This is a genomic window from Microbulbifer maximicatervae (SeqCode), assembly GCF_052467305.1.
The window spans coordinates 3282501-3340171 of sequence record NZ_CP174306.1 but is presented as its reverse complement, the minus strand read 5'-3'; the positions used below and the strand labels follow the sequence as shown (position 1 = coordinate 3340171).

At 49.3% G+C, this 57671-nt stretch carries 51 protein-coding genes and 2 pseudogenes (1 of these 53 only partly in view); 39 read left to right on the top strand and 14 right to left on the bottom strand.

Features of this window, described 5'->3' with window-relative positions:
- Positions 1-91 precede the first annotated feature (91 nt).
- Genes ACJJI4_RS14655 through ACJJI4_RS14645 form a run of 3 tightly spaced genes read left to right on the top strand, consistent with a single transcriptional unit; the run spans position 92 to position 2594 of the window.
- On the top strand, positions 92-808 hold the full coding sequence (locus ACJJI4_RS14655; protein ID WP_444925626.1) for a hypothetical protein: 717 nt from the start codon (positions 92-94) through the stop codon (positions 806-808).
- Positions 809-821: 13 nt separating this feature from the next.
- Positions 822-1835 (top strand): sensor histidine kinase, encoded by a 1014-nt coding sequence (locus ACJJI4_RS14650; RefSeq protein WP_444925625.1) that lies wholly within the window; start codon positions 822-824, stop codon positions 1833-1835.
- Between the two features lie 12 nt (positions 1836-1847).
- Complete coding sequence (locus tag ACJJI4_RS14645) at positions 1848-2594, top strand: LytR/AlgR family response regulator transcription factor (RefSeq protein ID WP_444925624.1); 747 nt, start codon at positions 1848-1850, stop codon at positions 2592-2594.
- A 155-nt stretch (positions 2595-2749) separates the two neighbouring features.
- Here the strand turns inward: ACJJI4_RS14645 and ACJJI4_RS14640 are convergent, their stop codons facing one another.
- From ACJJI4_RS14640 to ACJJI4_RS14625, 4 genes are all read right to left on the bottom strand, one after another.
- Positions 2750-3994 carry a ribonucleotide-diphosphate reductase subunit beta gene (locus ACJJI4_RS14640; protein WP_444925623.1) on the bottom strand — a complete coding sequence of 415 codons (1245 nt, stop codon included), beginning with the start codon at positions 3992-3994 and terminating at the stop codon, positions 2750-2752.
- Between the two features lie 413 nt (positions 3995-4407).
- Positions 4408-7347 (bottom strand): ribonucleoside-diphosphate reductase subunit alpha, encoded by a 2940-nt coding sequence (locus ACJJI4_RS14635; protein WP_444925622.1) that lies wholly within the window; start codon positions 7345-7347, stop codon positions 4408-4410.
- A gap of 807 nt (positions 7348-8154) precedes the next feature.
- Positions 8155-9069 carry an ornithine carbamoyltransferase gene (argF, locus tag ACJJI4_RS14630; protein WP_444925621.1) on the bottom strand — a complete coding sequence of 305 codons (915 nt, stop codon included), beginning with the start codon at positions 9067-9069 and terminating at the stop codon, positions 8155-8157.
- Positions 9070-9091: 22 nt separating this feature from the next.
- Positions 9092-10276, bottom strand: a complete 1185-nt coding sequence (locus ACJJI4_RS14625; protein ID WP_444896447.1) for an acetylornithine transaminase — start codon at positions 10274-10276, stop codon at positions 9092-9094.
- Positions 10277-10593: 317 nt separating this feature from the next.
- Between ACJJI4_RS14625 and grxD the strand changes: the two genes are divergently transcribed.
- Positions 10594-10926: a Grx4 family monothiol glutaredoxin gene (gene grxD / locus ACJJI4_RS14620; protein ID WP_282933784.1), complete on the top strand. Its 333-nt coding sequence runs from the start codon at positions 10594-10596 to the stop codon at positions 10924-10926.
- 110 nt (positions 10927-11036) lie between these two features.
- On the opposite strand, the gene bfr is transcribed toward grxD, so the two are convergent.
- Complete coding sequence (gene bfr / locus ACJJI4_RS14615) at positions 11037-11528, bottom strand: bacterioferritin (protein ID WP_020412720.1); 492 nt, start codon at positions 11526-11528, stop codon at positions 11037-11039.
- 1148 nt (positions 11529-12676) lie between these two features.
- Positions 12677-12907 (bottom strand): bacterioferritin-associated ferredoxin, encoded by a 231-nt coding sequence (locus ACJJI4_RS14610; RefSeq protein ID WP_413662956.1) that lies wholly within the window; start codon positions 12905-12907, stop codon positions 12677-12679.
- Between the two features lie 314 nt (positions 12908-13221).
- Here ACJJI4_RS14610 and ACJJI4_RS14605 point away from each other — a divergent pair, with 314 nt between their 5' ends.
- From ACJJI4_RS14605 to ACJJI4_RS14575, 7 genes are all read left to right on the top strand, one after another.
- Positions 13222-13824, top strand: a complete 603-nt coding sequence (locus ACJJI4_RS14605; RefSeq protein ID WP_444896448.1) for a peroxiredoxin — start codon at positions 13222-13224, stop codon at positions 13822-13824.
- A 240-nt stretch (positions 13825-14064) separates the two neighbouring features.
- The gene (locus ACJJI4_RS14600) at positions 14065-15267 is read left to right on the top strand and encodes a serine hydrolase domain-containing protein (RefSeq protein ID WP_444925620.1); all 1203 of its coding nucleotides are present in this window, start codon (positions 14065-14067) and stop codon (positions 15265-15267) included.
- 100 nt (positions 15268-15367) lie between these two features.
- Complete coding sequence (htpG, locus tag ACJJI4_RS14595) at positions 15368-17287, top strand: molecular chaperone HtpG (RefSeq protein WP_444925619.1); 1920 nt, start codon at positions 15368-15370, stop codon at positions 17285-17287.
- Positions 17288-17533: 246 nt separating this feature from the next.
- Complete coding sequence (locus ACJJI4_RS14590) at positions 17534-18565, top strand: NAD(P)H-dependent glycerol-3-phosphate dehydrogenase (RefSeq protein WP_413662953.1); 1032 nt, start codon at positions 17534-17536, stop codon at positions 18563-18565.
- Between the two features lie 13 nt (positions 18566-18578).
- Positions 18579-19061, top strand: coding sequence for a DUF4389 domain-containing protein (locus tag ACJJI4_RS14585; RefSeq protein ID WP_282933779.1), 483 nt, complete (start codon positions 18579-18581; stop codon positions 19059-19061).
- Positions 19062-19186: 125 nt separating this feature from the next.
- A complete protein-coding gene (sixA, locus tag ACJJI4_RS14580; protein ID WP_444896453.1) occupies positions 19187-19639 on the top strand; it encodes a phosphohistidine phosphatase SixA in 453 nt (150 codons plus the stop codon).
- A 121-nt stretch (positions 19640-19760) separates the two neighbouring features.
- The gene (locus ACJJI4_RS14575) at positions 19761-20639 is read left to right on the top strand and encodes an alpha/beta fold hydrolase (protein ID WP_413662950.1); all 879 of its coding nucleotides are present in this window, start codon (positions 19761-19763) and stop codon (positions 20637-20639) included.
- On the opposite strand, the gene ACJJI4_RS14570 is transcribed toward ACJJI4_RS14575, so the two are convergent.
- Both ACJJI4_RS14570 and folE read right to left on the bottom strand, forming a co-directional pair.
- Positions 20636-20980: a 5-carboxymethyl-2-hydroxymuconate Delta-isomerase gene (locus ACJJI4_RS14570; RefSeq protein WP_282933776.1), complete on the bottom strand. Its 345-nt coding sequence runs from the start codon at positions 20978-20980 to the stop codon at positions 20636-20638. The two genes, ACJJI4_RS14575 and ACJJI4_RS14570, sit on opposite strands and share 4 nt — an antisense overlap.
- A gap of 54 nt (positions 20981-21034) precedes the next feature.
- On the bottom strand, positions 21035-21577 hold the full coding sequence (gene folE, locus ACJJI4_RS14565) for a GTP cyclohydrolase I FolE (RefSeq protein ID WP_282933775.1): 543 nt from the start codon (positions 21575-21577) through the stop codon (positions 21035-21037).
- Positions 21578-21918: 341 nt separating this feature from the next.
- Here folE and prmB point away from each other — a divergent pair, with 341 nt between their 5' ends.
- Positions 21919-22842 (top strand): 50S ribosomal protein L3 N(5)-glutamine methyltransferase, encoded by a 924-nt coding sequence (gene prmB / locus ACJJI4_RS14560; RefSeq protein WP_444907556.1) that lies wholly within the window; start codon positions 21919-21921, stop codon positions 22840-22842.
- 173 nt (positions 22843-23015) lie between these two features.
- Positions 23016-24092, top strand: a complete 1077-nt coding sequence (gene aroC / locus ACJJI4_RS14555; RefSeq protein ID WP_444925618.1) for a chorismate synthase — start codon at positions 23016-23018, stop codon at positions 24090-24092.
- A gap of 58 nt (positions 24093-24150) precedes the next feature.
- Here aroC and ACJJI4_RS14550 read toward each other — a convergent pair.
- Positions 24151-25185 (bottom strand): annotated as a pseudogene (locus tag ACJJI4_RS14550) (integron integrase).
- A 375-nt stretch (positions 25186-25560) separates the two neighbouring features.
- Between ACJJI4_RS14550 and ACJJI4_RS14545 the strand changes: the two are divergent.
- From ACJJI4_RS14545 to ACJJI4_RS14505, 9 genes are all read left to right on the top strand, one after another.
- Entirely contained in the window at positions 25561-26046 is a 486-nt protein-coding gene (locus ACJJI4_RS14545; protein WP_444925617.1) for a DUF695 domain-containing protein, read from the top strand.
- Positions 26047-26549: 503 nt separating this feature from the next.
- Positions 26550-26687, top strand: a complete 138-nt coding sequence (locus ACJJI4_RS14540) for a hypothetical protein (RefSeq protein WP_444925616.1) — start codon at positions 26550-26552, stop codon at positions 26685-26687.
- The gene (ltrA, locus tag ACJJI4_RS14535; RefSeq protein ID WP_444925282.1) at positions 26684-27973 is read left to right on the top strand and encodes a group II intron reverse transcriptase/maturase; all 1290 of its coding nucleotides are present in this window, start codon (positions 26684-26686) and stop codon (positions 27971-27973) included. Before ACJJI4_RS14540 ends, ltrA begins: the two co-directional genes overlap by 4 nt.
- Positions 27974-28389: 416 nt before the next feature.
- Complete coding sequence (locus tag ACJJI4_RS14530) at positions 28390-29013, top strand: IS3 family transposase (RefSeq protein ID WP_444925615.1); 624 nt, start codon at positions 28390-28392, stop codon at positions 29011-29013.
- 48 nt (positions 29014-29061) lie between these two features.
- Entirely contained in the window at positions 29062-29205 is a 144-nt protein-coding gene (locus tag ACJJI4_RS14525) for a hypothetical protein (RefSeq protein ID WP_444925614.1), read from the top strand.
- A 4-nt stretch (positions 29206-29209) separates the two neighbouring features.
- Entirely contained in the window at positions 29210-29602 is a 393-nt protein-coding gene (locus tag ACJJI4_RS14520; protein ID WP_444925613.1) for a hypothetical protein, read from the top strand.
- 171 nt (positions 29603-29773) lie between these two features.
- Entirely contained in the window at positions 29774-31138 is a 1365-nt protein-coding gene (locus ACJJI4_RS14515; protein ID WP_444895875.1) for an IS4 family transposase, read from the top strand.
- A 45-nt stretch (positions 31139-31183) separates the two neighbouring features.
- Positions 31184-31501, top strand: a complete 318-nt coding sequence (locus ACJJI4_RS14510) for a hypothetical protein (RefSeq protein ID WP_444925612.1) — start codon at positions 31184-31186, stop codon at positions 31499-31501.
- A 555-nt stretch (positions 31502-32056) separates the two neighbouring features.
- Positions 32057-32179, top strand: coding sequence for a transposase (locus ACJJI4_RS14505; protein WP_444925611.1), 123 nt, complete (start codon positions 32057-32059; stop codon positions 32177-32179).
- A gap of 165 nt (positions 32180-32344) precedes the next feature.
- Here ACJJI4_RS14505 and ACJJI4_RS14500 read toward each other — a convergent pair.
- Positions 32345-33496 (bottom strand): annotated as a pseudogene (locus ACJJI4_RS14500) (IS30 family transposase).
- A gap of 515 nt (positions 33497-34011) precedes the next feature.
- Here ACJJI4_RS14500 and ACJJI4_RS14495 point away from each other — a divergent pair.
- The 4 genes from ACJJI4_RS14495 (at position 34012) to ACJJI4_RS14480 (ending at position 37643) form a co-directional block, all read left to right on the top strand.
- On the top strand, positions 34012-34905 hold the full coding sequence (locus ACJJI4_RS14495) for a GH12 family glycosyl hydrolase domain-containing protein (RefSeq protein ID WP_444925610.1): 894 nt from the start codon (positions 34012-34014) through the stop codon (positions 34903-34905).
- A 283-nt stretch (positions 34906-35188) separates the two neighbouring features.
- On the top strand, positions 35189-35602 hold the full coding sequence (locus tag ACJJI4_RS14490) for a macro domain-containing protein (RefSeq protein ID WP_444925609.1): 414 nt from the start codon (positions 35189-35191) through the stop codon (positions 35600-35602).
- Positions 35603-35703: 101 nt separating this feature from the next.
- Positions 35704-35853, top strand: coding sequence for a hypothetical protein (locus ACJJI4_RS14485; RefSeq protein WP_444925608.1), 150 nt, complete (start codon positions 35704-35706; stop codon positions 35851-35853).
- A 20-nt stretch (positions 35854-35873) separates the two neighbouring features.
- On the top strand, positions 35874-37643 hold the full coding sequence (locus ACJJI4_RS14480) for a hypothetical protein (RefSeq protein WP_444925607.1): 1770 nt from the start codon (positions 35874-35876) through the stop codon (positions 37641-37643).
- 270 nt (positions 37644-37913) lie between these two features.
- On the opposite strand, the gene ACJJI4_RS14475 is transcribed toward ACJJI4_RS14480, so the two are convergent.
- Positions 37914-38582, bottom strand: coding sequence for a FecR family protein (locus ACJJI4_RS14475; protein ID WP_444925606.1), 669 nt, complete (start codon positions 38580-38582; stop codon positions 37914-37916).
- 556 nt (positions 38583-39138) lie between these two features.
- Here ACJJI4_RS14475 and ACJJI4_RS14470 point away from each other — a divergent pair.
- Positions 39139-39927: a TauD/TfdA family dioxygenase gene (locus tag ACJJI4_RS14470; RefSeq protein ID WP_282933761.1), complete on the top strand. Its 789-nt coding sequence runs from the start codon at positions 39139-39141 to the stop codon at positions 39925-39927.
- 3 nt (positions 39928-39930) lie between these two features.
- A complete protein-coding gene (locus ACJJI4_RS14465; RefSeq protein ID WP_444925605.1) occupies positions 39931-40701 on the top strand; it encodes a TSUP family transporter in 771 nt (256 codons plus the stop codon).
- A 42-nt stretch (positions 40702-40743) separates the two neighbouring features.
- On the opposite strand, the gene ACJJI4_RS14460 is transcribed toward ACJJI4_RS14465, so the two are convergent.
- A complete protein-coding gene (locus tag ACJJI4_RS14460) occupies positions 40744-41349 on the bottom strand; it encodes a tRNA-uridine aminocarboxypropyltransferase (RefSeq protein WP_444925604.1) in 606 nt (201 codons plus the stop codon).
- 31 nt (positions 41350-41380) lie between these two features.
- Here ACJJI4_RS14460 and ACJJI4_RS14455 point away from each other — a divergent pair, with 31 nt between their 5' ends.
- Positions 41381-41815, top strand: coding sequence for a GNAT family N-acetyltransferase (locus ACJJI4_RS14455; RefSeq protein WP_444925603.1), 435 nt, complete (start codon positions 41381-41383; stop codon positions 41813-41815).
- A gap of 162 nt (positions 41816-41977) precedes the next feature.
- Here the strand turns inward: ACJJI4_RS14455 and ACJJI4_RS14450 are convergent, their stop codons facing one another.
- Together ACJJI4_RS14450 and ACJJI4_RS14445 are read right to left on the bottom strand one after the other, a co-directional pair.
- Positions 41978-44710, bottom strand: a complete 2733-nt coding sequence (locus tag ACJJI4_RS14450; RefSeq protein WP_444925602.1) for a discoidin domain-containing protein — start codon at positions 44708-44710, stop codon at positions 41978-41980.
- 518 nt (positions 44711-45228) lie between these two features.
- Positions 45229-47262: a glycoside hydrolase family 16 protein gene (locus tag ACJJI4_RS14445; RefSeq protein ID WP_444925601.1), complete on the bottom strand. Its 2034-nt coding sequence runs from the start codon at positions 47260-47262 to the stop codon at positions 45229-45231.
- A gap of 709 nt (positions 47263-47971) precedes the next feature.
- On the opposite strand from ACJJI4_RS14445, the gene ACJJI4_RS14440 reads away from it, so the two are divergent.
- The 10 genes from ACJJI4_RS14440 to ACJJI4_RS14395 form a co-directional block, all read left to right on the top strand.
- Positions 47972-48484, top strand: coding sequence for a CinA family protein (locus ACJJI4_RS14440; protein WP_444925600.1), 513 nt, complete (start codon positions 47972-47974; stop codon positions 48482-48484).
- A 174-nt stretch (positions 48485-48658) separates the two neighbouring features.
- A complete protein-coding gene (recA, locus tag ACJJI4_RS14435; protein WP_108735301.1) occupies positions 48659-49693 on the top strand; it encodes a recombinase RecA in 1035 nt (344 codons plus the stop codon).
- Positions 49694-50179: a regulatory protein RecX gene (locus ACJJI4_RS14430; RefSeq protein WP_444925599.1), complete on the top strand. Its 486-nt coding sequence runs from the start codon at positions 49694-49696 to the stop codon at positions 50177-50179.
- 99 nt (positions 50180-50278) lie between these two features.
- Positions 50279-51757: a glycerol kinase GlpK gene (gene glpK / locus ACJJI4_RS14425; RefSeq protein WP_444925598.1), complete on the top strand. Its 1479-nt coding sequence runs from the start codon at positions 50279-50281 to the stop codon at positions 51755-51757.
- 48 nt (positions 51758-51805) lie between these two features.
- Positions 51806-52816, top strand: coding sequence for a class I fructose-bisphosphate aldolase (locus tag ACJJI4_RS14420; protein WP_444925597.1), 1011 nt, complete (start codon positions 51806-51808; stop codon positions 52814-52816).
- A gap of 39 nt (positions 52817-52855) precedes the next feature.
- On the top strand, positions 52856-53689 hold the full coding sequence (locus ACJJI4_RS14415; RefSeq protein ID WP_444925596.1) for an alpha/beta hydrolase: 834 nt from the start codon (positions 52856-52858) through the stop codon (positions 53687-53689).
- A gap of 139 nt (positions 53690-53828) precedes the next feature.
- On the top strand, positions 53829-54014 hold the full coding sequence (locus ACJJI4_RS14410; protein WP_108734085.1) for a Trm112 family protein: 186 nt from the start codon (positions 53829-53831) through the stop codon (positions 54012-54014).
- 4 nt (positions 54015-54018) lie between these two features.
- Complete coding sequence (locus ACJJI4_RS14405; RefSeq protein ID WP_413662882.1) at positions 54019-54366, top strand: histidine triad nucleotide-binding protein; 348 nt, start codon at positions 54019-54021, stop codon at positions 54364-54366.
- Between the two features lie 72 nt (positions 54367-54438).
- The gene (gene alaS / locus ACJJI4_RS14400; protein ID WP_444925595.1) at positions 54439-57048 is read left to right on the top strand and encodes an alanine--tRNA ligase; all 2610 of its coding nucleotides are present in this window, start codon (positions 54439-54441) and stop codon (positions 57046-57048) included.
- Positions 57049-57180: 132 nt separating this feature from the next.
- Positions 57181-57671 carry the start of an aspartate kinase gene (locus ACJJI4_RS14395; RefSeq protein ID WP_413662880.1) on the top strand. 742 nt of this gene lie beyond the right edge of the window, so the window shows 491 of its 1233 coding nt (coding positions 1-491); its start codon is at positions 57181-57183; the stop codon falls past the right edge of the window.

Genomic DNA, 57671 nt, shown 5'->3' with positions numbered 1-57671 from the left:
ATTTGGGTTCTCCCCCTGTTTACAACTTTTCTCTAGAACACTTTCCTTCTACCCCCTAACTTTGAGGTTCTATTTGAGTGAGGTGGTTAACATGGAAAATCAAAGACAAGTATCAAGTCATCAAAGCAAAATTAATGTACTACTAGCATTGAGCGTAATTTTTTTGGGCGGCTTAACGGGGTTTAAGAGAGACACCGTTGAGTTTGAAGAAATTTTTGTCGAGCGAATCAATATTGTAGAAAAGAACGGCTTGAATCGTATGGTTCTAGCTAACTCAGATAAGGCGCCAGGGGTCGAAAGGTATGGGCGAGAGGTATTTCGATCAGAGTCGTCTAGGCCTGGGATGATTTTTTACAATGATGAAGGGACTGAAAATGGGGGATTTATATTTCGAGGAAGTCAGGACGATGGTATAACTAACCATGGGTTACACCTATCTTTTGATAGATATAATCAAGATCAAACTCTAATGGTGCAACACATTGAAAGTTCTGATTATATGGTGACGGGCCTTACAGTAATGGACCGTCCTGATCAGGATATGGATTTTGATCTGTCTAAGGAGTTTAGTGAGGCTAAAAGGCTTGGCGATAAAGAGCGAATAGAACGGCTAGCAAAACTGTATAAAGAAGAAAAGCTTGGTGGGACTAGAAGGGCTTTTTACGGTACCCTAAATGGGGATTCGAAGCTTCAGCTAAATGATATTGATGGAAACAAACGTATTCAGCTAATGGTTACCAAAGATGGTGAGGCAAAATTAGAGTTTCTCGATATCAATGGTCAGGTTATTATGCGCCTTCCGCAATAAATAAAGTAAAAAGATGAGCAAGGCAGCCATTATTTTTTTAACGACGTGTTTCTCAATTTTGGTTGTCTTGTACTCTGCTACAATAAAAGCTACTCCGGGAAGTGCCATCGTTATACATTATGATGCACCAATTTGGATTGTATTACAGTGCTTTCTCTCTCAATGGTTATCGTTGAAAGTATGTGGCACGTTAATACCAAGCAAAAAAGAGGATAATATATCCATCCAATCCTTCCTTGCAGTTTTTGTAATTAGCGGCTTTATATACCTTTTCCTGGCAATATTTCTTACTTTGTCTTTGGAGCTGTTCTTTGGTGTTCAGGAGATAGATAGAAGACATGTGTCCCTACTTGCGTTAAGTTTGATTTTTTTGCATGTTTTAAACTGTGGTGCAGTTATTTCCATCAAGCTAATTAAAGGGGTTAATGAGCAGCGTCTTGATTTGGAGAGAGTACAAAAGTTACTTTTGGAGAAGCAGCTTGAAGCTATGCAGCAGAAGCTGGATCCTCATTTCTTATTTAATAATCTAAATGTTCTGTCGGCACTTATTGGTTCCAATCCTGAGGTGGCTGATGAGTTTCTAGATAAATTTACAAATATCTATCGCTATGTCTTAGAATGTCAAGATTTCAAAACGATAAGTCTTGATCGTGAAATTACTTTTGCAATGGATTATATGTCATTGGTGGAGCAAAGGTTTTCTCATGCTTACAAATTAGACGTTGAATGTAGAAGAAATACTTTATCTCAACAGGTAACTTTACCTTGTTCTCTTCAGTTGGCGTTGGAAAATGTAATCAAACATAACCAGGGGGATAGGGAGAATCCTTTATGGGTTAAAGTAACAGTTACTGATCACTGGCTTGAGGTGAGAAATAAAATAAGGCCAAAAGTTACAACGGTTCCTTCGGGGAAATTAGGGCTAATAAACCTGAGGGAGAGATCGGAGATGATCTTAGGTAGGTCAATAGAAGTCACGCAAAAGGATGGTGAATTCATGTTGCGCCTTCCACTAACCTGTAACTAATGTAATCATTCGATGAATATTCTATTGATTGAGGATGAGCCGTTAACGGCCGAGAAGCTAAAGAACTATATACTGAAGTATAACTCTCAAGCCAAAATTTTGGGTCCGTTGGATAAAGTTGAAAAGGTTAGGCGATTTTTCCTGGAGAAAATCGAGTTAGATCTCATATTCTCAGATATAGAGCTGCTCGATGGGCCGGTGTTTCATGTGTTGAATGAGATTGATTTACCCTGCCCGATTATATATACCACCGCCCATGACTCCTATTGGATGAATGCTTTTCAAAATATGGGAATTGAATATTTACTTAAGCCATATTCTTACAAGCGTTTTACCGGTGCTATGCTGTCTTTCGAGCAGTTAAAGAGTAGTTTTTCGAATATAACTTATGCGAAGGAAGAACCGGCTGGTGGCGCTGGATTTAGATATAGATTTCTGTTGAGAAAAGGAGGAGGTGTAGAGGTTTTATGGGTAGAAGATATTATTTGCCTAAGAGCTGGGCAAGGAATTATTGTTGCTCACGATAAAAAAGGGATGACTCACTCGTTAGTGCAACAGTCGGTGACTGATCTTGAGTCCCAGCTGAACCCTCAAAAATTTATTCGAATCAATCGTAGCGATATTGTCAATATCCAGTATGTTCAGCGCTTTGAGGCTTATGGTAAAGACACTCTCGCCATTCATCTCTCAGGTTTGGACGAACCTCTCATAACTAGTAAGACAAGAAGTTCTGCTTTTCGGCGCTGGCTTGATAGTTAAAGTTAGGCAGTAGTATTTGTGAGGTGAATACTAAGGAAGACCTTCAGCAAGCTATTATTAGAATAAAAAAAACGGGCATTAAGCCCGTTTTCAATACTTCTCTTCCTGTGAGCGACTACTTTCTCCTTTTTAGTAATTCGCTAACCAGGAAGCGCTTACCACTGCAGTGCGCCGCCGGTTTGGTATTCGATAACGCGGGTTTCAAAGAAGTTTTTCTCTTTGCGCAGGTCCATAATTTCAGACATCCACGGGAATGGGTTCTGAGCGCCAGGGAACTGCTCTTTCAGGCCCAACTGGCTAAGGCGGCGGTTGGCGATAAACTGGAGGTACTCCTCCATCATGTTCGCATTCATGCCGAGTACGCCGCGGGGCATGGTGTCGCGGGCATAGGCTACTTCAAGCTCCATACCCTCGAGAATCATCTGGGTGACTTCCTGCTGGAATTCCGCTGTCCACAGGTGTGGGTTTTCCAGCTTAATCTGGTTGATGACGTCGATGCCAAAGTTCAGGTGCATAGACTCGTCGCGCAGGATGTACTGGAACTGCTCGGCAACACCGGTCATTTTGTTGCGGCGACCCATGGACAGGATCTGGCTGAAGCCACAGTAGAAGAAGATACCTTCAGTGACAGCGTAGAAGGCGATCAGGTTGCGCAGCAGCTCCTGGTCGGATTCAATGGTGCCGGTTTTGAAGTTGGGGTCACCGATGGCCTGGGTGTGGGATAGGCTCCAGGCCGCTTTTTTGGCAACCGCAGGCACTTCGCGGTACATATTGAAGACTTCACCTTCGTCCATACCCAGGGACTCTACACAGTACTGGTAGGCGTGGGTGTGAATGGCTTCTTCAAAAGACTGACGCAGCAGATACTGGCGGCACTCAGGGTTGGTGATATGACGGTAGATCGCCAATACCAGGTTGTTAGCAACCAGGGAGTCTGCGGTGGAGAAATAGCCCAGGGAGTATTCCACGATGCGACGCTCGTCCTCGGTCAGACCGTTGGGGTCTTTCCACATGGACACGTCTTTGTTCATGTTGATTTCCTGGGGCATCCAGTGGTTGGCGCAGCCGTCCAGGTATTTTTGCCAGGCCCAGTCGTATTTAAAGGGAACCAACTGGTTGAGGTCAGCGCGGCAATTAATAATGCGCTTTTCATCTACCTGGATACGGGCCGCACCCATTTCCAGTTCTTCCAGGCCGGGAGCCGGGTCCATATTAGCAACTGCGGCACGGGCGGCATCAACGGCAGTGGAGCCGCTTTGGGCCGCAGGCGACGCCGGAGCGGCTGTGTAGGAAGCGCTGGGCTCCTGCACGGATTTTGCCTGGGCCTCCGGCGTCGGTCGCGGTTCGGTTGCTTTTTCAGGTTGTTGGGGCTTGGTGTCGATGTCGTCCCAGCTCAGCATAGTTGGCCCTTTTGATCGGTCTCACTATCGAAAGTTCGATAAAAAATTCTTAAATCTTCCTGGTGTATTACTCACTAATTGTGTGCAACCAGGGATGACATACCGGTGATTTTTTTTACCGGCAATAATTCATTACAGGTTCGTATTTTTAACTCGCCTGGGCACAGAAAATCCTGTGCCAGATCAATTTTTGCTGCGCTTTTGTGCATTTATTTGCACTGAATTTTCGCTGGCAATTGCACTGGGTTTTCCCGGGAAAATAAGCCGCAGCCGATCCCCGGTCCCTATGGTATTACCCACTATTAAAATAATGGGTGGACCGGGGTCGCTGCGCATGGTCATGCCCGCACTTGCGGTTACGACGCTCTCCCCCGAGAGTCAGTGCAGCCCCTATAAAAAAAGGGGCTTAAATTTTACTGGCAGGCCTCGCAATCCGGGTCGTCCAGTGAGCAGGCCTGAGGCACTGCGGCCGGTGCAGGTGCAGCTTGCTCAGCAGGTGCTGCCGCAGCCACTCCGTTGCTACCGCCGTGTGCACTTACCGCGTTCAGGGTGCCGCTATTTACCGTAGATTTCTCTGTGGTAGTGGCAGCCAGTGCGCGCAGGTAGTAAGTGGTTTTCAGGCCGCGGAACCAAGCCATGCGATAGGTTAGGTCCAGCTTCTTTCCGTCGGCGCCGGCAATATACAGGTTCAGGGACTGGGCCTGGTCGATCCACTTTTGGCGACGGCTGGCGGCGTCCACAATCCAGCGCGGCTCCACTTCAAACGCGGTGCAGTATTTCGCTTTCAGGTCTTCCGGTACGCGATCGATTTTCTGTACAGAACCTTCATAGTATTTCAGGTCGTTAACCATGACTTGATCCCATAGGCCGCGATCTTTCAGATCGTGTACCAGGTAGGGGTTTACTACGGTGAATTCGCCGGACAGGTTCGACTTCACATACAGGTTTTGATAAGTCGGTTCGATCGACTGGGAAACCCCGGTGATATTGGCAATGGTCGCAGTAGGAGCGATCGCCATTACGTTGGAGTTGCGCATACCTTGGGCTTTTACTTTCTCGCGCAGGCCGTCCCAGTCCAGAGTGGAGCTGGTGTCCTGTTCGATAAACTGCTGGCCGCGCTGCTCAGCGAGGATCTGGATGGAATCCAGTGGCAGGACACCTTTGCTCCACAGGGAGCCTTCGTAGGTCTGGTACTTGCCGCGCTCGGCAGCCAGGTCGCTGGAAGCGGAGATGGCTTCGAAGCTGATCGCTTCCATGGTGTTGTCGGCAAAGGCGACGGCTTCGTCGCTGGCGTAGGCGATACCGGCCTTGTACAGCGCATCCTGGAAGCCCATCAGGCCCATGCCAACAGGGCGGTGACGCATGTTGGACTGACGCGCACTTTCAACTGCGTAGTAGTTGATGTCGATAACGTTATCGAGCATACGCACCGCAGTTTTTACGGTATTGGCCAGCTTGGTGCGGTCGAGTTCACCGTTCTCACCAATGTGTTGAGCCAGGTTGACGGAGCCCAGGTTACACACGGCGATTTCGTCGTCGGCCTTGGTGTTGAGAGTGATCTCGGTGCACAGGTTGGAGCTGTGAACCACACCGGCGTGTTGCTGCGGGCTGCGCAGGTTGCAGCTGTCTTTAAAGGTGATCCAGGGGTGGCCGGTTTCGAACAGCATGCCCAGCATCTTGCGCCAAAGGTCTAGTGCGCGGATCTTCTTGAACAGACGCAGCTTGCCTTCGGCAGCCAGTTGCTCGTAGTGGTTGTAGCGCTCTTCGAATGCGGTGCCGAACAGGTCGTGCAGGTCCGGGCAATCGGCCGGGGAGAACAGGGTCCACTCTTTGTCTTCGAACACGCGCTTCATAAACAGGTCGGGGACCCAATTGGCGGTGTTCATATCGTGGGTGCGGCGGCGGTCGTCACCAGTGTTTTTGCGCAGCTCGAGGAATTCCTCGATATCCAGGTGCCAGGTTTCCAGGTAGGCACAGACAGCACCTTTGCGCTTACCGCCCTGGTTGACGGCTACTGCGGTGTCGTTGGCCACTTTCAGGAAGGGCACAACACCTTGGGACTTGCCGTTGGTGCCTTTGATATAGGAACCCAGGGAGCGCACCGGCGTCCAGTCATTGCCGAGACCGCCTGCCCACTTGGACAGCATGGCGTTATCGCGGATCGCGCCGTAAATGCCGTGCAGGTCGTCCGGTACCGTGGTCAGGTAGCAGGAGGACAGCTGCGGGCGCAGGGTGCCGGCGTTGAACAGGGTCGGGGTGGAACTCATGTAGTCGAAAGAGCTCAACAGGTTGTAGAACTCTACCGCGCGCTCGTTTTTGTTCTCTTCATTAATGCTGAGGCCCATGGCGACACGCATAAAGAAGATCTGCGGCAGCTCGAAACGAATATCGTCGCTGTGCAGGAAGTAGCGGTCGTACAGAGTCTGTAGGCCCAGATAAGTGAACTGGTGATCGCGCTCGCCTTTTAGAGCTTTGCCGAGTTTTTCCAGGTCGAAGGTGGCCAGTGCAGGGTCCAGCAGGTCCAGCTCGATACCCTTTTTCACGTAAGTGGGCAGGGTAGAGGCGTACAGCTTTTCCATCTCGTGCTGAGTGGCGCGCTCGGCAACACCGAGGAAGCGCAGTGCTTCGGAGCGCAGCTTGTCCAGCAGCAGGCTGGCGGTAGCGAAGGTGTAATTGGGCTCCTGCTCAACCAAGGTGCGCGCAGTGATTACCAGCGCGGTATTGATATCGTTTTCGGAAACACCGTCGTACAGGTTTTTCAGGGCTTCGTTAAGAATTGCCGCGCTGTCGACATCTTTCAGGCCTTCACAGGCTTCTTTGACAACGGTGCGCAGGCGTTCCATATCCAGGGGGGCAAGGCTGTCATCGTCCTGCTTTACACGGATGCTGGGGTGGGCATCGACAGCTTGCTCGGCAATTTGAGCGGTTTTTTCTTTCTCTGCGCGCAGGCGGGCGTGTTCTTCACGGTAGAGTACGTAGTCGCGGGCAACCTTTTGTTCACCGGCGCGCATCAGGGCCAGCTCTACCTGGTCCTGGATCTCTTCAATGTGGATAGTGCCGCCAGAGGGCATGCGGCGTTTGAAAGTGGCACTGATCTGGCCGACCAGTTCTTCAACTTGCTCGTGGACACGGCTGGAAGCAGCGGCGGTGCCGCCTTCAACAGCGAGGAAGGCTTTAGTGACGGCGACGGCAATTTTGCTGTCGTCGTAGGGTACAACGGTGCCATTGCGCTTGATTACGCGGATCTGGCCCGGTGCAGTAGCGGCCAGAGTCGTGCCGCCAGTCGCCTGGTCGCTGGAGGTGCCTGATTTTTCCGCAGGCACGGCTTGAGAGCGCCCTGTCTCTGTGTGCATGTAAATCTCCGAAAGGTTTGTTCTGTTGTCTGTCCGCGTGCGTTCAAAAGAACGGCGGCCACATGACTGTGTGGCATGGCGGAGCGTGTCCTTCGCTTTGCCAGTGTTTATCCACAGCTGTGGACACTGGAAACAGGCGGCTTGTCACCGGCTAGCTGAAAAGGTTTGCCAGCTGCTGCCTGTGGCGGAAATTCCATTCCGCCCGCTTACCTCTGATTCTGCTTTGAAAAAAGCAGCGCCTGACGCCCACCGCCAAAAAGTGTGGTGGTGCGCCGGAATTTGCCCCACATAATGGGGGTGCTCTTGAGCCTCTACCCCAATATATAGGGGGTCGGCCTCGAGTGCGCTACAAGATAATGCGGTAGGCGGGTCAGTTCAAGGCGAATAACTATGTAGTTGTTTGTGGATAAATTGTGGGTAGAGGTGCTGAGTCAGTAGCCACTTTCGCGGCAGAGCCCGCCAGCCCTGGGCTGCAAAGGAGTGGGTGCCGGGAAAGAACGCTGGGTACAGTGTCTTACAATTTTTTTTAATAGCTAGAGCGCTGTAAATTAACAACGGCAATAACCATTTGCAAATGGCTGCTCTTTGAGCAAAGTGGTACTCAATTGCTCAATTTACTGACGCTTATTTAATTCTGACATCTTGGCTGGCTGTAAATTAGTCGTTGGCGCCGATTGCTAAATTTAGCGATCTCTTGGATTTTTTGTCGCCAATCGCATCTTTTATATATTGTCGGGAGGAGAGGCGCAGGGGAGTGAGTACAGGTAACAGGGTACAACCGCAGGAGTGGCTGTACCCTTTTAGGGTTTATCGACCGTGGTCTTGGAGGAATTCCATCAGGGCTTTTTGCGCATGAAGGCGGTTTTCAGCCTCATCCCATACCACCGAGATGTTGCCATCCTCTAAAAGTTCGGCACTCACCTCCTCTCCACGGTGGGCGGGCAAGCAGTGCATAAAGATGGCATCGCTATTGGCGTGGCTCATCAGCTCGTGGTCCACCAGGAAGCTCTCGAAGGCTTTCAGGCGGATCTGTTGTTCAGTTTCCTGTCCCATGGAAGCCCACACATCGGTGGCCACCCAATCGGCCCCTTTAACAGCCTCCACCGGATCGTGTACTACGGTGACCCGATCACTTGCCGAAGCGAGGATATTGGCGTTGGGCTCGTAGCCGGGCGGGCAGGCTATGCGAAGCTCAAAATTGCACAGGCGGGCAGCATTAATATAGGAGTGGCACATATTGTTGCCATCGCCGACCCAGGCGACCACCTTGCCCTCTGGACTGCCGCGGTGCTCCACAAAGGTTTGGATATCTGCGAGCAGCTGGCAGGGGTGGTAGCTGTCGGAGAGGGCATTAATCACCGGTACCTTTGAATATTCTGAGAAGCGCTCCAGTACCTGGTGGCCAAAGGTGCGAATCATCACCATATCCACCATGCTGGAAATTACTCGGGCGCTGTCTTCAACGGGTTCCCCGCGGCCTAACTGAGTATCGCGGGGAGATAGGAAGAGGGCGCTGCCTCCCATCTGTGCCATACCGGCCTCAAATGAAACGCGGGTACGAGTAGAGGATTTTTCAAAAATCATCCCCAGCACTTTGCCGCGAAAAAGGTCAGTATTTATTCCTTGAGTGTGCAGTGTTTTGAGTTCGATCGCGCGCTCAATAATTTGCTTGAGCTCTTCCGAAGACAAGTCTGTCAGGGTGAGAAAATGTCTGATCGCCATAAGCTGTTCTCCTTTTTTTGCATCAGACCGCTTGCAGTGCAAACTGGTGAATCAGTGAGCTGACATCGTTTGCCAATTGATGGCACTCGTCGTCGCTGAGTGTGAGTGGGGGGAGCAGGCGCACTACATTGCCGGCTGTAACATTGATCAGCAATCCGCGCTCGCGGGCTATGTCCACCAGTTTGGCACAGGGCTGCTGCAATTCTATTCCGATCATCAGCCCCAAGCCCCGCACCTCTTTGACCTGGTCGCAATCGGATAACTGCTGTTTGAGTTGGTGCTGCAGGCGTTGCCCCAATGCCTCGGCGCGCTCTAACAACCATTCACTTTCCAGCGTATCGATCACTGCCAGTGCGGCACTGCAGGCTAGAGGGTTGCCGCCGAAAGTGGAGCCGTGGGTGCCCGCAGAAAATAATTGTGCGGCAACTCCCCTGGCCAGGCAGGCTCCGATAGGGACACCGTTACCCAGCCCTTTGGCAGTGGTCACTACGTCGGGCAATATGTCCGCATGCTGGTAGGCAAACATTTTGCCGCTGCGGCCGTTTCCGGTTTGCACTTCATCCAGCATCAGGAGCCAGTTATGTTGATCGCAGATTTCGCGCAATTGCCCCAGGTAGTTGGAAGTGGGCACGCGTACACCGCCCTCTCCCTGAACCGGCTCAACCAGCACTGCGACAATATCGTTGCGCTCACCTGCGAGCTTTTCGATGGCTGCAGTATCGTTAAACGGCACACGCAAAAAACCCTCGGGCAGAGGACCGAAGCCCTCTTGGATTTTTTCATTGCCGGTTGCTGTCAGGGTGGCCAGGGTGCGGCCGTGGAAAGCGCTTTCCATTACCAGGATTTGAGGGGTCTCAATGTTGCGGCTATTGCCTAGCCGCCGCGCTAATTTAATCGCTGCTTCATTGGCCTCAGCTCCAGAATTGGAGAAAAACACATTGTCCATACCGGATAGCTGTACCAGCTTGTCTGCCAGTTTCTCCTGCGCAGGGATATTGTAGAGATTGGATACATGTAACAGGGTCCGAATCTGCTCGTGCAGGGCCAGGGTCACTTTGGGGTGGCAGTGGCCAAGGCCGCAGACGGCGATTCCAGAGATTGCATCCAGGTATCGTCGGCCCTGATCATCCCATACATAATTGCCTTCACCCCGCACCAGTGTGAGGGTTCGATCGCCATAGTTTTGCATGAGTGTCGGGGTGGCCACCGGGGCATCTCCTTAAATATTGACTATTTGAACTATCTATTTTCCGCAGAAAGTTCTGTTTAAGCTTTCTAATCTGCACTTTATATCGATTGGGGCAATGGTATCACAGCCTTTATAAGCTGTGTGCTATCTGGCTGGCTGAATTTTCAACATGGTATCCGGTGTTGCAGATCTGCGGTTTTTGCTTTCATCGAGGGGATGGTGTACTTATTGCCGGCCCCACTGGGGTACAATGGATGCCGGCGCGCTATACCAGATGATGGTATGGTGCCTGTACACTTACTTTTTGCTTCGACCACCTGAGGTTTTTCACGCTTATGGATACACTGGAGAACATCAAGCAGCAGATCGCTGATAACACCATTCTGCTTTATATGAAAGGTAGCCCTAATGCCCCCCAGTGCGGCTTTTCCATGCGGGCCTCCCAGGCGATGATGGCTTGCGGTAAGCGCTTTGCCTACGTTGATATTCTGGCTAACCCGGACATCCGCGCTGAGCTGCCTAAGTATGCGAACTGGCCGACCTTCCCCCAGCTGTGGGTTAAGGGCGAGCTGATCGGTGGCTGTGACATCATTATGGAAATGCATGAGAACGGTGAGCTGAAAACCTTGATTGATGAGGCATCAGCGGAGAGCGAAGGCGAGGATTAATTTCCGCTTTTGCTCCAATATGTCTGCTGCTATAGATGGTAGGCATACTGTAGAAACAAAAAAACCGCAGCGGAAGCTGCGGTTTTTTTATGCCTGTGAGAGGACTTAAACTACTTGCCAGAGTGGCCGGCTGCAGTTTCCATTTGAGTTTGCAGGTAGTTTTGAATGCCAACTTTGTCGATCAGCTCCAGCTGGGTTTCCAGCCAATCTACATGCTCTTCCTCAGACTCGAGGATTTTCTCCAGCAATTCACGACTGCCGTAATCCCGAACGGACTCGCAATAGGCGATGGCTTCACGCAAGTCGGGAATGGCCTTGGATTCAATTTTCAGGTCGCACTTGAGCATCTCTTCGGTATTTTCGCCGATCAGAAGTTTGCCCAGGTGCTGCAGGTTGGGAATACCTTCGAGGAAAAGAATGCGCTCGATCAGCCAATCGGCGTGCTTCATTTCATCAATGGATTCGTGATATTCCTGTTTGCCCAGCTCTTTTAAACCCCAATTGTCGTACATGCGGGCGTGTAGGAAATACTGGTTAATAGCTACCAGTTCATTACCCAGTACTTTATTTAAATGCTCAATTACCTTGGGGTCGCCTTTCATAGCCTGTGCTCCTGAAGCCCTGCCAACTCAATAAGGTTTGCAGAGAGTTCCTATTTGTTAGTCGCTAGAGATTAGTTGATATTTTTAGTTACTAAAGTTTATTAGTCACTAAAGTCTGCGGCTGCCTGATTTACCTAATTTTATTTTAGGGTTTAAGCTGCAATCGGGGCTGAGTTTGCGTTGCGATTTGCGGCAAGTCAAGAAATAATTTTTCTTGCGGAATACAGGAAAAACAAGGGTTTTAACGCAAATTTAGCCGAAAATGGCAACGAAAATAATTATCATTTAGGTTGTGTGAGCAATACAACAATAAGTCATTTATTTCGAATATTAACCCTTGTTATTGGTGGGTTGTGCATTTCAGTTGAGGTTAATGTTTTCATGTTTGGTATTAATAATGCTTCTTATTTATATATACGGGTGAAACGCTTGCAGTTATAAGTTGAGCCAAAACCTTTTCTAGTATTCGAATGGCGCTTGAATAATTAATTTTTTTCTAAATTAAATGATCCCAACTTTTGATAGTTTGCCATCTGAGCGACTTATTGAATGGTTACCTGGAATATAAAAGCGATTGAGTTGATATTTTGTTGATGGACTCATGCCCTGAATTGATGTTGACCACTGTCGAATGTCACGTGGATTACGAAGGGGTTAACAAAGCGGTGTCTGAATAAATCCGTAATATTTTCGGGCTCCTGAAGTCAGCAGGTTTTAGGTACGTCGCTGCGAGTGCCTTGTCTAACAGGGCCGACCCTACAGGCTTTCATGGCAGATTCACGCTCTGCGCTGTAAAAACCAAAAACATCACGGAGTTGTTTTGAGGCTTTCTAAAACAGATTTTCTCAATATCCAACTTTTCCGACCCAAGGGGTATTGCAGTGAGATTGGAGAGGTAAGTAAATCGGAGGGCTAGAGTTTGGCCGTTATGTAAAGCCGGGAGACGCGTTTACAGGTTGAGATTTATAGCTGCCCAAGGTTGGCGGATATGTGTTCAGGTTGAGAACGGAGATAAAGACAGTGGAGGCACGCTAGTTCGACTTGGATGGGAGTCTTATACAGGTTTTTAAGGTTTTACGAAGAGCTGGAGGACTGGGTAGATAAAAGTGGTAAAGAGGCCACCAGAGGAGGGTGGCCATATTGGACGGTCAGCTGGCGGAGTAGAAGAGGCCGTTGTTGGCAGAGGATACCATCCCACCGCTCATGGTCTCATCAATGATCTCCTTGGTCTGCTCGGCACAGCGTCCACATTGAGAAGAAACGCCCAGCTGGCGTCTTAACGCCTTCACCGAAGTGGAGCCATCATAGATCGCCTCTTTAATCTGGCGGTCAGTTATGCCCTTACAAATACATACATACATGGCGGTGGCTCTGTTCAACTCTTACTCAATAGTAGTCAGGTAGGAATCCTATTGCAATTGAGAATGAGTGTCAATAAGATTTCGAAGTGGTCGCATTTCACCCTCTTTGTTTGCTATTTGTACATTTTTGCGGGTAGGTCATCCTATTTTGGGTGTTAGTTCACGCATAGCCGTTCTGCTATCAGCCTGATTTAAAAAATTTATGGGCCTGAAATAAGTGGGTGTGTATCATAGCGGCCCACTATTAATTCCCATTCGATTTATAGCTGTTGCTCATAAATTGAACACTCTACGTATCATCAACAACCCATCATTGGATTGAGGAGGTTTTCATGGCAGTTCTGGTAGGCAAGCCGGCTCCGGATTTCACCGCTGCAGCGGTATTGGGTAACGGCGAGATCGTCGATACTTTTAACCTGAAAGAAGCAATCAAAGGTAAGAAGGCTGTAGTTTTCTTCTACCCGCTGGACTTCACCTTCGTATGTCCTTCTGAGCTGATCGCTTTCGACCACCGTTTCGCTGAGTTTGAAAAGCGCGGTGTTGAGGTAATCGGTGTATCCATCGATTCCCAGTTCTCTCACAACGCATGGCGTAATACCTCCGTCAACGACGGTGGTATCGGCCCGGTTAAGTACACTCTGGTTGCAGACGTTAAGCACGAAATCTGCCAGGCGTACGACGTAGAAGCTGACGCTGGTGTTGCTTTCCGCGGTTCCTTCCTGATCGACGAAGAAGGCACTGTGCGTCACCAAGTAGTTAACGATCTGCCGCTGGGCCGTAACGTTGACGAAATGCTGCGCATGGTTGACGCTCTGGCGTTCCACCAGGAGCACGGTGAAGTTTGCCCCGCCGGCTGGCAGGAAGGCGACAAAGGTATGAACGCTTCTCCGGAAGGCGTAGCGGCTTACCTGAGCGAGAACGCTGAGAAGCTGTAAGACGCTTTTTGCGCTGGGGTCTCCGGGCCCCAAAAGAAGAACCGCCGCAAGGCGGTTTTTTTGTTTGTACAAGCCTTGTTGCGCTGATCTGCGCTGATTGGCATGGCCGTCCCCGCGCTCGAGAAAAGTGCAGACTAGAATTCAGCGGTCAGTCCTGCGTGGCGCCTAAATAGAGTTTTTGCCCGCTGGCTGCTAGTCTTATCTGCAACTACCGGATTGCTTTGGCGGCTCGATTTGCTTATGAGACCTGCAATTCTTTCAAATATCGTCTACGGCATGCGCGCCTCTATGGCACGTTTTTTCCTCTTCCTGGTGATTCTGGGGAGTCTGTCCCTGCCTGCGCAAGCGGCTGATATAGACGACAGGGCCAAACAGTTTGGCCGATACTTCAAACAGATGATGGCGGGTAAATCTATACCCGGCGGCGCCTATGTCATCGTGGATGGCAACCGGGTGGTCGCGATGGACACCTATGGCGTCAGGGTCAGGGGTAAATCCGGCAAGGTGGATCAGGATACGGTGTTCCGTCTGGCCTCGGTATCCAAGACCTTCGCTGCCAGTATGGCCACTATGTTGGAGCATGAAGATCGCTTCAAATGGGATGACAAGGTGGTCAACTATGTGCCGGACCTGAGCTTTAAGACGCCCTCGCTGTCTCGCCAGCTTCAGGTGGAACACTTGCTCAGCCATTCCTCGGGCCTGACCCCAAACGCCTACGACAACTACCTTGAGGACAACAAGCCTCTCAGCAAGATATTGCCCAAGTTTGCCAATATCGATCCGCGCTGCACGCCGGGAAAATGCTACGGCTACCAGAATGTGTTGTTCAGCCTGATTGAGGATGTGATTTTTGAGGCGACGGGGGTCTCCTTTGCCAGCCAGCTGAAAAAGCGAATTTTTGTCCCGCTGAAAATGCAGAACGCATCGGTCGGCTGGGAGAGCTTTATGGCCTCCGACAACCGTGCGGCACCCCACATTCAGACAGGCAGCGGCTGGCGCCCGGTAAAAGTGGAGAAGGAATACTACTTTGCTGCACCGGCGGCGGGAGTGAATGCCAGTATCTCCGATATGGCCCAGTGGCTGAAAGCGCAGATGGGCTACTACCCGAAGGTACTGTCACCGGAAGTGATCGCCGATATGACTACTGAGCGAGTCGCTACCCAGCGCCATATGCGCCATCGTATCTGGAGAGATTACCTGTCTCACGCGGGCTATGGTCTGGGCTGGCGCCTCTATACCATTGGTGACGATCGTATTATTTACCACGGCGGTTGGGTTGCGGGCTTCCGTGCGGCGGTTGCCTACTCGGAAAAGTTGAAAGTGGGTATCGCTATTCTGATGAATGCGGAGTCCCGTGTGATCTCAGATCTCACTGCCAATTTCGTAATCGATATTACCGGTAAAGGTAACCTTGCTACCGCTCAAACCAGTGGAGATCGCTGATCTCCACTGGTAAGTGATTGTCCTTCCCCCCTTGAAACCTGCTGGCTGATCCCAATATTTGCTCCCTGTTCCGATTGACGTGTACGGGGAGACCGAATAGATGACCGTTGAGGCCCAAAAAGAGAGCCATGGATTCCAGACGGAAGCCAAGCAGCTACTGCACCTGATGATCCACTCGCTTTACTCCAACAAGGAGATTTTCCTGCGCGAGCTGGTATCCAACGCTTCTGATGCCGCCGACAAGCTGCGTTTTGAATCGCTGTCCAAGCCTGAGTTACTTGGCGAAGATGCAGACCTGCGTATTCGCATCGAGTTTGACAAGGAAGAGGGCACGCTCACCATTACCGATAACGGTATTGGTATGAGCCGCGATGAAGTTATCGAAAACCTCGGTACTATCGCTCGCTCCGGCACCTCTGCATTTATGCAGCAGCTGACCGGAGACCAGAAGAAAGATGCGCACCTGATCGGCCAGTTCGGTGTGGGCTTTTACTCCGCCTTTATCGTCGCTGACAAAGTGGACGTATTCACCCGTCGCGCCGGTTTGAATTCCGATCAGGGTGTGCACTGGGAGTGTCACGGTGAAGCGGAATACTCCGTAGAGACTATTGAATGGCCCCAGCGCGGTACCCGGGTGGTTCTGCACCTGAAAGAAGAAGCGAAAGAGTTTGCCGATAGCTGGCGCCTGCGCTCCATCATTAAAAAGTACTCCGATCACATCGCCATTCCGGTGGAAATGCTGAAAGAGGAAATGCCGGCGGCGGAAGAGGGCGAAGAGCCGAAAGAAGAAAAGGCGCCTGAGTTTGAAGCAGTAAACGCTGCCCAGGCCCTGTGGACTCGTCCCCGCTCCGATGTGAAATCTGAGGAGTACAAGGAGTTCTACAAGCATATCTCCCACGATTTCGACGATCCCTTAACCTGGAGCCACAACCGCGTAGAGGGTAAACAGGATTACACCAGCCTGCTATACATCCCTGCGCGCGCACCGTTTGATCTGTACCAGCGTGATGCCGCTCGCGGCCTCAAGCTGTATGTACAGCGCACTTTTATCATGGACGATGCGGAGCAGTTCCTGCCGCTGTACCTGCGTTTCGTGAAGGGTGTTCTGGACTCCAACGACCTGCCGCTGAACGTATCCCGTGAAATCCTGCAAAAAGATCGCAATACCGATGCGATCAAGAGTGCGCTGACCAAGCGTGTTCTGGATATGCTGGATAAATTGGCGAAGAAAGATGGCGATGAGTACCAGAAGTTCTGGGATCTGTTCGGCAATGTATTGAAAGAAGGCCCGGCTGAAGATTTCTCCAACAAAGAGAAAATTGCCAAGCTGCTGCGCTTCGCCAGCACCCATACCGATACCGAGAAGCAGGATCAATCCCTGGAAGACTATGTGGGTCGCATGAAGGATGGCCAAAAGGCGATCTACTACGTGTGTGCCGATAACTTCGCTACGGCCAAGTCCAGCCCCTACCTGGAAGTATTCCGCAAGAAGGGCATCGAAGTGCTGCTGCTCACCGATCAGGTGGACGAGTGGTTCGTGGGCCATATGAACGAGTTCGACGGCAAGCAGTTCCAGGACGTGGCCAAAGGTGCTCTGGACCTGGGTGAAGCCGAGAGCGATGAGGACAAAGCTGAGCGCGAAAAAGTTGAGCAGGAGTCCGGTGCCCTGGTTGAGCGGGTACAGGTAGTTCTGGAAGGTCGCGTTGAATCCGTACGCGCAACCACTCGCCTGGTGGACTCCCCAGCGTGTCTGGTAGTGAGCGAACAGGATATGGGCCCGCAAATGCGCCGCATCCTGGAGCAGGCCGGCCAGGCCCTGCCAGATGCCAAGCCGATCTTTGAAATCAATCCGTCCCACCCACTGGTACAGCGTCTGGACCAGGAGGCGGATGAAGATCGCTTTGCGGATCTCACCAATATCCTGATGGACCAGGCTAATCTGGCTGCCGGTAACCAGTTGGCAGACCCGGCGGATTATGTGCGCCGTCTGAACACGCTGCTGCTGGAAATGCACGGCTAAGTCAGCACAACTGATTGGTGCTAAGCGATGGCCAGCGGAGTTGTTTTAGACTTTGCTGGTCCCAGAAGCGGCCCCTGCCGGATCGAGCGGTGTTTTATCGGTTGGTCAAGGCAGAGGGCCGTTTTTGCTATTTACTGTGCCGTTTCGCACAATTGGCAGAAGTTTAAAACAAATTGACCCCATTGGGCTCAGCGGGTCATGCCTCTATAATCCGCAAGTCTTATAAGAAGCTTTATCGGTGTGACAATGCAAAAAGAAACTTCCAACCCCCTCGCTATTGCCGTATTGGGCGGCGGCAGTTTCGGAACCGCGATTGCCAACATTGTGGCGGGCAACGGCCACGACACCCGCCAGTGGATGCGCAACGCGGAGACGGCGGCTGAGTGTCGCGACACTCGAGAAAACCATAAATACCTGCCCGGCGTGCCGCTGCACCCGGAATTACAACTTACCAGCGACCTGGAGCAAGCGGTCGATGGTTGCAGTATCGTTTTTGTCGCGATACCCAGTAAATCCTTTCGCGAGGTGGTAAAAAAAGTAGCCCCGTTGTTGGCGCCGGGCACCATGCTGATCTCCACCACTAAGGGAATCGAGCATGACAACTTCCACTTAATGAGCGATATCCTGCGCGAGGAAACCACCGACATGCGTGTCGGGGTCTTGAGCGGACCAAATTTTGCAAAAGAAATTGTTGCGGGGCACTACACTGCAACGGTGGTGGCCAGTGAAGACGAGGCACTTTGCAAAGCGATTCAATCGGCACTGCACTCGGAGACTTTCCGGGTTTATTCCAGTAGCGATGTGTTTGGAGTAGAGCTTGCCGGTGCGCTAAAAAATATCTACGCGATCATCACTGGTATGGCTGCGGCACTGGAGCGCGGGCAAAATACCATCAGTTTATTGATCACCCGCTCCCTGGCAGAAATGATGCGTTTTGCCGAAGCGATGGGTGCCGATCCCATGACGTTTATCGGCCTCGCCGGTGTCGGCGACTTGATTCTGACCTGTTCCTCAGATCTCAGCCGAAATTATCGGGTGGGGTATATGGTCGGTAAAGGCAAGCCGCTCGATCAGGCTGTCGCAGAAATCGGTCAGGTGGCCGAAGGTGTGAATACGGTTCGTCTGATTAAACAGAAAGCTGACGAAATGGGTGTCTACATGCCCTTGGTTTCCGCGATTCACGCCATATTATTTGAACAGCGGCCGATTCCTGAGGTGATTCGCAATTTGATGTCGGGCGCGCAAACTTTTGATGTGGCCTACTCGGCCAAGCCTTAAATGGAAGCCTCATATGAAAAATGACGATCTAAAGCGCAATCTTACTTCCGGCAACCAGTGGGTGCGCCTTATCTATATGGTGCTGTTTGCAGTGTGCCTTCAGGTTGCCGCGTGGTTACTGATGGCGGTAGTGATACTGCAATTCCTGTTTTCGATTATCAGCGGGAAATCCAACGATAATCTGCGTCGCTTTGGCGATCAGCTCGCCTCCTATGTTTACCAGGCGATCCAGTTCCTGATCTACAACTCCGACGAAAAACCTTTCCCGTTTGCCGAGTGGCCTGAATCTGAAGTAGAGGATTTGTCCGGTTACGAGGGCGCCGAAGATGTTTCTGCAGAAGTGGTTTCTACAGAAGTAAAGCGTGAAAAGGACAAGGCTGAAGACGAAGCCGAGGATGCCATTATCCTGGGTAGCTCCGAGCCCGAGAGCAGTGAAAAGCCAGAGCTGGTTGAGGAAAGTGCCGACGACGCCGACAAACCTGTCGACAAGAACTGATTGCTTTTCCTATCGCTAATTTATCCGGTGCCTTATCCGTGGGCACCGGATAAATATCTGCTGCCCTCCCTACGAATATTCCCGCAGATATCAACAAAGTAACAACCTACCCTTGAGGAAGCCCCATGCAGCTGTTTATTTTGCGTCACGGTAAAGCCGAGCCCATGCTCGCCAATGATGCAGAGAGAGCCCTGACAGAGCGCGGGCGCAGGCAGGTTGCACAGGTTTGTAAAAAGCGCGCCGAGGAACTGGCGGCGGTAAAGGCTATTTGGGCCAGTCCATTTGTACGCACCCAGGAAACCGCTGAAATTGCTGCCGCTCAACTGGGATTGCCTGTTATTACCGAACCGCTGCTGATCGGCAATACCTACCCACAGCAACTGCTCGACCATTTGCAAACCCAGGATACCTTCCCGCTTCTCCTGGTTAGTCACCAGCCTCTGGTGGGCAGCCTGCTCAATGGCCTCTGTGGCAGCGGTAACGAACACCCGATGGGCACTTCCAGCCTCGCCTGTGTCAGTGCGGATGTATGGGCTAATGGCTGCGCTGACCTGGAGTGGTTGCAGCACGCAGAGTAATTTTTCCGGTCGTGTCTGCCAGTAAATCCCTATTGCGCTGATCACAACTGTCATTGCGGATGTTGTTGGTGGGCCGCACCATTTCACCACCTGTTTTAGTCACTATCCGGTGGATATCACTTTGGCGATAAATCAAATCACTCCCCGTGAAATCACCCTTGAGTTTGATCACAAGTCGATTGCTGCACGCCAGTGGGGCGATCCGGAGGGAGAGCCGGTAATTGCTCTTCACGGCTGGTTGGATAACTGTGCCACCTTCAGTCGGCTGGCTCCCCTGCTGAGCGGAATTAATCTGGTAGCGATAGATATGCCGGGCCACGGACGCAGCTATCACCGCTCACTCGATGCCAACTACAACATCTGGGAAGAGGCGGAAGATATTTTGGGGGCGGTGCACGCGCTCGGCTGGCGCAAGTTCTCCATTGTGGCGCACTCCCGAGGTGCTATCGCCGGGGTGATAACCGCTGGTGCTTTTCCCGATCGGGTAAAGCGCCTAGCACTGATCGATGGCCTTGTGCCCCCCTCCACCGAAGATGAAAAAGCTCCGGAGAACCTGGCCAAGGCCATTGCCCAGAGAGCCCGTTATGGCACGCGCAAGCTGCGGGTTTACGGTACCTTCGAAGAGGCTGTCGAAGCGCGCAAGAATGGTATGTTTCCGCTAACTGAGTGGGCTGCGCAGGTATTGACCGAGCGAGGCACCCGGGAAGTGGAGGGAGGTTATATGTGGAGTAATGACCCCCGGCTGATGGCGGCTTCCACAGCCAAGCTCAATGAGCCACAGATTAAAGCTTACTTATCCCGATTGAAGATGCCGGTGCAGCTGGTTCTCGCTGAAGATGGTATTGCAGATATGCTCAAGCGCCTGCGCCCTGTACTGCAAGAGTTTCCGGGTATTGAGGCACGTGAGATTCCAGGAAGCCACCACTTACATCTGGAGGAGAGTGGTGCCCGGGCGATTGCAGAGTGGTTTGGGCCTTTTTTGCGCGGTGAGACCGCTTAGAAGGGAACCCGCTTGGAATAGCAGCTGGCATCCATCTCCCGCACCTCTACCGAGACTGCGGGAACTCCCTCGGCAAATTGGCACAGGCTGTTAAAAACCGCCGAGCTTAATGCCTCCCTTTCCCGCGTAGAGCGCCCTTCAAGCAAGCGGATCTCTGCGTGGATAAAGCTGTTGCCATTGTCCCCAGCAATAAACTGATCGTAGGACTTGGCGCGGGTCTTGATATTGTGGGAGGCGAACAAACCGGAACGGTGCATCGCCTCCTGAGCCGAGCTGACCAGTGCAGCGACAGAAATCTTCTCTTCCAGATTTTTCGCATACTCTATGATCAGGTGAGGCATAGCGGTCACTCCTCGGTCAAAGCGGCCCTGGCGGCCGCTGGGTACCTGTGGCGTTTACTGGCGCAGCAGGGAGAGGAACTCGTTGCGGGTGGCCTGGTTGCTGCGGAAAGTACCGAGCATAGCCGAAGTCTTCATCACAGAGTTCTGTTTTTCCACACCGCGCATCATCATGCACATATGCTTGGCTTCGATGATCACGCCGACACCGGCAGCACCGGTAACGTTTTGCAGGGTCTCGGCGATCTCTACGGTCAGCTGCTCCTGGATCTGCAGGCGGCGCGCAAACATATCCACAATGCGTGCTACCTTGGACAGGCCAACGACCTTGCCATTGGGAATATAGGCTACGTGGGCGCGGCCGATAAACGGCAGCAGGTGGTGCTCACACAGGGAGTAGAGTTCGATATCCTTAACTAGCACCATTTCGCTGCAGTCGGACGGGAAGAGCGCGTCGTTGACTACATCTTCCACGGTCTGTTTATAGCCGCGTGTCAGGTATTCCATGGCTTTGGCGGCGCGCTCCGGGGTGTCTTTGAGCCCAGGGCGTTGCGGATCTTCGCCGATTGCTTCAATAATTCGCGCGTAATGTTCGTTCATGCTGCTCTTTCCAACATCTCAGCCCGAAGGGCGGGTGCGCTACCCTAAGCGTTTGTAACCCGAGAGTAAAGATCCACGCGGCCCCAGGAGCCTGTTAGCTGTTATTTGACGACCACTGGCGAAGGCTGTTTTGTTAGCAGGGCAGAGGAAGTTGGGCGGAAAAATGGCTTAGGGCCATTAGGTAGCAGCTGTAAAATGGCCACTTAACCTTACTCGTCGCTTATTTGGTGTGAGCAAACTACACTCCCCGGGCATTGATTGGCCCCTCTGCAGCAACAACAGAGGGCACCTGCTAGTGATAGTGGGCCCCGACGAGATACAAAGCACTTAAGGATAGATTGATGATAGAAAGGCGTGAAACAAGCCTCCACGAACTGACCACGGTTTTGGACTATATCCGCTGGGGGACCAGCCGATTCAATGAGGCCGACCTCTACTACGGCCATGGCACCGACAACGCCTGGGACGAGGCCGTTTTACTGGTAACCCACGCCCTGCATCTCCCCCCTTACAGTAAGCCGGAGATACTCCAGGCCCGTTTGACCATGGAGGAGCGCCGCGACGTACTCACTATCCTGGAGCGGCGCTTTAGCGAGCGGGTACCGGCGGCCTACCTGACCAAGGAAGCGCACTTCTGCGATATGACATTTTATGTGGACGAGCGGGTACTGGTACCCCGTTCACCGATTGGCGAGATGATTCGCCACAACTTCCAGCCCTGGCTCAATGTTGAGCCCCTAGCGATTCTGGACCTCTGTTGTGGTAGCGGTTGTATCGGTATCGCCTGTGCCGAGGCCTTCCCGGAAGCGCGTGTCGATGTGAGCGATATTTCCGAGGACGCGATCGAAGTTGCACAGATCAATATCAATCGTCACGAGTTAAACGAACGCGTGCGCGCAGTGCAGTCGGATCTATTTTCCGGCCTGCACGGAATGAGTTACGAGTTGATCGTGTGCAACCCGCCCTATGTCGATGCCCGCGATCTGGCCGAAATGCCCAAGGAATACCACGCTGAGCCGGATATAGCCCTGGGCTCTGGCGATGACGGTCTCGATTTTACCCGCCGCCTGCTGCGCGAGGCTGCCAACCACTTACAGCCCGACGGCCTGTTGATCTGCGAAGTGGGCAATAGCTGGGAAGCCCTGGAAAAAGCCTTCCCGGAGGTGCCGTTTATGTGGCCCGAGTTTGAGGATGGTGGCCACGGTGTTTTTGCCATCAGCCGGGAAGAACTGCTCGCCTACCAACCCTACTTCGAAAAGGAATAATTCCTTTTGCCTCCCCGGCAATCTCGGTTGCCGGGTTATGGGTACAAGCCCGGTTCTGCGGACACTTGTGCTTTTTGCCCCAGTCTGCGCACTGGGGCGGGCAGATCATTTATAATGCGCGCCCCTATTGTGGGCCATCCTGTTTTACCACCTACTAGCTGGAAAAGTCGTCTATGTCGGGCAATACCTTTGGCAAGCTGTTTTGTGTCACCACCTTTGGCGAAAGCCACGGCCCCGCGCTCGGCTGTATCGTCGATGGATGCCCTCCGGGTCTGGAGATTAGTGAAGAAGAAATTCAGCGAGAGCTGGACCGCCGCAAGCCGGGCACTTCCCGCTATACCACCCAGCGCCGCGAGCCCGACCAGGTAAAAATCCTTTCCGGTGTTTTCGAGGGAAAAACCACCGGCACGCCTATTGGTTTGTTAATTGAAAATACTGACCAGCGCTCCAAGGACTACAGCAATATCGCTGAACAGGTAAGGCCAGCCCATGCCGATTTCACCTATTGGCAAAAATACGGCATCCGCGACTACCGTGGGGGTGGCCGATCCTCCGCCCGTGAAACTGCCATGCGGGTTGCCGCCGGGGCCATCGCCAAAAAATGGCTAAAACAAAAATACGGCATTGAAGTGCGCGGTTATCTCTCACAATTGGGCCCGATAAAAGTACAAAAACTGGATTGGGACCAGGTAGAACAAAACCCCTTCTTTAGCCCGGATGCCGATCGGGTCCCCGAAATGGAGACCTATATGCAGGAGCTGATCAAAGAGGGGAACTCCATTGGTGCGCGTATCTCAGTACACGCCAGCGGCGTCCCAGCCGGACTGGGTGAACCTATTTTTGATCGCCTGGATGCAGATCTGGCCCACGGCTTAATGAGTATTAACGCGGTAAAAGGCGTGGAAGTTGGAGCTGGCTTTGACAGCGTGGAGCAGAAGGGCACTGAGCACCGAGATGAAATCACTCCGGAAGAAGGGTTCCTGTCGAATAATGCCGGTGGTGTGTTGGGTGGTATTTCTAGTGGCCAGGATATCATTGCCCATATCGCCCTGAAGCCGACTTCCAGTTTGCGTATTCCCGGCCGCAGCGTTGACCGCTCCGGCAATCCCATTGAAGTCGTTACCAAAGGCCGCCACGACCCCTGTGTTGGTATTCGAGCAACGCCTATCGCCGAGGCCATGATGGCCCTGGTTCTGATCGATCACGCACTGCGCCACCGTGCGCAGAATGGCGATGTAACACCGGGATAATTCGATCGGCTTTTTTCTATTAGATACCGGCGAAAGCCGGTATCCGGTCTCCGCACTACTAAGATGCAGCCAATAAGCTAAGCCCCTGTACTTCCCCAACTTTACTCCCAACAAAATAGTTAGCTCCATCCTCCTCAATTTTATTAATGTTGCGCAGTCGATCTGAGGGGCTTAAAACGCCTTTATTTCCCCGGTTTACGACATGGGTATAAATTTCAGTAGTACTAACATCTGAATGCCCTAGCAGTTCCTGAATCGTACGCAAGTCATAACCCGCTTCGAGCAAGTGAGTCGCAAAGCTATGGCGAAATGCGTGGCAGCGAGCCGGTTTGTTGACTCCTGCTAGCTTGACAGCTATACGAACCTGGCGCGCTAAAGTTGTTGCGTGCATATGGTGCCTTCTGTTTTCACCGGAGCGAGGACATTGGCCGATGGTGCTGGAAGGGAAAAGGTATTGTCAAGCGAGTTGTCGGCTTGCACTTGGATACTTTCTTTCCAAAGCGTTAGGTAAATAAACCGAACCAAAACCAGCCAAAAGATCTTGTTGGTGTAATAGGGAAACAGTCTCCACCTGCCTATGTAACTGCACAATTAACCCGTTAGGTAATATCGTAGTGCGATCCTTATCCCCCTTACCACCTCGAACAAAAATATTATTGCTGTCGAAGTCTATATCCTTTATACGCAAAGAAAGCAGTTCGGCGCTGCGAAGGCCGCTACCGTACATTAGCTCAACCTGTAATCTGTAGGTGCCTTCAAGGTGATCCAAAATTGCTGATATTTCTCTACGGCTATAAACCACAGGCAAGTACTTCTGTTGTTTTGCCAGTTTAAAGTCCAGAGCCTGAATATCCCTACCTAAGAATCTCTTGTACAGATATATCAAAGCGTTCAGAGCTATTCGCTGTGTATTTGCTGAGCAAAGGCCCTGAACTGCAAGGTGAGAGAGAAACGTCTCAATCTCAACAGATCCCATATCGGCAGAGTGCTTCTTTTTATTGAAATGAATGAAACGTTTAACCCAATGGGTGTAAGTTTGCTCTGTTCGGTACGATAGTCCCTGCTTTCGAATATGAAATCGCAGATTGTCCATAAATCGTTCAGGCTTACCTGGGATTTTGTGGCGAATGTCGTCCATGATATTGCCCTTAGACTGTTTTTATATACAGTATTTGCTCTTTTGTCCTGCTGTCAATATCAGAATTCAAGAGAAGCTTCTCCTATTTCTGGAGGTGACGATCTATCTCTTTGATTTTAATAGGGTTGGTAATGTTATAAAGAGCAGAAAAAGCAGGTAGATATATAGCGCCTGCTATATATCTACCTGTAGAGAAATATGCCAAATTTCTTAACTTTTTGATATTATTGGATTTTTGAGGTTGTCTTGAAAGAAGTGAGTAGAATTATATAGAAGGGTGATATAAAGACGCTTCTTTTGAATTAACTGTTATGTTTAAAGAGAGATCGGATGCTTAAATCATTCTTTGGCAAGAAGGAAAAAGAGCCAGAAGAAGTAAGGGGCATAATTCCCGAAGAGGAGTTTGGCCTACTAGAATGGACTCAGGATGAGCTTCCTTGCATAGCTATGCTTAATTCGGCATTAAAGGAATTTGAACCCAAGAAGATTTTTAGTTGGCACCTATCGTTAATTATCGATTTCGAAGATCTAATTGAAAAAGGTATGCCATCGCAACAGGAAAGAGATATTGTCGATCCTTTTTGCGACAAATTAGATGAAGAGATAAAAGCAGGAGGCAATGCTCTATTTCTAGTTCGCGAAACCTGGAATGGTACTCGTAGGTATGTCTGGCGAGTATATAATCCAGATATTGCACATGAGCATCTTCAGTTTATTCTTGAACATAAGTACTATCCTCGTCAGTTTGATTATCACATGGAGCAAGATATGGAGTGGAAGCAGGCAAAATGGTACTTCGATCAAATAAAAACATAACAAAGCCAAGCACAATCGTGCAATGCAAAAAAGCGATTGCACTGGACAGCTTACGCTACGCTTCAGCTGCCTGTGTTGGCGGCGTTAGTGCGTCAAGCTAAGCTTGATGCTTCTTGCAGGGTGGAAGTCCCTGTCGGGTAAGGCCTAACCAGCCACCTGTATCGAGTGTTGCGCGTAGGGCGGAACAGAAGGGAAAGAAAATATAATTATCTTTTTTTTCAACTGTGAACAAACTATGTGAAGCGTACACAGAGAATTCTATAGGCCATAGGGATTATCGTGATCCTGAAGTGCTGGTATCGCTCCGATAATAAAGTGAGCTCCGATTGACGAGATGTGTAACGCCATCGAAGTCCAGGCAATGCAACCGTAATGGTAAGGTTGTTGCGGATCGGCGGGGTTATTAAGCCGTGGCATGTAGAAAGAGAAGTATTGAGAACTTGAGAGATCCGAGCAGGTTCCTGAAGGAGCAGGTAGAGACGTTAAGCCTAATGGCGAAACCAATGAAGACCACTCGGAAGTCGGATCAGCTCATAGTAGTCCGAGAGCGGGAAAGCCGCTTACATGGCGAAGGGGCTGACAGTAATATCGGTGTGCAACAGAAACATAGTCCGGACAAAGTAGGGCTGGAGACACTATGACAACCGCCTTGCACGCCATCGCATTTAAAGCACAGAGCCACCCCAGACACAGGTTTCAGAATTTATACGGACTGCTAAATTCCAACCTGCTGTATCAAAGCTGGGGCCAGCTCAATAAGCAGGCCCGCCCCGGTATCGACGGAGTAACTACCGAAGTTTACCGGCAAAGACTGCCGCAAAATATTCAATGCCTACATCAACGGCTGTGTGACAAACGCTACCGCACCCAGGCGATTAAGCGGGTATTGATTCCCAAAGGCAACGGCAAGCAGCGCCCACTGGGGCTGCCTACGGTGGAAGACAAACTGGTGCAGCAGAGCGTAGCGCAGCTACTGCAAAGTATCTGGGAGCAGGATTTTCTGCCCTTCAGCTACGGTTACCGTCCCAGGAAAAGCGCCCACCAAGCCGTACACAGTCTTGGCTTAAATCTGCAATTCAAAGGCTACGGCTACATCGTTGAAGCCGATATTAAAGGCTTCTTTGATCAGCTGGATCACGACTGGTTACTGCGGATGCTAGCCCTTCGTATCGACGACAAAGCCCTGCTGACACTGATTAAGCAGTGGCTGAAAGTACGCGTGCAAACTCCAGATGGTAAGTTCAGTAAAGCGGCAGCAGGCACCCCGCAAGGAGGTGTGGTCAGTCCGGTACTGGCGAACATCTATCTGCACTACGTCCTGGATTTGTGGTTCGAGAAGAAAGTTAAGCCGCGTATGCGTGGCAGAGCCATGCTAATCCGGTACGCCGATGATTATGTAGTGGCTTTCCAATTGAAAACGGATGCAGAGCGCTTTTACCGGGTACTACCGCAACGGCTGAACAAGTTTGGCCTGCAGTTAGCCCCCGAGAAAACGCACCTGAAGCGCTTTAGCCGCTTCCATCCGGGCCGAAAACGGCAGTTCCAGTTTCTGGGTTTTGAGTTCTACTGGAGCTTGGACGTCAACAAACGCCCCAGGCTCAGGCGCCGGACTGCCGCACAGAAACAGAAGGGCGCAATGGAAGCGCTCTACCACTGGATCAAAGCCAAGCGCAGTGAGCGTCTGAGAGAATGGCTGCCCACACTGAAGCGCAAGCTACAGGGGTTCCAGAACTACTTCGGTCTACCAGACAACAGTCGAAGCTTGTCCCGTTTGTACAGCTATGTTTTACACAGCATACACAAATGGCTCAACCGGCGGAGTCAGCGCAAGAGTTACAACTGGAATGGTCTAAAGGAAATGCTGGGATATTTTGGGCTAAAGCCACCGCGAGTATACAAACGCAGTATACTTGTGGACTGGTATTAGGGTTCGTGCTTTACACGAGCGAATATATTACTGAAGAGCCGGATGCGGTAGTTCCGCACGTCCGGATCTGCGTGGGGGCAGTTAGGGTAACCGGCTGTCCTACCACTACTGCATACTAGATAATTATAGGTATTGAAGAGACAGAAGAATTGGTTAAGAAAATGGACAGGAAACATCAAATATCGAGATGGGTAGCATTGCTACTAGGTATTTGGTTGTTTTCATTGCCTCTATTGCTAGATAAATTTCCGTACTTAAATTGGGTGCGAGCAGAAGATCCAAATACTTTATATACAATGCTAGGGGTATTCTTCTTTGTTTGGACTATTGATAACTGGCACTCTACAAAGAAACTCAAAATTATCAAAAGCACACTCGTGCTTGCAAAAAAATGCATAACAAAGCCATCAAAAGTCTTGCGGAACTACGTCGCTACGCTTATACAACAGGAGCATATTAAAGCGAGAAACGGCAATGGCTTTCGATATAGTCAGCCCGTAGAGGGGAGCATTAATGTCTTCGCCAGCTTACTTAAGCGTTGCTTTGATGTGGATCGACCAAATTGCCGCTGGACAAGTGACATTACGTATATTTGGGTTCTGGAGCGGTGGTTGTGCATCGCGGTAGTTAAGGATCTGTACTCTCGACGTATTGTAGGTTGGACATTCGATTCCCAGATGACCAATGAATTGACACGTGGAGCACTGAAAATGGGTCTGGAGCGACGAGCAATAAAGCCCGAACTGATAGTTCACTCTGACAGGGGGGTGCAATATCGATCGCAGAAATACCAGGATCTCTTGTCCGAAAGTAAGTGCAAGCCGAGTATGAGTCACCAGGCTAACTGTTGGGATAATGCGGCAATGGAATCATTCATTAGCAAGTTAAAAGTCGAGCTGGTCTATGCCGGAACATTCGAAAGTGAAGAGCAAGCAAAATCTGGGGTGTTTGAATACATTGAGATTTTCTACAATAGGGTTCGTCGGCACTCTGCATTGGGCTATGTAAGCCCAGCAGAGTATGAGCGAAAATACGCATAATTAGAGTGTCTACTTTTTTGTGGGCAAGACCAGCATTAAGGAGGAAACTTGAAACAATTATATATTTTATTAATGCTCACTTTTTTATGTTCTTGTGGCGGGTCAAACGGCAACGATAAAGATGATAATGAAAGTGGTCCTCAAGCTGTTGTTTGGGGTGAAGGAGATTGGGATAACAATGAATGGGAATAGTGCAATGAAATATAGTAAATGTATTGGTTTGGTTCTCTCTATTATTTCTACACATTTGTCTGCTGCAGAAATAATAGAGGTTCCTAATATATTTGTATCAGGAGAAAAGGCGATTGCTGCTGAAGTAAATGAAAATTTTTCTTATTTAGTAGCTGAAAGTAATGATCAAAACATAAGACTTAACACGCTGGAATCACTAGTTGCATTGGATTATGAAGATAAAATGGTATGTGCAGTCTGGCACACGTGGATTTATTCTGGGGATGCGGAAGAATGTGTTCAAATAAGCGATCCCACAAATGTTAAGAATTTTACATTTGCTGAAGTTATCAGTAATGAATGGGAACTAATATCTATTGGTGGTGGAGATAGGCAGGCATATATTTTTGGGAAATAATACATAACAAACCGTTGAAGTCGGACAGACCCGAGCTGTGCTCAAAAGCATAGCTCGGGTCTGCCGCTTAACGGGGCGCTAAGTTTTATACACAAGTTTTTTAAGTTTTATTATGTAAATCAATAAGTTACAGTTTAGCCCAGTAAGAACTACAGATTTGGCTGGATAATTATGCAGGACTGGGTCATGGACGAAGTAAAAAATCAGGTTATGGGTGATACACGCTTGAATAAGCGCTTGTCTAATATTCTCAGTAATTTAAGTTCAGACCCAAACAATAGCATTCCTTGTGCAAACAAAACTTGGGCAGAAACGTTTGCAGCTTATCGCTTTATAGAAAATGATAAAGTCAACTTTGACTCTATTATGAGCGGTCATAAATCGGCAACTCTTGAGAGAATCAAAGTGCAGCCTGTTGTTCTTATCCCACAAGATACTACCTTTCTAAATTTTGCCACTGACCTAGAAAGTAAAGAGATGGGAACACTTAGGCGTAAAGAGACCAACCAACAACTCTTGCACACCTCCATCGCGATAACACCATCCAGAGTTAATTTGGGTGTTGTTGAAGGTAGTATGTGGCAGAGAGATAAGGAATCAAGTTCTAATTCCCGCTATACCAAGTCGATAAAGGATAAGGAGAGTCGACGCTGGCTAGACCATTACGAAACGGCTTGTCAGATACAAGAGCACTGCCCTGAAAGCACAATTGTGAGTATTGCTGATAGAGAGGGTGATATTCATGAGTGGTTTCAGCTGGCTGAAGAGCAAAGTGAACAGCGGCGGGCGAGCTATATCGTTCGAGCTAAGGCCAATCGCACTTTAGAGCTCGATGGAGAAGAAACGGTTTTGCTTTGGGATCATATGAATGAGCAGAAATCTGTCGGTCTATACACGGTAGATATTCCCAAACGGAATGGAGAGCCTGGAAGAAAAGCCAAGGTCAACGTATCCACTACTGAGATACGGTTGCTAGGAAAAGGAAGATCTAAACGACCACTTTCTCTCTATGCTGTATTGGCTAAAGAATTAACCCCACCAGAGGGTGAAAAAGGCATTGAGTGGATGCTGTTAACTGATCTTCCAGTTGAAGACTTTAAGCAGGCGAGAGTTATCATTGAGTGGTATCGAAGCCGGTGGGAAATTGAAACCTATTTTCGGGTGGTAAAAGGCGGATGCCAGATAGAAAGTAATCGTTTTAGAACAGAGCAGCGAATGTTGAACTGTATTGCGATCTATATGATTATTGGATGGCGACTACATTCGATAACTACACAAGCAAGAAGTCTTCCTGATGAACCATGTACGAGTGCTTACTCTGAAAAAGAATGGCGCATGGTATGGATGATGCGAGATAAAAGTTCCCCACCGAATATACCTCCAAGCATGAGAGATATAACGCGTATGTTGGCAGGCCTAGGGGGATTTCTAGGACGTAAAGGTGATGGCGAACCAGGGGTTAAAACTGTTTGGCAGGGATATACCAAACTGCTCCATTATATTGAAGCAGCAGAGGCTTTAAATGGGCTTAAATGATGTGTATAAAACACAGACGGGGCGTTATGTGAGTAGAGATATCGAATGAAGAGGCAAGTCCAAATACTCTGTTTCCTGATATCAAGCCTTTCCTTAATTGGTGGTTTGTCTGATATTCTCATTCAGTTCCTAGACGGAGAGGAAATCCGTTGGAGAATTCAATTAATACTAATTGGGGTTGGGGTAGTCCTACCTACCATAATCTTTCCATTCTATGAGCCCGCACCGGAGAAGTCTAACGAGTTAGACTACGATGAAGAGGATCTATCTAAGGCGTATCAAGACTCTCCCGGCTTCCTAAGCAGCTCTAGCCGCGAAGGTTCATCAGATAATCACGATGAAAGTTATGACGCCACTGACTAAGCAATCACATAACAAAGCAAGGCAACAACGCCCACTACCTGGGCTGGACCTCCATTTCGCAGCTACGCCGCTACATTTCGGCCGTTGCTAAAAACGTTAAGAGCCATAATCGAAAGAGCGAGTTTTGAGTGAGTTTATTAAAATAATGAATGTATTTCATGCTAAGAAATTTGCATGGTTTCCATTTGCATTTCTCTGCCCAAGGCAAGGGAGTAGGTTTGGTGCTGCGCGCTTTATTTGTACTGTCATTCTGAACACCTCGTTCTTAGCTTCATTTTTGGTATTTTTGGTGTATTCCAAATTTGGTGGTAGCGCTATAGATCACGTGGGGTTTACAATTATGAGAATATACATCCTATTTGGTAACTACTTATTTGTGTGCTTTTGTTGGAATCAGGAACATGGTACCAATAATTCTTAACAATCACAGGCACGCTACTTTGGCCCTTCGGACCTCCGGGGGACAGCCTACGCTGTGGGCGTTATGTGTAAGACTTACCCGCATTTAGTAGACACCCTGCATAGCTAGGTTTAGGCCTAACACGGAGGTGTATCATGGGTAAGAAAAGAACTCAGGCGTATACGGAGGAGTTCCGTAGAGAAGCAGTTAAGGGAGCGGAAAAGCCTGGAGTAACAACGGCTTCTGTGGCGCGAGAGCTAGGCGTCAGCGCACAGTAGATCTACAACTGGCGTCGCCAATTTAATCGACTGTCTGATAAGCAGTTCAATAGTTTAGACGGTGTCGACTATTCCAAACAGGAAAGCGCTGAAGTTCGAAAGCTCAAGAAGGGACTGCATGAAGCTCGTCAGGAGGTTGAGTTTCTAAAAAAGGCAGCTTTAGGTTCAACCTGTCAAGGCAACACCCTTTTTAATAACCTGCTTTGGTGTCGCAAAGTTCAGTGTTTTTCTTGGCCTGCTATTAAGCTCGTTAGCAACTTGATTGAGTTTCCTCTGAGTATGCTGTGCCAAGCATGTCTTTTTTCGAGAGTACTGACTGATTAAGCTGTTGGTATTTTCATTCGTTCCCCTTTGCCAAGGGCTCTGAGGATCGCAGAAGAAGACAGGAACACCTGTCTTTTCCGTAAATTCAGCGTGCTTTGCCAGCTCCATTCCTCGGTCCCATGTCAGTGATTGGCGAAGCTCTTTTGGCAGTTTTTTAAACCTAGCAACAAGCGCCTGGTTCACAGAAATCGCATCTTTCCCTTTCAATTTAAGAATGATCGTATACCTTGATTTTCGATCCACAAGCGTGGCGATATGAGTGTTATTTAAACCTGACACTAAGTCACCCTCCCAATGACCTAAAACACATCGTTCTTGTATCTCCTAAAGACGCTCCCTTATCGATGTACCGTTGACGATGTTGATAGTACCGCGCTCGCCTTTACGTGAATGTTGTTTGCTGTGACGAAGACTGTGAGATCGACGCAAATGCTCTACTAGCTTATGATGAAGTGCTGAACGCTCACGGAAGTACAGTGTTTTATAGATAGTCTCTGCTGATATCTGTATTGATTCATCAGCCTGATGTGTCTTCCATAACCAGCCCGATATCTGCTCTGGAGACCACTTCAACTCTAATTTTTCCAAAACAAGCTTCTTTAGCCCCGGGTTTTGCTCAAGCAAATACGGCTTGGGGCGCCTTGCCATCCGTTTTGCACGGTTGTTTGCATCTACAGCTTTATAGTATCGTCGCCCCCGATTTCTCTGAATCTCACGCGAGATTGTAGATGGATTCCGATTCAAGGAGCGAGCGATTGATCGAATACTTTGTTTTGCAGAAAGACCTGCACGTATTTCCTCGCGTTCGGCTAATGTGAGGTGTTGAGGAGATGGCTTTCTGGGTATTGGTTTAATTCCGCCAGTATCTCTCAAAACAGTAAAAATGGTTCCTGGCTTAGAATCTATGGCATTGGCAATTTCACTAAAGCCAATGCCCTTTTTCCAAGCGTTGAAAATCCACTCTTTTTCTTCTGCTGTAAATATGCACTTCATTCAATGATCCCCCGATAGGCCATATTCCTACAGGGGTGTTGCAATGATCAATTGAATCTATAGCTGCGTACTTTGCGAACCACCAAGAGTAAAGTACGCATTGATACAAGAGCATGTAGGGTCATTCCCGGTTAGCTTGATGTGTCGGTGTTTAGAAGTCTCAAGATCGGGTTATTATCGATAGCGGGAGCGGTTGCCAGCTTCTGCGCTTTGCTATTCGGGTTATGCCTAGTGAGTGTCTGTCAAATTCCTACTTGTTTACGGTCTTTATAAACCGGCTCAGCAGCGAGATGTGGCAAACAAGGCCTTCGGTGGCCGCCGAAGATGAGAATCAATTTCTTCATGAGTGGAACGGGTTTTCAAAATTGGAGTTAGGCAAGAATAAGTATATAAACGTATACTGTTTTTCTCTATTATAGCTGGACAATATACGTTATGTACCAGTTGCCGCAAATATGAATGTTGGAGCTAATATTGGATGATAAATATCTTGTTTTTTTATCAAGAATTAAGAGTTGAGTAGTTTAAGAGTTATAATGCTATTTTGTAACTTACTGGGAAGTGGAGTTTTGAGATTTTTATTGTGCTTTTTTATTGTTATGACTGCTTCTTGTGTTACTAAAGTTGATAATGATTCTGGTTGGGTAAAGCCAGAAACTACAACTATCAGCTGTGAAGATTTTCACAATGTACCTACCAAGCTGGGTATCTTGACTAATAACGTCTGGAATAAATATGCTGCAGAAGATGACCCTTGGTCCCAATGCTTGGAGAAACGACTGGTAGAGGGGAAGTTACAATTTGGTTGGTCATGGTCTTGGCCTTTGGGTCGACGGGTAATTTACTCCCAGCCACAAATAAAAATAGGATCTTCCCCCTGGGCGCCGGAACCTAAGTTTGATGATACATTCCCCTTAAAGATATCCAGTCTGGCGAATCTTGATATTTCACATCATACAGAAAGTAAGTCGAGTGGAAATTATAATACGGCTACGACGATGTGGTTAACTTCTGAAGCTTATAGGGGGCGTGAACCAAATCGGTCAGTAATAGCTGCTGAAATTATGATTTGGACATATTTTACTGACGGACATTTTAATCCTGCGGGGATAAAACATAGTGAGGTATCGATTAATGATGCAGTATGGGAGGTTTGGTACCATAAGAATTGGAAGGATATGTCAGGAGTAAATGATAATAATTGGGTGTATGTATCATTTAGGGTCAAGCAACCTTCCATGATTGCCACTATTCCTGGTTTGGAATTACTGAATTACGCAGTTCGAAATGGTTTAATCCCCCAAGGTCTATTTATTGCCGATATAGAGCTTGGGAATGAAGTTATGAGTGGCTCTGGAATTACATGGGTAAAGGATTTTACAGTTGATTATCAGGTGAGGGAATTGTGAATTTGTAGATACTGTTGATTATATATTGCTACAAGTTTCTTTTCTTTTGAAGGTCGAGATACCTATGCTGCCAGAAAAAAATCTATTTTATTGATAAATCCAAGCAGCTTGTGAAAGCTTGGAGTCAAGTATTTGAAGATATTGAAATTGTAGGCGTTTTCGAGGGTGATGTCTTTTCCAAGCCAGCTGACGCAATGGTTAGCCCTGCCAATAGCTTCGGAATTATGGATGGTGGGTTGGGTCTGCCAATTAGGGATAGGCTTGGTTTAAAGTAGAGGATCGGGTGCAAGAACGGATTAAATCTGACTTTCATCGCGAACTTCCGGTAGGATCAGCAGTAGTAGTACCTACCTCCCATGAAAATTGGCCATATTTAATATCATCTCCAACTATGCGCGTGCCGGAAGATGTTTCCAATACGCTAAATGCATATTACGCTTTTCGAGCAATCTTAAACTCTTTGCAGCTATTTAACCGATCAAACTCTCCGGAGAGAATTAACTCGATTCTATGTCCTGGCCTGGGAACAGGTATAGGTAACTTATCGGCTAGGCGTTGTGCAGGCCATATGCGTGCCGCCTTTATCTCTTTTTCCAAGCCTTCAAGAATACCCAGTTATACAGAAATACATGCAACATATAGAGGGCTGCAATTAGCTTGCCAGTGCATAGTAAGTATCTTTATAGAGAGTGAATAAAAATAGTCAGGAAAGCCTTAAGCTGCATTGAGTTGAGAAGTACATCTTCTTTTAGCAGATTAAGGCTTTAGGCATAAGTACCAGTACTAAGGGGATACTCTATGGCGTTTGATTACGGCTCGATTGATTTGGGCCTGAAGAACCCTTTTAAGAAAGAAGGCCGGGTTACTGCAATTAGGGGGGGAGTTCAGTTCATTGTTGCCCTTATCTTGATGTTTATCGCTGCTGGCCAAGTGAAGTCGGACCCGTAAGTGGTTGGGTGCTTGTCGTAGTGGGGGCAATCCTGCTGGTCAGCGGTATAAGGGCTCTATCAGGCGGTATTTTGGCTTTATTGCGCTTCTTTGTCGGTCGAAATCATCCGGTATCATTAGCTTTCAACCATTCTAAATCTGAAACGAGTACGGCATCAGAAGAGAAGAATGAAGTGGCTTATACCGCTTCCGGCTTAGAAGAGATGTTAGTTGGCCGTAAGAATCCAACCTTTCTAGAGCCTAAGGGCTTCTTGGCTCGGGTATTACACAGTATCTTCCCTAAATTGCTTTATATGCCATACCCCATTCGAAATATGGCTCAGGCACAGTTTGGCGCATGGGTAAGTACATTAACGGTCTTGCTCTCTTATGTCATTGTCGCTTTTATTTGTCTCAGTGGTTTTGCTGGTGATATGGGAGAAAAGCTATTCCCGATGTACTCTGCCATCGCTTTACTTTATACATTGATTGTATGGCACTCTGCGAGTAAAGGTATTTCACGGGAAGCCCAGAAAAGTGTAGCGAGCCTTACGGGGGGAAGTATTGCAAAAACGATATTATTCTCGATTGTGGTGCCTCTGTTGCTAAGATTGGGGTTAAGTTTAGGCGTTGAGGCTTTTAAGGGGGAAGGTAGTACTTCCCTAGATGAAATAATCAGTGTGTCCGGTGTATTGACTGAGGCTTTACCGAGCTTTAGCCCGTTCTTGTATATTCTTGGGGTTATATTTGTAGGCGCTGCTTGTAGTTTCGCTGTTGTCTATATGCTGCGCTTTAGAAGCGAAATTGCAAACCCGGTCACTGAGGTTTCCGAGTTAAGGGATAACTGGCAGGAATCGGTTCACCCGAAGGAAATCTTTATAAACTTGGATAACCTTGTGATGGCAAATTGTCGTTATAAGGAAGTGCCCAATCGTATTTACAGAGAGCTTGATCCAAAACTTGAAGAGCAAGTGGATGGTAAAGGTTCATTCAATGGGGAAATGATCCAGGAAGTACAACCTACGGTTCGTCCTGTTGATTTGGGTGATAGATTCAGGCTGATTCGCGATATTAGTCTTTTCACAGGTAATGCGCTTTATATCGTTGTTACGGCGCTAGCTATTTGGCTGGCATACTCTTTGATTGATGTTATTCACTTCTTTCAGCCGGAATCTTTTACAGCCATTAAACAGGAGTTTGGCGCCTTAGACGAGGAAGCTCGCCGCTTAGCTCTGCTAGAACAGTATATTTCAGCAGGCGGCGCTCTCTGTATGACGCTAATTCACCTGCTATTGATAGGATTTATTCTTAATGCATTTGCTCGCTTGTTGGTCAATGCGGCACATATCTTCTTTGCTGAGATGCAGTTTGAATCACTATTGGTGTATTTTAAATGCGAAGGGACATTCACTGAATCTAAGATCTCAACGGGCACTGGAATACATGACAGTACTCGTTCTGAAAATGTACTAGTCAGAAGTTCGATTACGCCTTGGGTGATAGTAACCAGGATTGTTTCAAGTACATTTGCCGCATCTGGCATGAGAAACTTGGAGTATCCAAGGCATATACTTGAAATGCATAAGTCTGAACGCGACCTATCTGAAATCAGGGATGACGTAATTAGTTTCTTGAAAGATAGAGAGTCTATTGCCTCCATTACAAGTAGCAGAGACTTGGAAAACACTTCGAATATTCATGCTATTAATCAGCAAAGTCGTGCTCTGCCAATGACAGAACAGGGACAATTAGCTCAAGATGGAAATGCGGCTGGTTATTTGAGGCAAGAAGATAAGGACACGGTTGAGTAGGATTTACAGCCTCTTCACAGGTTCTACTGTCACTTACTTTGAGTCAAAGTGATAAAAAAGGCTGGCAAGGTTCGGAGTCTCTGGACCAGAAAGAGAATTCCTGGTACCCCTTGCCAGCTGAGGGTACTAGGCTAGCAAATTACGTATTTTTAGTAATACTGAGCCCCTAAGATTGACCGTATTTGCTGGTAGAATTACAGAAAAGTACTGTTTTATCTTTATTGTTAGGTACACAAGCCCACTTTTGTTGGCATTTAACAAGCTAGGTTATTATTCTGGAAGCAGCTCTAGCACTGTGTGAGACTCTTCTTTTGTGACTTTCAGGTTATAAGATTTGCTCAGACAGAGGACGGTATCTTCTATATGATTCAGGTCATAAAACCCACTAACAAGTAGTCTACTAGTGTTCTGGTCTCTCGTCACAAGTGGGGTATTTGTAAAGCGATTTAGCGATATTAGGAGTTCTGTTAATCTGATGTTATCAGCCTTTGTAAATCCACTTCCCCAATCCTTATAGCTGGAAACCTCAAAATCTTTGATTGCACCGGTGTTGTGCTCAGTTACTTTGAGCATCTCCCCTTTCTTTATTTCGGCGCGATTTTTATTTTGTTTTATTGGGCTGACAGTGATATTCCCTTTGAGAACAGTGACTTCTGTTACTCCATATCGCTGGTCAATATTGAAAGTGGCTTTATGTGTACGGATCAATGCTTGTCGTGATTCTACTATAAATGGCCAGGTTACCTCTTTACAAATGCTTATTTGGGCCTCCCCATTTAATAGACGTATGCGTCTGCGTGTCTCTGAATAATTGACGAGTACTTTAGTTGTGGCACTCAACTTTATATGGCTGCCATCAGGTAGGGTTTGTTTAGATATTTCTTTGGGGGCTGTTTGGTAACGGCATTTAAATGGCTCCCGTGTCTTTAAATCTTCCATACTTTTCCCCTCGGCTTGGCTCGAAAGCAGAATTGGTCCTGATAGGTGGTACCTTTATCCACTTTATATATTTTATTGTTAGTGCCTGACTTTTTATTATTCCACCTGATTGGGGAGTTAATAGGGCATGCTTGTCCCCGATATTGGCTCTTATCTTGCGATTCTTTCTTTTCTTTTTTAAGGGGTATTTGTTGTGGTTTTATTAAATGGTCATGACTAGAGAGCTATTTCGCTGTGTTTTACCGTACTACGATAAATTTTATCTGCTTGGAGGTAGGTTATCTTGGCCTGAACCGGCGATTGTTGCTGTTTTGTGAAAACAGGGGGCTAATTAGGGTGGCCTGGGTTACTTTGTGATAGACGATTCAGAGAGTTTCCACGGGGACACTTACTTTCTCGATGTAAAAGAGCTTTAAACGCCATCAGGGACTAAAGTTGGAGACGTATGAGTTTGGTACATATGTGATATTTGGCATAAAGATTGCTCCTTTTATCTTGTGGGTAGAAGTTCATATTGTGGGAATCGTAAAGGAATTGTTCATCAAGGGAGCTGAAAATGTCGTCACTCTATTTTTCATCGCATGCCATGCCACTTAGAGTCCCAAGTTACTGCTGCTTTGAACTTGGGTCCTGTTCGGACATAGAGTATGAAAGTTATAAGATAGCCCTGTTTAAAAAGGGGATTGCGCTTATCCATCTCAAATTTTCTGATGATTCTGCTGAAGTGATGGAGGATATTGTCAATACCATTGGGTTGGTACATGAGCATGATTCTATGGGGCGAACGGTTTGGGATGTGAGAATTGGTGGTGAGACAGGCGATGAGGCATTGGCTATATCTCATAGTGATAGAGAATTCTTCTTGCACAATGACGGTGCTTTTGAATCGGAGATGCCTGGCTACTTTGGTCTGTTCGTTGTGCACGCTGATATGCATGGAGGCGGAGAAAATATTCTTGTCTGTGCCGACAGGATAATCGAGAGCCTCTCCGATAAAACTTTCCAGGTGCTTTCAAGTAGTAAGTTTAAACTGCGTGTTCCTGAAGAGTTTCGCAAGTCGTCTGAGTTTATAGAGGCATCCTTAATTGATGAGAGCCATGGTTTCAGATACAGGTATGATATTATCGAGCGTGAGTATTGCTCTTCAGATGAGCTTGATGCTTTACGTGAGCTGGAGCTAAAAATATCGTTGCCACATAATATGTTTAAGGTTAGGTTGAATAATAATCAGATATTGTTGTTGGATAATCGACGATACCTTCACGCAAGAACTGGAATAAAGGATAGGAAAAGGCACCTTAAACGAATACGTTTTAATATGCCTGCTATATCGAGGGTTGCTTAACGGGTGGTCATAGAGATAGTTATAGTTGGGTTGTTGCTTATTCTGGTAGCAGGTATGGCTCACGGAGCATTGGGGTTTGGTTTCCCAATGCTTGCGACGCCTATTCTGGCACTTGCTTATGATTTGAAAACGGCAGTGGTGTTAACCATCCTGCCGTCGCTTTTGGTAATTATATCCAGTCTTTATAAGTGCCGAGATTATAGGATTAATTTTTCTAAATATAGTTTAGTAATATTATTGGTGTCTCTTGGAAGCCTTACCGGAACATGGCTGTTAACCTGGGCAAATCCGGATATTCTCAAGTTGTTACTGGCGGTATCAATCTTAATTTACCTTTTTTCCAATCGTTTAAGGGGTTATCTGTCCAAATTCTCCAGTCGGCCAGTACTTTTTCCTGTTATTATGGGCGGCTTGGCTGGGGTGATTGGTGGCGCGACTAATGCGATTGCGCCTCTACTGATGATTTACTTATTGGAAGCTGCCAAGTCTTCAAAGGAAGTAATCCTTATTTCCAATATTTGTTTCTTGATTGGTAAGCTGATACAGCTTTCTGTGCTTTCAGTTTACTTGAGTTTTGATGATTTGGAGTTGATGTCGCTATCTGCAATTACCCTATTTGCATATTTTGGACTAATAATCGGATTTAAGCTTCAATCGAGGATTGATGAAGAGCGATATCGATCAATTATTCGATATGCCTTATCAATTTTTATGTGTGTGCTGACCTATCAGGGGATTTCTAATTTGATATTTTCTGGTGGTGTGATTGTTTAGGTTCTCTGCTTGAGGCCTCGCTGACTGTGATAGCCAAATGCCCTAAGCTGGCTCTACTGAATAGCTCTGCTGTTGTAGGCTAATCATCTTTTCAAATGGTTGCAGAAGCTTGGAATACTCATTTTTATCTTCAAGTTGAGCCATAGCCAAGGCAATACTTTCAATGGTTGACAGACCATCCGCAACGGTGGTTTTCCGAATTGCGTAGTTGGATTTCAAGTCCCCACTGAGATTGACTCTTGGAAGCTGTTGTAGCTTGGGGTTCAGGTGAAGAATCTTTTTAGATTTTTTCCAAGTCGCATCAATAACAATTAGCTGTTCAATCGTTTCCAGCTGATTCTGGTGGCTAGGGGTATTATTCTCTTCAGCTAATTGGGGTGTTTGGGGTAGCCATGATAGTGATGGATAGAGTAGAGCGCTGGGTGTATCGAGCAGCCTTTCCAACTGTTGATTAGGAAGAGTTTCAGAAATAAGCAATTCACTGTTATTTAAACACAGGTTCGCCATACGCCCGGTATTGAACGGGTGCTTCTCTTCTTGTGGGTGCTGTATGATCACCACTTTTATGGTATTAGCCAAGCTCACCAACGCACTGCAGTAGCAGACATTGGGCGGGCGCAGGCAGGTGCTACAGGTCTCTCTGGGCATTTTTCTACTTCAGGGGTACAGGGGCAGGTTTATGGCGAAAACGCAGCCTTCTAATAGTGTTCAGTGGCTGGCAGATATAGAGATTCCGCTAGCGAACAAATTTTATCGCATGTATGGATTTCGTGGCAAAGCCAAACGCCATGAGGACTGCGGGATAGTGCGCGGCGAATGGGGGGAGGTGATTGCCTGCGGTTATTTGCGGCGCTATGAGACCTTTAAGCTCCTGGCAGGAGTTGCTGTTGCACCAGATTATCAAGGGCAGGGTGTTGCAAGACAGCTGCTGACGTTCCTTGCTGAACGTTTTGATAGTGACACCTATACATTTCCCTACGACCACCTAGAGCCTTTTTACTCCTCTTTGGGGTTTGAGAGGGTTGAAGTGAATGAGTTAAGTGGTCCTGTTGGGGATTTATTCCGCGGTTACGTGAAGCAGGGGCGCTCGATTCTGGCGATGGTCTACCGTTAGCCTTGGGAAGGTTATTATTTTCAGGCTGGATTTGAATTAGAAAGAATTACTGTGCAAAGGTGTGGAGCACCTCTAGCTTTGGAATTTTAGTTCCTTCGGTGGCAGTTTATAGGTAGGGCAGCACTGTAAAAGTGCTGCCCAAGTTGCTACTACCAGCTGCAATTAGTAAGTGCTAATTTCCCAAATGGAGTAGCCGTACACGGTATTGCGTTCGGTGCAGTCAATCTTCAGGTAACGGTAGTTTCCCTCTACGGTGATTGCGTCGGTGCGTTCACCGGTTCCCATTCCAGAAAATGATTCAACAGTTGTCCAGTTGCTACCATCGGTACTGCCGAGCAGAGTGTAGGCAGCCGCATTGGCAGTTTCCCAGTCGATATTGAGGGTGCCAATGGACTGTACAGAGCCCAAGTCATAAGTCAGGCTGACATTGTCCACACCGTGGGCGCTCTCCCAGCGGGTATTGCTATCTCCGTCGATTGCCAGTTCAGCACTTTGCAGTTCAGAGGTTGCAGAGATACTTGAAGCCTGACCGTCGCCACCAGTTAAGCCCAGCTCCCAGATGGAGTAGCCATAGCTTGTGCTGCGCTCAGTGAAGTACAGGCGCACATATCGATAGCTTCCACTCAGGGAGTGCTCATCGGTTCTCTCTCCGGCGCTACCACCACTAAAGTTGGCCAGTGTGGTCCAGGAAATAGTGTCGTTACTGCCTTGTACCGCATAGGTCGCAGCGTTGGCGGTTTCCCAGTCGATTGTCAGGGTGTTCAGAGCTTCTGCCTCACCCAGGTCCAGTAGTACCCATACTGAGTCACCGCCATGGGCGCTTTCCCAGCGGGTGCTGCTGTTGCCATCAACTGCATTTGCGATGGGCTGGATTTCGTTGCTGGCGGTGACGGTAGCCTGTGCAATCAGGTCCTGGCTGCCAGCTTCACCGCTATCGCCAGAGTCTTCGCTGTCGCCCTCGTCGCCTCCACTATCGGAATCGTCACCGGAGTCATCGTTGCCGCCAATACCACCGGAGAAGTAGATATTGTCGATCTCGATATCGCTGATTTCTCCATCTACGCCTAGAAGCTCGAATAGTTGAACCACGTTAGACATGTCTACTTCGTCACTGAAGTCGCTTACGGGGATAGAGATCTGGTGCCACTGGCCATCCCGTGCGAAACCGTAGGGATCGGCGCCATTGGCAAAGTCAATCCACTTTTGTTCTACATCGTCAATGCTGCCGCTCTTCATGCCGATCTTAAAGGTCGTGGTGGAGCTGCTTTTCAAAGCAAAATTGAGCGTGGCGGTATCGTTGTCGAAGGCTGACATGTCGTAGTAATAGTCAGCAGTGAAAGCCATGCCAAACCAGCCAGCACCTGCGGAGGTGTAGGACAGGGACTCAGATCCTTCGTAAGGGGAAGGAGAAGTTTCGATCAGGGTTTCGCCCCAGATATACAGATTGCCATCAGTGCCCAGTTCGAAACTGGAGTCGGCCTCGGTGTTTTCACTGTATAGGGAGAAGGTACAGCTTGGCGTGGTTTTTTCGACGCTCTCACTAAAGTAAATATCGTCAATGGACAGGGTAAAGGCTTCTGACGGTCCATCGCCGCGCACCATAAATGCCTGGCTAATGGTGTTGTAGTCCACCCCAAATTTGCTCAGGGGGATACTCACCTCGTGCCATTGCCCATCGCGCTCCAGGCCAAAAGTATCGCCATCTACGCTCAGGTCCACCCAGGACTCACCACCGCTGGTACTGTTAATACCGATGCCGATAGTCTCTTCGCTAGTGGTTTTCATGCGGAAGTTCAGGTGACCATTTTGATAGTTCATCAAATTCAGGTCGTAGTGCATCCATACACCCATGCCATACCATTCGCCGGTATCGATTTGGAACTCCAGGGCATCACTCTCGTCGACGCTGGATTGGCTTTCCATATTGTTCCAGACGTAGAGCTCGATATCAGTGCCAAACGTCAGGGATTCGGAAATATCGCTGCTGTCCCCGAACACGCCCAGATTGCCGCTTTTTGCGGTATCGGCAGTCAGTGAGAGCTCGGTGCTGTAGCTGCTGTCATCGTTGTCGTAGATACGCACGTAGTCAATATACATCTTGGCGGGCATTGGGGCAGTGATCTCGCTGTTGTCATAGATCTGCGGGAAGATGCCACCTACTGCCAGATTGAGAATTAAAAAGTTATGCTGGCGAAATTCATCGAATGCGGAATCACTGGTATCCGTCAAAGCTGCGATTTGGTTGGATTCGTCATCCACCCACATAACGATGCTATCGGGCGTCCAGGTCATGCCAAAGATATGGTAATCCTCAGTGAGGTCGGAGCTGGAACCGAAGTCCTCAACCAGGTTTTGCGATACACCATAATCTGCTTGCCCGGTGTAGTCGTCGGACTCGTGCCACCAGTGGAAGGCTCCGGAAATTTCAGAATTTACGACGCCGGCTTCTAGCGCCTCGGCCATACCCGCTTCGAGAATATCCAGTTCGCCACAGGCTGGCCAGCCGGCTTGACCGTAGTCGCTGCCCAGTTGCCAGAATGCTGGCCATAGTCCCGCATCCAAATCCGGCAATTTAATTCGAGCTTCAATGGTTCCGTATTTGTAGGACAGACGCCCGAGAGACTTTAGGCGAGCAGAAGTAAAACTGCCGTCACTTTCCTGTACGGCCTGAATAATCAGGTTGCCGTCTTCGACATAAGCGTTGTCGCTGTCATCGGTATAATTTTGTAACTCGTTGTTACCCCAGCCGGAGTTGCCAACATCGTAGGTCCAGACGGAGGTGTCGATAGTGTCTCCGTCAAAATTATCTTCCCAGACCAAAGTTTTTGCATTGGCTATTGAGGACACAAAGGTGCCGACAATAGCTGCGGCTATCGCTGATTTTTTAATAATCATAATTTTCTTTCGTTGTTAATTATTTATAAGAATAAAATGCCTGATAGGAATGGTGTGACTCAGTCAAATGTTACTTGTGGATTTAATGAATGCAGATTACTTAAATTGTAATTGCCTAAAATTCACGCGAAAAACAGGCGCTGGTCACGGGCAAAGCCTAGCAAAACGATTGTTCCACAGGAAAGCGAATCTGGACCCCTTGTCGCAGTTGTAGTCCTGCTTATCGCATACACTTGAAAAATTATTTTCTTGTAATTTTTTTACAAGAAAATAAATTCCTTTTTGTGTTTTTGTTTGCAAGTGTTTTGTGCGGGAATTCTGTTTTTGGTCTTTCTGTGTTGGGCAAAAGTGCGAGCAAATTTAATCTGGATTTATTGTTGTTGCGCTTTCCATCACACAGGATCATATCTTTAAAAGATAATATCTGACGGCAGACAGGGCGGGTTTTGATGCTGGTGAAAAAATTGGGTGGCGTAAAAAAGAAAAGGGCGCTGCTATTTAGCGGCGCCCTTGTATTTTTAATGTCTACGGGGTCCCTGTGCGCATCGTGCAGGTGGGGTGCAGTTTCCATGGCGATGCTTGTGCCTTTTATGATGAGGGTGGCACTTGTGGGAGTGTGGACGACAGTTGTCATTACTATCGCTGTCTGAGCTTCCGCCGGAGAAATAGATATCGTCAATTTCAATATCGCTGATATCTCCATCAACGCCTAGTAGCTCAAATAGTTGGATAACATTTGACATATCTACTTCACTACTGAAATCAGTAACGGGGATTGATATCTGGTGCCACTCGCCATCCCGTGCGAATTCATAAGGATCGGAGCCGCTGGCAAATTCAATCCACTGCTGGCCAATATCGCTGACGCTACCGCTCTTCATGCCAATCTTAAAGGTGGTTTCTGAGCTGGTTTTCAGGGCGAAATTCAGCGTTGCAGTATCATTATCGAAAGCGGATAGATCGTAGTAGCTGTCGGCAGTAAATGCCATTCCAAACCAGCCGGCCCCGGAGGAGTAATAGGAGAGGGATTCTTCACCTTCGAATGGGGTTTGAGTGGCCTCCAGCAGGGTATCGCCCCAAATATACAGGTTGCCATCAGTTCCCAGTGTGAAAGTTGAATTGGCCTCTGTAGTTTCGGTGTAGAGAGAAAAGACACCGGTCGGGGCTGTTTTCTCAACACTTTCGCTAAAGTAGATATCGTCAATGGACAGAACAAAATCTTCAGAGGCGGCATCACCTCGAATCATAAACGCCTGACTGATAGTGTTGAAGTCCACTCCCAGTTTGCTCAGGGGGATACTGACCTGATGCCATTCGCCATCGCGCTCCAGGCCGTAGGTATCATCACCATCCACCAGATCTACCCAGGCATCTCCGCCACCAGTACTGGAAATACCAATGCCGATAGTCTGGCTGCTGGTGGTTTTCATTTTGAAATTGAGATGACCGTTTTCGTAGTTCATTAGGTTTAGGTCATAGTGCATCCAGAAGCCCATGCCGAACCATTCACCAGCGGTAATATCAAACTCCAGGGCTTCATCACCCTCGGCAGCTTCGGCGCTGACAGTAGCTGACATGCTGTTTTGGTTCCAGACATACAGCTCGGTATCGGTGCCAAGCTCCAAGGATTCGGAGAGGTTGCTGCCCTCGGAAAATACGCCGATATCACCTGTTTTGGCGGTGTCTTCAGCCAGGGAGATTTCTGTGCTGTAGCTGCTGTCGTCGTTATCGTAGATGCGAACATAGTCCACATACATTCTGGCGGGCATCGGTGCGGTGATTTCACTGTTAGCGTAAATCTCTGGGAAGACGCCACCTACCGCTAAGTTCAGGATCAGGAAGTGGTGTTGACGGAACTCGTCAAATGCGGGGTCTTCACTGCCGATGCTAATAATTTCATTGGCTTCGTCGTCGACCCACATGACGATGCTATCCGGTGTCCAGGTCATACCGAAAATATGGTAGTCCTCAGTGAGGTCAGTGCTGGAGCCGAAGTCATCAATAAGGTTTTTCGATTGACCGTAGTCCGCCTGGCCTGTGTAGTCATCGGATTCATGCCACCAATGGAAAGCGCCGGAAACTTCTGAGTTGACCGTGCCTGCACTGAGAGCGTCGGCCATGCCCGCCTCGAGAATATCCAGTTCTCCGCAAGCGGGCCAGCCCACTTGGCCGTAGTCGCCGCCCAGCTGCCAGAAGGCAGGCCACAATCCGGCATCCAGGTCAGGTAATTTAATGCGGGCTTCAATGGTGCCATATTTATAAGTCATACGACCCAGGGATTTCAGGCGGGCGGAAGTAAAACTGCCGTCGTCGTTTTGCAGTGCTTGAATAATAAGGTTGCCATCTTCAACATAGGCATTGGCGCTATCATCGGTGTAGGTTTGAAGCTCATTGTTACCCCAGCCTGAGTTGCCCACATCGTAAGTCCAAACGGACTTATCAATACTGTCGCCGTCGAAATTATCTTCCCAGACCAAAGTTTTTGAATTGGCAAGTGAGGACACACAGGCGCCTACAATAGCAGCCGCGATCGCTGATTTTTTTAAATTCATGATTTTGTCTTTCTTTAATTATCTATGGGGGTGCCAACTTCATTGTATTTTTATAATGGCGGTGATCTGCCACGATGATTAATGCTTGTTGGGCTTGGGGATTTATCTGCTTTTTTATTGTGATATTTATATATTCAGTACAGCAGTAACAGACTAACAAAAAGCCGATTGTTGCATAGGGAAAGCCCGGGCCCTTTATCGTGAGACTGGTCCAACTTATCGCATATACAAAATTTTTCTGCTTTAAAATTAGAATCAGCCAGTGCGTATTAATGTGTTTTTACATTGTTTACGTTTTTATTTTTAAATTTGTTGTTGCTTATTGGGTTGCCCGCTTGAAATTATTTGCTGATTTAAGACCCCTTTTAAAATTTAAATTCTAATTTGAAGGTGGGCCGGCGGCGGAAATTAGAATTGGCAATTTGGCTCCCATAGGTAGTTTTATTTTCTAGAGTGCTGCCGCCGCTTGCGAGCGCTTCGACAGCGTGAGATTTATCTTTTGGTGTCGGCGCCGGTGTACAGCCGGCGTGGATTGAGTTTTTAAAGGGGTTGCGGCTTCACCACTGAGGGGCGGTTGTATATTCGGTATGGGGCAGCTTACTTAAAATGGAATTTGTAAGCTTGCTGCAGGTCGGCACCCAGAATAAGAGCCCACTTCTGTGCTGTAATATTTGGTTGTGGCCCAGGAGCGGTTGAATAGGAAGAAACGGTGGAATACAGAGAGATAACTGAGCTTGCCAGAGAGTTGGGCGGGGAGCTGGAAAAGAGAGATTGGCGTGTGACGTCGGCAGAATCTTGCACCGGTGGTGCGATTGCGGCGGCTATTACCTCTATAGCGGGTGCTTCGAATTGGTTTGATGGATCGATCGTGAGCTATGCGAATCGTATCAAGAACGGTGTTCTGGGTGTCGACAGCAATGATCTCAAGCAGTTTGGGGCAGTGAGTGAGCCGGTCGCTCGACAGATGGCTTGTGGGGCTCTGGCGATGATGGATGCCAACCTCGCCGTTGCGGTCAGTGGTATCGCGGGGCCTGATGGTGGCACTGCCGAGAAGCCGGTAGGTACAGTTTGGATCGCCTGGGCCCATGCGGAGGGGCAAGAGCCAGTGCAGATTGATGCGAAGTGTTTTCTGTTCAGTGGTAACCGGGCAGAGGTGCAATCGCAGACGGTCGTTGAGGCGCTGAAGGGAATGTTAAAGGTTGTCCGTGAGCACCCGGTTTGAACTTGTCCGCCGGGTCAATCTTTGTTCGTTTGCCCCAGCTTCAGACTTCTTTTTGAGGCGTGGCTCGCTCAGCCTGAAGCTGGTACTCAGTATGAGGAATTACTGGTTGCCTATACAGTAATCCTTCGTTAAGCTTGCCACCACTCAATTCAGCTCAGAAATACGGGAATGGTCATGGATTCCAATAAAGACAAGGCATTAAAAGCGGCGCTATCTCAGATTGAACGTCAGTTCGGTAAAGGCACTGTGATGCGTATGGGAGACAAGGAGCGCGAGCGTATTCCTGCGATCTCCACCGGCTCCCTCGGCTTGGATGTGGCCCTGGGTATAGGCGGCTTGCCGCGTGGCCGTATCGTTGAAATCTATGGACCAGAATCCTCCGGTAAAACCACCCTCACCTTGCAGGTGATTGCCGAGGCCCAGCGCAATGGTGGTACTTGTGCTTTCGTGGATGCTGAGCACGCCCTCGACCCTATCTATGCTGAAAAACTGGGTGTCAACGTCGATGAGTTGATCGTATCCCAGCCGGATACCGGTGAGCAGGCTCTGGAAGTTGCCGATATGCTAGTGCGCTCCGGTGCCGTTGATGTGCTGGTAGTTGACTCCGTTGCGGCCCTGACCCCGCGCGCTGAGATCGAAGGTGAGATGGGTGATTCCCACGTGGGCTTGCAGGCTCGTTTGATGTCCCAGGCTCTGCGTAAGCTCACTGGTAATATCAAGAACACCAACACCCTGGCGATCTTTATCAACCAGATCCGCATGAAGATCGGTGTTATGTTCGGCAGCCCTGAAACCACCACTGGTGGTAATGCCCTCAAGTTCTACTCTTCTGTACGCTTGGATATCCGTCGTATCGGCTCCGTTAAAGATGGCGATGAGGTGGTGGGTAACGAAACCCGAGTGAAAGTGGTTAAGAACAAGGTAGCTCCTCCGTTTAAGCAGACCGAGTTCCAGATCATGTATGGCGAAGGCATTAACATGATTGGTGAAATCGTCGATTACGGCGTGAAGATGGGGCTGGTGGATAAAGCTGGGGCTTGGTACAGCTACAAGGGCGACAAGATTGGCCAGGGCAAGGCGAACGCTACCAAGTTCCTGCGCGATAACCCCGACATTCGCAACGAGATTGAAGGTCAGTTGCGTGCGCAGCTGCTCGGTGATTTAGTGCCTGCGACCCCTGAAGAGGCTGCGGAATTACCGGAAGAGTAAATGCCGTACTCAAAAGCGGATTTTTCCGTTGATCCAGCTCAAGCGCTTTTCAGCGCGGCGCTTGAGCTGTTGACCCGCCGCGAGCACTCCCGCCATGAATTGAGGCAAAAGCTCGCGGCAAAATTCCCCAGCGCCGATTTCGACACGCTTTTTGAGCGCCTACACGAACTCAACTATCAATCCGATCAACGCTTTGCCGAAGTTTTTGCCCGCTCCCGTGTCCAGCGCGGTCAGGGGCCGATGCGTATTCGCCAGGAGCTACAGCAGCGCGGCGTGCGCGGTGAACTAATTGCCCAGGCGCTGGATCAGTTGGAAGTGGATTGGTTTGAGTTAGCTGCGGAAATGCTTCAGAGAAAATACCGGGCCCCTATGAGCGCAGAGCTTCCACGGGATCAGTGGATGAAGGAGCGAGCGCGACGCCAGCGATACCTGGCTTACAGGGGCTTCCCCACAGGTGCGATTAGCTGGGCGCTGGACGGCAATTAATCGGGCTTATACTCTGACTACTGCCTGAATGACTGGTCGATAGGTTTCGGCCATTTTTCAGGTACAGAAAGAGACTAAAAGAATAAGCGCGAGAACCCTATGATCCTGTCTATTGACCAGGGCACCACTGGTACCACAGCTTTTATCTTCGATAGTAAGGGCCACCTGATTGGTCGCAGTTACTCGGAAATTCCCAATCGTTATCCCCAGCCAGGCTGGGTTGAGCAGGATGCGGAAGAGATTTGGTCGGTAACTCTCCGAGTCTGTGCCGCAGCACTCCAGCGCGCTGGTGTTCGCGCGTCGGATATCACCGCAGTGGGAATTACTAACCAGCGCGAGACCACGATCGTCTGGGATAGGTATACCGGTGAGCCGGTTTTTCCTGCGATTGTGTGGCAGTGCCGGCGCTCGGCAGAGGTATGCCGGGAGCTGGGGGAACTCGGCAGGTCTGATTGGTTGCGAGAGCGCAGTGGCCTATTGCTGGATGCTTACTTTTCCGCAAGTAAGTTGACTTGGCTGTTCCGCCGTAACCCGGATTTACTAACCCGAGCTCAAAATGGCGACCTGTGTTTCGGCACCGTAGATAGCTGGTTGATCTGGAAAATGAGCGGTGGCAAAGCCCATCTCACCGATCACACCAATGCCAGTCGTACCCTCCTGTACAACATAAAAGATAAAGCCTGGGATAGTGAGCTGCTGGATTTTTTCCAGTGCCCTGAATCCATTCTTCCAAGAATTCTACCGTCGGCTGGCCACTTTACCGATACAGACCCCCACGCTTTTCTCGGCACATCGGCTCCGATTTGTGGTGTTGCCGGGGATCAGCAGGCAGCACTGTTTGGCCAGGGTTGTACCGAGCCCGGTAGTATAAAAAACACCTATGGAACCGGCTGCTTTATGTTGGCTTTTGCCGGCGAGGATCCCCCGGAGCTTCCCCAGGGCTTGCTGGCTACAGTGGCCTGTGATGCCCAGGGTAATCCGGCCTATGCCGTAGAGGGTTCAGTTTTCACAGCGGGCTCCGCTATACAGTGGTTGCGGGACGAGATGGGAATGATCCAGCAGGCGGTGGATACCGAAATTATCGCCCAGAGTATTCCTCATACCCGCGGCGTTTATCTTGTGCCTGCATTTAGTGGGCTGGGTGCGCCGCACTGGGACCCATCGGCACGGGGGACTATTTGCGGCTTGAGTCGGGGGGCTGGTCGAGCTGAGGTGGTGCGTGCCACTTTGGAATCTATAGCTTACCAGAGTGATGAGCTGGCCCGCTTGATGGAGCAGGCCCTGGGCTTGCCGATTACCCATATGCGTGTGGATGGGGGTGCTTGCGCGAATAATTTCCTGATGCAATTCCAGGCGGACATTTCCTCTTTGCGTGTTGAACGGCCCCAGCAGATTGAATCGACGGCTATTGGTGCTGCGTTGCTGGCTGGTATTGGCAGTGGAACCTGGCGACCAAGGGAATTACCGGAGTGTTTGCAGGAAATTGAACGGGACTTTATGCCGGCAATGACTCAGGCGGAGAGGGAGCAGTTGTTGGCTGGTTGGCGGAGGGCGGTAAAAGCCTGTAAAGCTTTTTAGGCTGGACCGCCTATCCTCTTAGCGTAATAACCTAAGGGAGGGGTAGAGATGTCACATATCGATATGCTGGAGGAAACTGTAGCAACTTTGGTCGATGGTCAAAGAGGCATCCTGGCTGCCGATGAGAGTGGCGGCACTATTGCCAAGCGCTTTGCCACGATTGGAGTGGATTCCACCGAGAAAAACCGGCGCGACTACCGTGCCGCGCTGCTGTCTTGTAAGGGGTTGGGTGAATGTATCAGTGGCGTTATTTTGTTCGAGGAAACCCTTGGGCAAAAAGATGTTGAGGGTCAGCCTTTGCCGGAGGTGGCTGCGTCACAGGGGATAGTGCCGGGCATTAAGGTGGATAAGGGCAAGGGCCCTCTGCCTGGAGCGCCTGGGGATATGATCACCTACGGGCTGGACGGGTTGTCTGAGCGCTTGCAGCAATATAAAAAGCAAGGAGCTCGCTTCGCCAAGTGGCGCGAAGTCTATCCTATTGGCCATCACAACCCCACGCGCCTGGGGCTTACCGCAAATGCTGAGATGTTGGCCCGCTATGCAGCGGTATGCCAGGCCGAAGGGGTGGTTCCTATTGTCGAGCCAGAGGTTCTGATGGACGGTGAGCACGATATAGAGCGCAGTGCGGCGGTAAATGAGCGGGTTTGGCACTCTGTGTTCCACGCCCTCCACCAGCACGGGGTAATACTGGAACTGATGTTGCTCAAGCCCAGTATGGTAACCCCAGGTGCGGAGGCGGAAACGGCTGATCCTGAGCAGGTGGCCGAATATACCCTGCGCAGCTTGCGGCGAACGGTCCCCGCAGCAGTGCCGGGAATTAACTTTCTTTCCGGGGGGCAGGGGCCAGAAGAGGCCACGGCCAATCTCAATGCAATGAATCAGCAAGGTGGTGGCCCCTGGCAGTTGAGCTTTTCCTATGGGCGCGCACTACAAGAGCCAGCACTCGCTGCTTGGCAAGGGCGCCCGGAGAATGTTGAAGCAGCCCAGGAAGCGCTACTTAAACGGTCCCGCATGAATCATTTGGCCATGCTGGGCAGGTACCGCGAAACCCTGGAATAGCAAATAGCTAGCAAAATAATAATCAATAAGGAGATTGCAATGGAGTTTGTCACCAGGGGAGTGACGCTGTATTACCGGCGCTGGTGGGTAGAAGAAGCTGTGGGTGTAGTAGTTATATCCCACGGGTTGGGAGAGCACAGTGGGCGTTACAGTGAGCTGGCGGAGGACCTCAATCGAGCAGGGTACAGTGTCTATGCCCTAGATCATTATGGCCATGGATTGTCGGATGGGAAGCGCGGGGATATTGAGGACTTTGCACTTTATAGTGAGGATCTAAATGAATTTATCTCCTTGGTAAAAAGTGGAAACCCCGGGCTTGGGATGCATCTTCTTGGCCACAGTATGGGAGCTGTTATCGCCTGTGGCTGTGCTATTCGATATAAGTCTGTCGACAGTTTAAATCTTTCCGCGCCGGGCTTTCGCGGCAAAAGTGAGCCAAAAGGCCTTCTGTTATGGCTCGCGCTATTTTTGGCTCGCTGGTTTCCGGGGTTGGCTCTTTCCAGCCAGATAAATAGTCAGTGGATATCTCGTAGTCCGGATGTGGTCAAGCGGTATGTCAGTGATGAACTTGTGCATCACAGTATCTCTCTACGCTGGTTTAAGACTTTTTTGCAGGAGCGGGAGTTTTTATCTGGCCGGTTGAATGGGATATCCATGCCTTGCCTTCTGTTATTGCCGGAATCAGACCATATTGTCGATGTGGAACTCAGCCGCAAGTGGTTTGGACAGGTGGGGTCAAAAAACAAGCAGTTGCACTGTTTCTCAAGGTCTTACCACGAGGTATTTAATGAAATAGAGGAGGGGCGTTTAGTCCGGGAGCTGTTACTTAGCCATCTCAATTCTGTTTCAGTAGAGACTGCTTCTGTCATATAAGGGTAAAAAAGCGCAAAGCCAGCAGGTGGCGCAGCAGAAGCTATGGCGAATACCGTGTAAAAGCGTATGAAGCATTGTATGATACGCGGTCATTTTTGCCCATCGGAAGTATTACCGAGGGAAAATAGTGGGGTGGAACATGGATAAAAAGTTGCTGAGCCTGTTGGTATGTCCGGTGAGTAAAGCGCCGCTTGAATACCGGGAGGACACACAGGAGCTGGTTTGCAAGGCCAGTGGTCTAGCCTATCCGGTGCGAGACGGTATACCGGTAATGCTGGAATCTGAAGCGCGGCAGCTGACAGCCGAGGAAAAGCTGGAAAAGTAAACCAATGGGTGAACCCAGCGTTTTCAGTCAAATTATCTCGGGAGATATCCCTGCTGAGATGATCTACGAGGACGACCAGTGTGTCGTTATTGAGGATCGCGCGCCACAAGCGCCGACCCATCTCCTCATTATCCCACGCAAACCCCTAGTGAATTTATCCGCGGCTCAGGCTGAGGATAAATCCCTGCTCGGCCACCTTATGTGGCTGGCGGCAGAATTGGGGCGCAAGCTGGGGCTCGAGGGCTATCGACTGGTAGTTAATAACGGTCGAAGCGCAGGTCAAACCGTTTTTCACCTGCATGTTCACCTGCTTGCCCAAAAAAGAATGCCCGAACAGGGGCTGGCACAGTAGTGGAACAGAAGTGACACCGTGTCACTGACGCCAATCAAATAAAACTCAACTAACGAAGTGGAATTACGCCGGATGAAAAGCGCACAGATTCGCGACGCCTTTCTGAATTATTTTGCTGAGCAGGGCCATGCCATTGTGCCCTCCAGCTCCCTGGTTCCGGGCAATGACCCGACGCTGTTATTCACCAATGCCGGCATGGTGCAGTTTAAGGACACCTTCCTGGGGCAGGAAAAGCGTTCCTACAATCGCGCCACCAGTTCACAGCGCTGTGTACGTGCAGGAGGCAAGCATAACGACCTTGAAAATGTCGGTTACACCGCACGGCACCACACGTTTTTTGAAATGCTCGGTAACTTTAGCTTCGGCGACTACTTCAAGCGCGAAGCGATTCGCTTTGCCTGGGAGTTCCTGACCAAAGTATTGAACTTGCCGGAAGAGCGTCTCTGGGTAACCGTACATATCAGCGATGATGAAGCCGCTGATATTTGGCTGAAGGAAATGGGAGTGAGTGCCGAGCGCTTCTCCCGTCTCGACGAGGATAACTTCTGGCAGATGGGTGACACTGGTCCCTGCGGTCCAAGTTCTGAGATTTTCTACGATCACGGTGCCGATGTGCCCGGCGGCCCTCCCGGTTCCGATAATGACGACCTCGATCGCTATATCGAGATCTGGAACCTGGTATTTATGCAGTATGAGCGCACCGCTGATGGTGAACTGCACCCACTGCCCAAGCCCTCAGTGGATACCGGCATGGGGCTGGAGCGTATTGCCGCCGTAATGCAGGGAGTACACTCCAATTATGAAATTGACTTGTTCCAAGCGCTGCTGAAAGCGGCGGGAGAAGTGGTTGGCTGCAGCGACCTGGAAGAGAAATCCCTGCGAGTGATCGCCGACCATATTCGCTCTTGTTCATTCCTGATTGCCGATGGCGTAATGCCTTCCAACGAAGGCCGTGGATTTGTACTTCGCCGCATTATTCGCCGCGCAGTGCGCCATGGCCACAAACTTGGGCACAAAGATATCTTCTTCTACAAGCTGGTAGAAGCGCTTGCCGAGCAGATGGGTGACGCATACCCGGAGCTGCGTGAAAAGCAGCAGCTGATTGAGAATGCGCTGCGCAAAGAGGAAGAGCAGTTTGCGAAGACTCTGGATAAGGGAATGGCGCTGCTAGAGGATGCCCTGGCTTCCCTCGAAAGCAGTGAGATCCCCGGTGAGTTGGTATTTACTCTGCATGATACTTACGGCTTCCCGACAGACTTAACCCAGGATATTGCCCGTGAGCGCGATCTATCCCTGGATATGGATGGGTATGAAGCTGCTATGGAAGCCCAGCGCCAGAGAGCTCGCGCTGCCGGTAAATTTAAACAGGACTATACCGACGTCCTCGAACTGGAAGGGGCTACAGAGTTTCTCGGTTACAACGCGACCGAGGCAACAGGCAAAGTGTTGGCCATCGTCAAAGGTGGTGAGCAGGTTGAGCGCCTGGAAGACGGTGAAGAGGGTGCAATTGTTCTGGATAGGACCCCCTTCTACGCAGAGTCCGGTGGTCAAGTAGGTGATAGTGGCTATTTGAGTTCCGGTGATGCCCGCTTTGAAGTGCGTGATTGCACCAAGCAGAGCGCGCACCATTTGCATACTGGTAAGGTGTTGAAGGGGGGCATCGCTGTGGGCGAAACCCTTGAGGCAGTCGTATCTGCAGATGTTCGTCAATCCACCGCCCTGAATCACTCTGCAACCCATCTATTACATGCCGCCTTGCGCAAAGTGCTGGGCGAGCATGTCACCCAGAAGGGCTCCCTGGTGGACTCGGAGCGCCTGCGCTTTGACTTCTCCCACCCCGAAGCTGTAACGGCAAAGCAGCTGCACGCGATTGAATCCCTGGTTAATAGTCAAATTCGCGCAAATACCCCAGTTGAAACTCACGAAACCGATATTGAGTCTGCAAAAGCGATGGGCGCTATGGCTCTGTTTGGCGAAAAGTACGGCGATACTGTGCGTGTACTTTCCATGGGCAAAACCGATGACAAGGCTTTTTCCGTTGAGTTGTGTGGCGGTACTCACGTGAAGCGCACCGGTGATATTGGCTTGATTCGCATTGTTGGGGAAAGCGGTATTGCTTCCGGCCAGCGCCGAATCGAAGCGGTTACTGGCGCTCACGCAATGTCTTTGTTTGATCAGGCGCAGCAGCGTCTGGAGCATGTAGCGACTCTGCTTAAGGCGCGTCCGGACTCCTTGGCTGACAAAGTTGAACAGTTGCTGCTTAACAATCGAAAACTGGAAAAAGAGATTGCCCAGTTAAAAACCAAGTTGGCCAGCGGTGCTGGCGGAGACCTTTCCACTCAGGCTATTGAATTGGCGGGCTTTAAGTTGCTGGCAACCTCTATTGACGGAGCTGACCCCAAATCACTGAGAGATTTGGCGGATCAAATGAAGAACAAGCTGGGCAGCGGCGTGGTGCTGCTGGCGGCTCCGGGCGATGAAAAGGTGGCCTTGGTTGCCGCAGTTACCCAAGACCTGACAGATCGGCTTTCTGCTGGTGACCTTATGCGCTTTGCTGCCGGGAAGCTGGGCGGCAAGGGTGGCGGTCGAAAAGACATGGCCCAGGGTGGTGGAACCGATGTGTCCGCGCTCCCTAATATGCTGAAAGAAGTGCCAAATTGGATTGAGCAATCCTTAAACTAGTTAAGTTTTGTCAAATTGGTGGTCTGAATTCGTAGTTGAGTTGATTTCGCAGAGGTTTGGTGATTAAGTGCGCGCCTGCACGAGTTGGGCAGGAAGCGTGCTTATTGTGGAGCTAAGGAAACACAGTAAGTTATGAGTTTGTTCGTGCAGAAGTATGGCGGGACTTCAGTTGGCTCAATTGAGCGAATTGAAGCAGTGGCCGATAAAGTCGCCGCGTTTCGCGCTCAGGGACATGACATGGTTGTCGTTTTGTCTGCCATGAGTGGTGAAACTAATCGCCTGATTGATCTCGCTTATCAAATCCAGGAAAAACCAGACCCCAGAGAATTGGATGTTCTGGTTTCCACAGGAGAGCAGGTCACAATTGCCCTTTTGAGCATGGCTCTGAAGAAGCGTGGTTATGACGCCTGTTCCTACACGGGGGGGCAGGTAAAAATTCTTACGGATAATGCTCATACCAAAGCTCGCATTCAAAGTATCGATGTGGAGCGAATGCGCACCGATCTCGATGAAGGCAAAGTCATAGTTGTGGCTGGTTTTCAGGGGGTGGATGACGACGGCAATATCACCACACTTGGGCGCGGCGGGTCTGACACGACGGGTGTGGCGTTAGCTGCGGCGTT

Bases quoted from the DNA above. Each gene is read 5' to 3' on its own strand.
- ACJJI4_RS14655 (WP_444925626.1), top strand. From the start codon at position 92: ATGGAAAATCAAAGACAAGTATCAAGTCATCAAAGCAAAATTAATGTA.
- ACJJI4_RS14650 (WP_444925625.1), top strand. From the start codon at position 822: ATGAGCAAGGCAGCCATTATTTTTTTAACGACGTGTTTCTCAATTTTG.
- ACJJI4_RS14645 (WP_444925624.1), top strand. From the start codon at position 1,848: ATGAATATTCTATTGATTGAGGATGAGCCGTTAACGGCCGAGAAGCTA.
- ACJJI4_RS14640 (WP_444925623.1), bottom strand. From the start codon at position 3,994: ATGCTGAGCTGGGACGACATCGACACCAAGCCCCAACAACCTGAAAAA.
- ACJJI4_RS14635 (WP_444925622.1), bottom strand. From the start codon at position 7,347: ATGCACACAGAGACAGGGCGCTCTCAAGCCGTGCCTGCGGAAAAATCA.
- argF (WP_444925621.1), bottom strand. From the start codon at position 9,069: ATGGCGATCAGACATTTTCTCACCCTGACAGACTTGTCTTCGGAAGAG.
- grxD (WP_282933784.1), top strand. From the start codon at position 10,594: ATGGATACACTGGAGAACATCAAGCAGCAGATCGCTGATAACACCATT.
- bfr (WP_020412720.1), bottom strand. From the start codon at position 11,528: ATGAAAGGCGACCCCAAGGTAATTGAGCATTTAAATAAAGTACTGGGT.
- ACJJI4_RS14605 (WP_444896448.1), top strand. From the start codon at position 13,222: ATGGCAGTTCTGGTAGGCAAGCCGGCTCCGGATTTCACCGCTGCAGCG.
- ACJJI4_RS14600 (WP_444925620.1), top strand. From the start codon at position 14,065: ATGAGACCTGCAATTCTTTCAAATATCGTCTACGGCATGCGCGCCTCT.
- htpG (WP_444925619.1), top strand. From the start codon at position 15,368: ATGACCGTTGAGGCCCAAAAAGAGAGCCATGGATTCCAGACGGAAGCC.
- ACJJI4_RS14590 (WP_413662953.1), top strand. From the start codon at position 17,534: ATGCAAAAAGAAACTTCCAACCCCCTCGCTATTGCCGTATTGGGCGGC.
- ACJJI4_RS14585 (WP_282933779.1), top strand. From the start codon at position 18,579: ATGAAAAATGACGATCTAAAGCGCAATCTTACTTCCGGCAACCAGTGG.
- sixA (WP_444896453.1), top strand. From the start codon at position 19,187: ATGCAGCTGTTTATTTTGCGTCACGGTAAAGCCGAGCCCATGCTCGCC.
- ACJJI4_RS14570 (WP_282933776.1), bottom strand. From the start codon at position 20,980: ATGCCTCACCTGATCATAGAGTATGCGAAAAATCTGGAAGAGAAGATT.
- folE (WP_282933775.1), bottom strand. From the start codon at position 21,577: ATGAACGAACATTACGCGCGAATTATTGAAGCAATCGGCGAAGATCCG.
- prmB (WP_444907556.1), top strand. From the start codon at position 21,919: ATGATAGAAAGGCGTGAAACAAGCCTCCACGAACTGACCACGGTTTTG.
- aroC (WP_444925618.1), top strand. From the start codon at position 23,016: ATGTCGGGCAATACCTTTGGCAAGCTGTTTTGTGTCACCACCTTTGGC.
- ACJJI4_RS14545 (WP_444925617.1), top strand. From the start codon at position 25,561: ATGCTTAAATCATTCTTTGGCAAGAAGGAAAAAGAGCCAGAAGAAGTA.
- ACJJI4_RS14540 (WP_444925616.1), top strand. From the start codon at position 26,550: ATGAAGACCACTCGGAAGTCGGATCAGCTCATAGTAGTCCGAGAGCGG.
- ltrA (WP_444925282.1), top strand. From the start codon at position 26,684: ATGACAACCGCCTTGCACGCCATCGCATTTAAAGCACAGAGCCACCCC.
- ACJJI4_RS14520 (WP_444925613.1), top strand. From the start codon at position 29,210: ATGAAATATAGTAAATGTATTGGTTTGGTTCTCTCTATTATTTCTACA.
- ACJJI4_RS14515 (WP_444895875.1), top strand. From the start codon at position 29,774: ATGCAGGACTGGGTCATGGACGAAGTAAAAAATCAGGTTATGGGTGAT.
- ACJJI4_RS14510 (WP_444925612.1), top strand. From the start codon at position 31,184: ATGAAGAGGCAAGTCCAAATACTCTGTTTCCTGATATCAAGCCTTTCC.
- ACJJI4_RS14505 (WP_444925611.1), top strand. From the start codon at position 32,057: ATGGGTAAGAAAAGAACTCAGGCGTATACGGAGGAGTTCCGTAGAGAA.
- ACJJI4_RS14485 (WP_444925608.1), top strand. From the start codon at position 35,704: ATGGCGTTTGATTACGGCTCGATTGATTTGGGCCTGAAGAACCCTTTT.
- ACJJI4_RS14475 (WP_444925606.1), bottom strand. From the start codon at position 38,582: ATGGAAGATTTAAAGACACGGGAGCCATTTAAATGCCGTTACCAAACA.
- ACJJI4_RS14470 (WP_282933761.1), top strand. From the start codon at position 39,139: ATGTCGTCACTCTATTTTTCATCGCATGCCATGCCACTTAGAGTCCCA.
- ACJJI4_RS14460 (WP_444925604.1), bottom strand. From the start codon at position 41,349: ATGCCCAGAGAGACCTGTAGCACCTGCCTGCGCCCGCCCAATGTCTGC.
- ACJJI4_RS14455 (WP_444925603.1), top strand. From the start codon at position 41,381: ATGGCGAAAACGCAGCCTTCTAATAGTGTTCAGTGGCTGGCAGATATA.
- ACJJI4_RS14450 (WP_444925602.1), bottom strand. From the start codon at position 44,710: ATGATTATTAAAAAATCAGCGATAGCCGCAGCTATTGTCGGCACCTTT.
- ACJJI4_RS14445 (WP_444925601.1), bottom strand. From the start codon at position 47,262: ATGAATTTAAAAAAATCAGCGATCGCGGCTGCTATTGTAGGCGCCTGT.
- recA (WP_108735301.1), top strand. From the start codon at position 48,659: ATGGATTCCAATAAAGACAAGGCATTAAAAGCGGCGCTATCTCAGATT.
- ACJJI4_RS14430 (WP_444925599.1), top strand. From the start codon at position 49,694: ATGCCGTACTCAAAAGCGGATTTTTCCGTTGATCCAGCTCAAGCGCTT.
- glpK (WP_444925598.1), top strand. From the start codon at position 50,279: ATGATCCTGTCTATTGACCAGGGCACCACTGGTACCACAGCTTTTATC.
- ACJJI4_RS14420 (WP_444925597.1), top strand. From the start codon at position 51,806: ATGTCACATATCGATATGCTGGAGGAAACTGTAGCAACTTTGGTCGAT.
- ACJJI4_RS14415 (WP_444925596.1), top strand. From the start codon at position 52,856: ATGGAGTTTGTCACCAGGGGAGTGACGCTGTATTACCGGCGCTGGTGG.
- ACJJI4_RS14410 (WP_108734085.1), top strand. From the start codon at position 53,829: ATGGATAAAAAGTTGCTGAGCCTGTTGGTATGTCCGGTGAGTAAAGCG.
- ACJJI4_RS14405 (WP_413662882.1), top strand. From the start codon at position 54,019: ATGGGTGAACCCAGCGTTTTCAGTCAAATTATCTCGGGAGATATCCCT.
- alaS (WP_444925595.1), top strand. From the start codon at position 54,439: ATGAAAAGCGCACAGATTCGCGACGCCTTTCTGAATTATTTTGCTGAG.